The following is a 56,630-nucleotide window of genomic DNA, read 5'->3' as shown; positions in this document are numbered from 1 at the left end:
ACCTGCGCACTCACCCATATCACCGAAACAACCTCGGGCAGGCGGCTGCTGAGCAGCTTGATCGGTCACCCCGGGATACCCCAGGTCGTCGTCCGGATCGGCACCGCACCCGACGAGCAGCGACCGGAGTCCACTCCACGCAGACCACTGGCCGACGTCCTCACCGTGCGATGACCCATCGGCTTACCGATCACATGGCCGCCCCTAGGTCAGGGCGGGCGCCCAGCGGTCCGGTCCGAAGACCTCGTAGTGGATGTTCTCGGACGCGACGCCCTTGTCCAGCAGTACCTCTCGCACGTCGAGCATGAAGGGCAGTGGCCCGCACAGGTATGCGCGGGTGCCCTCGGCGACGGTGATCTCACCGAGGTCGGCGCGGCCTTCCCTGAGTCCGTTCTCGGGACTCCGTGCGCCGAGATCCTCGTACCAGCGGTGCATGACCGCGAACGGCAGCCGGTCGACGAGCTCGGCCAGTTCGGCGCGATGGGCATGGCTGCTCGGCGCGCGATCGGCGTGGATCACCGAGATCGGGCGCGGGTCGGCAGTCTCGGCGAGATGGCCGAGCATGCCCATGATCGGGGTGCATCCGATGCCCGCGGAGATCAGCAGCAGCGGTGCGTCGTCGTCGTGGAGCACGAGATCGCCGAACGGGGTGGTCACATCGAGAACATCGCCTTCGAAGACGTTGCGGTACAGGAAGTTCGACACTTCGCCGGCCGGAGTGGTCGAACCGTCCGGCCGGACATGGGCATCGACCCGCTTGACGGTGATGCGCCAGTCCCCGCCCGCCGGTGCCGAGGAAAGGCTGTATTGGCGGATCTGGCGCGCGCCGTCTTCGAGGTGAACGCCCACCGAGAGGTATTGCCCCGGCGAGAAGGACGGTAAGGGAGCGCCGTCCAGCGATGTGAGGACGAAGGAGACGGCGTCGTCGGATTCCTGACGCCGCTCGCGCACCCGCGCCTGTCGCCAGACGTCACCGTCGACGACACCCGCCCGCCGGTAAAGCCCCCGCTCCATCACGATCAGCGTCTCGGCCATCAGCCAGTACAGCTCGTCCCACGCCGCGGCGACCTCGGCGGTGACGGCGTCACCGAGCACCTCGACGATGGCCTCGAAGAGGTACTTGTGCACGATCTGGTACTGCGCGGGCCGAATTCCCAAGGAGGCGTGCTTGTTCGCGATCCGCGACAGGATCAGATCGACCCGTGCCTGATCGGGTTCGAGCTGCAACGCGGCGAAGGCGGCGATCGCGCCGGCCAGTGCCTTCTGTTGGTCACCTTGCTGCTGATTGCCGCGGTTGAACAGGTCACGTTCGAGGCCGGGGTCGGCCGCGAACATCTTGCCGTAGAAGAGGGTGGTTATCTCGCCGATCGCGGCGCCGACGGCAGGCAGTGTGGCGCGGATGGTCTCCTTCGTGGTGACCGAGAGCATGTCATTCTCCATTCGTTGCGGCGGTCTCGTAGCTCGGGCCGCCCACCCGGGGTAGGGCGAGTAGCACTGTGCGCGTGGGGTTTCGGGTGAGGTCTTCGATGGTGAGAGTGTCCAGGGACGCGAAGAAGGCTTCCTGGGCGTTGCGCAGCGCCGACCGCAGCAGACAGCCGGTCCGTAACGGGCACGGGTGAGCCCCCTCGCATTCGACGACTTCGCCTTCGCCTTCGAGGCGCCGCACCAGCCAGCCGACCGAGGCGTCGCGCCCGAGTTCGGTGATGGCCAAGCCGCCGCGGCGTCCGCGACGGGCGTCCACGATGCCGAGTTCTGCCAGCCGGGTGATCACCTTCGCGACGTGGGCGTAGGACACCGCCAACTCATCGGCGATCTCGCGGCTGCCTGGACGATCACCGTTGCCGACCACCGCGAGTCGCATGACGACGCGAAGTCCGAGGTCGGTGAACCGGGTGAGCTGCATGACCTGAACTTACGATAATTCGCATCTCAGATGCGAATTATGTGAGCTGGATAACCAGCCAGGTACGGACACAGACGTGGATTCAGGCGCGTACCACGATCGTCGGGATCTCCACCGAGTGCAGCAGGGCGTTGCTCGTGGAACCGAGCAGCATGCTCGAGAACCCGCCTCTGCCATGGCTGCCGACCACCAGTAGCTGCGCCGACGCCGATTCGTCGACCAGCGTGCGGACCGGGCGATTGGCGACCACGATTCGTCGCACGGGCACGTCCGGATACTGCTCGGCGTGACCGGCCAGCGCCTCGGCGAGATCGGCCTCGGCCGATTGCCTGCCCATCTCCCAACCGAACGCGGGGAGGTCGAGCTCGCTGGCGTCGCTGAACGCGTGTACCGCGACCAGCTCCACTTTGCGGCGTGACGCCTCGTCGAAGGCGACCTCGATCGCGGGCACGCTGTTGGGGCTGCAATCGACCCCGACCAGCACCGGCTGCCCCGCCGAGACCGGATCGATCGCGGCGATGCCGTGGATCACCGCCACCGGGCAATGCGCGTGCTGGGCGGCCGCGCGGCTGACCGAGCCGAGCAGTCCGCGTTGGAACGCGCCGAGCCCACGGCTGCCGACCACCAGCATCCGCGCCGAGCTCGACCGCTGGATCAACAGGGGCGCTGCGAGCTCGAAACTCACCTCGGTGGTGATCGTGAGGTCCTCGTCGGGAACGGCGGCGCGAGCGACCCGCGCGGCTTCGCCGACAACCCGCTCGGCGTCCACACGCAACCACTCGAGATCCGCCTCGCCCAGCGACATCCCCGGCCCGAACCCGCTCTGGATCGCGCCCGAAGTGAGAATGTGCAGTGGCAGGTGGTGCAGCGTGGCTTCGGCCGCCGCCCAGGCCGCGGCCTGGTACGAATTCGCCGACCCATCGACCGCGACCAGCACCGGCCCGAGGCTGTGCTCGGCCGCGCTCTGCTTCTTCCCGCTCATCTTGGCTCCTCTCGTCTCGCGATCGTCGGACGATCGCGCTCTCGACATCGAGCCTCGTCCACTCCGCTGCGCGACAGCAGGGGACAAGGTCATTGCCGGACGGGGCCGATCGGCCCCGGATCCGATCGGAACGCCGCCACCGCGGTCGGCAAGGTGGGGAACAAGCGCTGCGCGCCGATGCGATCGGTGAGCCCACTCGCGTCCAGGTCGTCGCGCAGGTCCTGTTTGACCCGCGCCATCGCGAAGACGACCCCACGCGAGGCCAGCTCGGCGCGTACCTGCTCGACCGCGTCGAGCGCGGTGAGGTCTACTTCGACGTTGGCCTCGGCGCTGAGCACGAACCAGCGCACAGGTTCACCGCTTCGATCACCCCACCAGTCGACGGCCGCGAGCGCCCGTTTGCGGAAATCCTCGGCATTGGCAAAGCACAGCGGCGCGTCATAGCGGTAGACAACCAGTCCTGCAACAGGTTTCGCATCGCGATAGTCGTCTACGTCGTGCATGCCCGCGAGCCCGGGGACGAAGCCGAGGATCGCGTCGTGGGCGCGAGCGATACGGCGCAGCAGGTCGAATACCGACAGCGCGATCGCGACGAGGACGCCGTAGAGCACGCCGAGCACGAGAACCCCGACCACCGTTGTCAGCGCGAGCACCAGCTCGCTGCGCCGGAAGCGGTTGATTCGACGGAACTCTGCGATATCGATCAGTCGTAAGGCCGCGTAGACGACCAAGGCACCCAGTGCGGCGGACGGGAATTCGGCCAGCACTCCACGCGCGCCGAACAGCACGACGAGCACCGACGCGAGGGTGACCAGCGCGTAGAGCTGAGTGCGTGCGCCGAGCAGGTCGGCGATGCTGGTGCGGCTGCCACTGCAGCTCACCGGGAATCCGTGCGTCAGCGCGGTGGCCACATTCGTCGCGCCCAGGGCCGCGAGCTCGGTATTGGCCTGTACGTGGGTGCCGTGGCGCGCGGCGAACGCACGACCGGTCAGCGCGTTGTCGGAGAAACCGACCACCGCGATCCCGATGGCGGGCAGCAGCAGCGCCGCCAGATCGGCCGTACCGAAGGACGGTATCGCCGGTGTCGGCAGACCTGCAGGAACCTCACCGACTACCGCTAGCCCGAGCCGTTCCGACGACAGCGACGCGACCACCGCAGTAGCGACCAGTACCGCGATCAACGGGCCCGGCGCGCGCGGCACCCATTTCGCCATGACCAGCAGTCCCACCAGCACCGAGCCCGCCAGTGCGGCGGTGGCCGGATGCCACTGATCGATATCGGCCACGAACGAGCGCAATTGGTCGATCATCGTCGTCCCCTCGACCGGCACGCCCGTGACCTTCCCCAACTGGCTCACGATCATCAGACCGGCGGTTCCGGCCAGATACCCGACCAGCACCGGATGCGACAACAGGTCTGCGAGCACCCCGAGCCGCATCAGCGCGCCCAACAGACACCACAGCCCGTCCAGCAGCGCCAGGACCGCGGCCAGCGCGGCGTATCGCTGGGGGTCGCCCGCGGCCAGCGGTGCCAGTGTGACCGCGGTCATCAGGGCCGTGGTCGACTCGGGTCCGACCGACAACTGCCGCGAGGTCGCCAGCAGCGCGTACACAGCGAGTGGAGCGACCGCCGCCCACAGCCCCACGACCGGCGGCAATCCGGCGACCGTGGCATAGGCCATCACCTGCGGGATCAGATAGGCCGCGACGGTCACGCCCGCGACCACGTCTGGACGCAGCCACGCCCGTCGATAGCCCTGGAATTGCCGGAGTCCAGGCAGCACACGCATCAACACTGTTCCAGCATTGTGCGCCGAAGCCGGTTCCGAGACAGCCGAACGTCACCGGATCGGGACCGGGGTCCCTGGTGCGCGGGACCTTCGGCCCTGCCGGTGACCGGCCCGAACGCGCGAGGCTCTACCCATGATGTCCACCTACCTGCGACGGTTCGACCCTCGTCGATCCGTCCTGTGCCTGATCACCGGCATCCTGGCGACGTGGGCGTTCGCAGGGTCACTCGCCCTCATCACCGGGGCGCTGACACTGGGGCCGACAGCCGAGAGCCGGCTGCCGTGGCAGAGCCCGATCCTGGCCGGGGTGATGCTTGCCCTCGTCGTCGGCCTGCCGATGACGGTCGTCGCCCTCACCGCCGCCCACGAAGACCGCGACCTCTCGCAGACGGCGATGGTCGCCGCCTGCGCGCTGATCGGCTGGATCCTGTTGCAGCTGTTGGTATTACAGGAATTCAGCTGGCTGCAGCCGGTGTGCGTGATCCTCGCCGTCGCTGTCGCCACCCTCGGCGCTCCGCCGCTCACCCATCACGCCCCGCGTCACCACTGAAGACCCATCGATGAAAGGGAACGGCATGCGCGCACTGATCGTCTATGAATCCATGTTCGGCAATACCGCCGCGGTGGCCGAGGCCATCGCCGACGGTCTTCGCCCCGACTACGAGGTGCAGCTGTGCCCGGTCGCCGAGGCGGTGAATCACCGAGCATCACAGGTGGATCTGCTCGTCGTCGGCGGGCCGACCCACGCCTTCGGGCTCAGCCGCGAAACGACCCGCCAGGACGCGGCTACTCGGACAACGGCCCCGATCGAGACCGAGATCGGCGTTCGTGAGTGGCTCGACGCCGCCCTGCCCGTTTCGTCACCGTGCTCGGCCGCCGCGTTCGGCACCAAGGTCGCTCATCCCCCGTGGCTGCCGGGTTCGGCGGCGAAAGGCATCGGCAAACGGCTGCGGGCCCTGGGCTACCAGCTCGCCGTCGCACCCGCCGACTTCCATGTCACCGCCATGACCGGCCCACTGACACCGGGAGAACGCGAGCGGGCGACCGCGTGGGCCACAAAGCTGGCCGCCACCCGACCCGAGCTACCGAAGGCAACGCGGTGATCGTGGTGCCGCTCGAGCAATACAGTGATCTATCGGCCGCCGAAGCAGCGGATGATGGGAGCAAGGTCCCACACCGACGCGAGAAAGAGTCACCGATGATCAAGGTATTCCTGGTCGACGACCACGAAATCGTCCGGCGCGGCGTCAGCGACCTGATCGCCCTCGAACCCGACCTCGAGGTGATCGGCGAGGCGGGATCGTGCTCGCACGCACTCGCGCGGATCCCCGCACTGCGCCCCGATGTCGTGGTGCTCGACGTCCGACTACCTGACGGCAACGGCATCGAACTGTGCCGTGAGCTGCTCTCGGCCGAGCCCGATCTGCGCTGTTTGATCCTGACCTCGTTCACCGACGAACAGGCCATGCTCGACGCCATCCTCGCGGGCGCGAGCGGTTATGTCGTCAAGGACATACGGAGCCTGGAGCTGATCAGCGCCGTACGCGAGGTCGGCGAGGGCAAGTCACTGCTCGACAACCGCGCCGCCGCTGCCCTGATGTCCAAGCTCCGCTCGGAGGCCGCGGAGAAGACCGGCCCGCTCTCGACACTGACCGACCAGGAACGCACGTTGCTGTCGTTGCTGGGCGAGGGCTTGACCAACCGGCAGATCGCCGCCCGCATGTTCCTCGCCGAGAAGACTGTCAAGAACTACGTCTCCCGACTTCTCACGAAGCTGGGCGTCGAGCGCCGGACCCAGGCCGCGGTGATCGCGGCCGACCTGCGTCATGAACAGCGCGAATGACTGTCGTCGCCATCCACGCCGACGTGGAAGAATGCACCCTATGGACAACACATCGGGGGCGAGTGGTCGGCTTCCGGTGACCGAGACCCTGTCCCAGCTGCGGTTACGCGAACTTCTCGCCGAGGTACAGGACCGGATCACCCAGATCGTCGACGTCCGCGACCGGATGGACCGACTGATGGAAGCCATGCTCGTGATCACCGCGGGCCTGGATCTGGACAACACCCTGCGCACCATCGTGCACACCGCGATCGAACTCGTCGATGCCGGCTACGGCGCCCTCGGCGTCCGGGAAACCGACAAAGCGAGCAACCAACTCTCCGAATTCGTCTACGAGGGCATCGACGACCGCACCCGGGTACTGATCGGCGACCTGCCCCGCGGACACGGCGTGCTCGGCGTGCTCATCGCAGACCCGAAACCCATTCGGCTGTCCAATCTTTCCGATCACCCGTCCTCGGTGGGCTTCCCCGCCAACCACCCGCCGATGCGGACGTTCCTCGGCGTGCCCGTCAAGGTGCGCAACGAGGTCTTCGGCAATCTGTATCTGACCGAGAAGGCGGGCGGTCTGGAATTCACCGAAGACGACGAAGTGGTGGTGCAAGCGCTCGCCGCCGCTGCGGGAATCGCGATCGAGAATGCCCGCCTCTACGAGGCATCGCGCGTTCGCCAGCAATGGCTGGAGGCCATCCGCGACGTGGCCACCGAGTTGCTGGCCGGTAGCCCGACCGATGACGTACTCGCTCTCCTCGCTGAGCGTGGACATGCCCTCACTGGTTCGGCCTGCACGTTTCTCGCACTGCCCGAAGACCCCGATGTCCCCGAGGACGAACTCACCGAACTCGTGGTGGTCGCCGCCGCCGGTGTCGACGCCGACAATCTGATCGGCAAGCACATCCCCCACGAGGATTCGCACTCGGCCGAGGCATTCCGGTCCGGGCGCACCGTCGCCGCCGATACGCCCGCCCATAATCCGATCTTCGACTCGGTCGAGAATTTCGGGCCGGTCCTCACCCTGCCCCTACGCGCGAACGGCTCGGTCACCGGCGTCTTGACCTCGGTGTTTCCCGCCGGCGCCGCGCAGCTCAGCGCGATCGACCAGGCACTGATGACCACCTACGCCGACCAGGCGGCCGTCGTGCTCCAACTGGCCGACACCCAACGCCGAATGCGCGAACTCGATGTCTACGCCGACCGCGACCGGATCGCCCGCGGACTGCATGATCACGTCATCCAACGACTCTTCGCCGTCGGGCTGTCACTGCAGGGCACGATGCAGCGGGCCAGATCAACCGAAGTGCGGGGTCGTCTCGACGAGACCATCGACGACATCCAGGCCATCGTCCAGGACATCCGTTTCTCGATCTTCGATCTACAGAGCAACACCGCCACCGACTCCTCGACCTACCGCAAACGCCTGCACGACATCATCACCGACATGACCGACGAGACCGGCCTGCGCACCACCGTGCGGCTGGCCGGACCGGTGACGGTGCTCGAACCGCCACTGTCCGACCACGTCGAAGCGGTTCTGCGCGAGGCCGTCAGCAACGTTGTGCGGCACGCGAAGGCGAGCACCGTCGGGGTGGAACTCATTGTGCGCGACGAGGTCTCGATCGAGGTCACCGACGACGGGACCGGCATCGATCCCGAGACCATTCGCCGCAGCGGCCTGGCCAATCTGGCCGCCCGCGCCGCGGAGATGGGCGGCACGTTCACCATCGCGCCACAGGCACACGGCGGCACCAAGATGCGCTGGACAGTACCGCTGGACTGAGCTTTTCAGTCTTTCGCGTGCACGTCCGCCATCACCCTGGCATCGCGCAACGATCGCCAGTAGGCCGACGGCAGTTCCTCCGAATACCGGGTGGTCCGGTCGATTTCGCGCTGCAACAACAGTCCGTAGGTGAACGTCGACTCCCCCGCGTTCTCCGCTTCCCTGGTGATCTGGATCAGGTGATGTTTGGCCACCACCGCGTCCTGGTGTTCGCCGAGCAGGTTCTGCACAACACGCAGGCCGTCGCATGCCTGCGCGGTGCGCGACGGAGCGAGATCGTGGACACTTTCGAGATAGTAGCGCGTGCGGCGGATCGCTTTGCGTAGTGCGTGGACCGCCGCGTCGCGGGCGTCTTCCTCCCCCGTGGATTCGACCGCGCGCCTGCGCGATCTGACCCGATCGAGCAGCGCGCGCAGCACCACCGCGTTGTCGACGTCATCGATCCCCATCACGATGCCGCCGCGCAGCAACCGTTCTTCGGCCATCAGGTCCTCGATCATGGCGGGAAATCTGGGCGAGCCGAGCAGGTCGCGTGCGGCCAGCCACGCGAGTCTGGTTCGCTCCCCGAAGTATTCGGTGATCCTGGCGGGCACCGGTCCGCGAACATAGCGCGGACGCAGCACATCTACGGCGGCGTGCAATCGCGCCGACTGTGTTCGAAGCTCGTGGGCCGCGCCGACGGTGATGCCGAACCAGCGCAGTTCCTCGATCACTCTGCGCACCTCCGGCTCGGTGTGAACGGTTCTCCGGTGCGCGCTCAGGGCGCTACGGGCACGCCTGGACGCGATCACCATGTCGGACACCGAGTCCGGATCGTCGTGCGTCTCGACAGTGATCTGACCATCCAGGATCGTCTCGCGCTGGGTGTGTAGGTAGTCGGCCAGCAATGTGCTCACCGACGCGGGATCTGCCGACGTGTCGACATCGAGAGGGGTATCGGTCTTCATCGCAAAACCTGTCTTGTCGAGTGGGTGAACGGTTCTGTCTTCACCCTGCTCCCAACGCCGTCACCCTCCCAGAGCCATTCGCCCCCGCAGGTCCCCGGTCGGGGTGCTCTCTCCGACGACCTAGTGCCTCTCGGCACGGGTCATCCGACCCTGCTGCGCTCCGAGGACCCCAGCGCACAGTGGAGAAAACAGAAAGGCGACATCATGTTCACTCCTGGGATCCCGAATCAGCCGGTCGTCGTCGGCGTCGATGGCTCGCAACAGTCTCTTGTCGCCCTACGCTGGGCTGCCGAGTACTCCGCGCACCACCGTGCCCCGCTGCAGATCGCCTATGCCATCGATGTCCCGGTCGACTACGGGCCGGGCCTTGTCGGGCCTATCTTCGATGCCGAACAGCTACGCACTCACGGTGAATCCATCGTCGCCGCTGCTGCGGCAGCGGCCGCGAAGATCCCGACCCCCATCGCCGAGACCGTCATCTCCACCGCCGCGGTGTCCGGTTCCGCGGTTGCCATGCTGCGCGACCTCAGTAGGTCGGCTCGGCTCGTTGTCGTCGGCAGCCGTGGGCTGGGCGCATTCCGCCGCACGCTGCTCGGCTCGGTGAGCACCTCGCTCGCCCGTCACGCCGAATGCCCGGTGGCGGTGATCCCGGAAACGGTGTCCGACACCGGCGCGGTAGTGGTCGGCGTGGACGGTTCAGCCTGCAGTGTCGACGCCATCGCCATCGCCTTCGACGAGGCCTCCCAGCGGGGCACACATCTGGTGGCGGTCCATACCTGGTCGGAGTTCTATCACTACGAATCACGCACCACCATGCAGACCCAGGCCGAAGCGGTGCTGTCGGAAAGCTTGGCCGGATACGCCGAGAAGTACCCCGACGTCTCCGTCGAGCGCGTCGTCACGGAGAAGGTGCCCGCCAAGGCGATCCTCACTGCCGCGGCCACCGCACAGCTCATCGTCGTCGGCAGCCACGGCCGCCGCGGGTTCGCCGGCATGACTCTGGGCTCTGTTGCCCAGGCGGTACTGCACGGCGCCGAATGCCCGCTCATCATCACCAGGCCCGCCACCGGGAATTGAGACCGACACCATGACCGCACCCACCACCCGCCCCGTCGTCGTGGGGGTCGACGGTTCTGAATCGGCATCGAGCGCGGTCCGTTGGGCGGCGCGCACCGCGATGCTGCGCGGCGCCCCACTGCACGCCGTCCACGCGATGAGTTCGGGCTGGGACCTGGGCGACCATCTGGGCGTGTTCACTCTGCACCACCAGGGATTCCGCGATGCGGGCGAAGAAGCGTTGGCCGCGGCGAGAGCGGCCGCGCACGCCGAGACGGCACCGTATCCGCTGACGGTGCGTACCTCGCTGGTCAGCCCGTCACCGATATCGACGTTGCGCCGCCGCGCACGCCACGCCCAGCTTCTGGTCGTCGGCGCTCGCGGGCTCGGCGTATTCGAGCGCACCCTGCTCGGTTCTGTCAGTGGCGCGCTGGCCCGCCGACCGCGCTGCCCCTTGGCCGTCATTCCAGGCCCCCAACCGCCCGAGTCACGACACCTGCCGGTGTTGGTCGGCGTCGACGGTTCGCCCGCGAGTCACCGCGCTGTCGAGTTCGCGATCGGCGAGGCATCTCGCCGCGGCGTCGGGCTCGTCGCGATCTCACTGTGGAACGATCCGCACCCCGGAACTCGCACAACCGAGATAGCCGAGACCGCGCACCGCCTGCTGACGGAAAGCCTCGCGGGCTACCCGGAAGAATTTCCCGACGTCGATGTCACTCGGCTCGTCGCCCATGACGAGCCGGCACACCGATTGATGCAAGAATCCGCCGGAGCACAGTTGATAGTCCTCGGCAGCCACAACAGTGGTCTCACCCGGGTCACCCGCAGGTCGGTCAGCGGAGCGGTCCTCGGCGCAGCGAAGGTTCCGGTCGTCATCATCGGTCAGCAATCTCGGCACAGGCCGTTCCACCGGCAAGAAGACACTTCGGCGCGATCATCGGAGCGGGCGGTTGCTGTTCGGCGCGCGAGTAGGCCACCGTCGTAGCATCCTGGCCGCCATTGCGTTGTTCGCAAGGGCGGCGATAGTCGCCGAGATCTCCCGTCGACGCTTGTCCTGGCGGATGTATGTGCGGTCCGTGTCAGTACACCCGGAAGTTCGTGACGCTCGGGGTGTGGGGAAGGTCGGTCGTGAGGGTGAATTCGACTTGGCCGGGGCCGGTTACGAGGCGGAGGTTGCCTACTACGGGGGCCGACCAGAAGAAGGGTTGCCAGGCGCCGAGGGCGGTGGACGCTTGGCCGGTGGCGCCGGTATCGAGGTTGCGCCATTGGACCGTGGGGGCCAGCGTGCACCAGGGAGCGGGGACGCCGAAGACCTTCAACCAGCCTTTGAGTTGGAGGTCTACTGTGCCGGGGACGTCGCCGTCGGGGTAGACATTGCCTACTGCCCAGACGTCGCCGGAGCAGCCGAGACCGTAGGCGCCCGTGGTGGTCATGGGGAGCTCGACGGGGATGTAATTCGAGGCTGCGGCAGGGGCACTGGTGGCGATGAGGGCGGCTACTACCGCGCTCGCGGCAAGGGAGATTTTGGCAAGTTTCCGGTGTGACATCTCAGCCTTTCAACTGCGATTGCTGCAAGGGCGATTGCACGAGATGGCTTCGGATTCATTGTTCCATCGGCTAACTGGTTACTGTCGTTACCCCGGCGCTTCGCGCGGCGAGCCGGTGTGGACCCGGCGCAGCGTCGTTTGCCACGCTTGCTCCGTTCTTCGCGCCGACTGTCGTGCTGTGGCAGGCAGACACTCTCCCTTACGGATTCGAACTGGCCCAACAGACAATCCTGTCCGATTCCAGTCCGCTCGTCGTCCTGACGCACGTACACGCCCGGTCGCGAGCCAGCGGTCGAGAGCTGGATTTCCCTATCCCGCAGACGATCACCGTGACAATCGCCGAGGCCTGTCTGCCGTCTACTCGCGAGCTCGACGGCACCACGTAAACCGAATACACGGAAATGCCGCTGGGCGCGCGGTCACGAACGTCCGCATCTGCCGATTACCGTGCGTCGGTTGCCGTGTCATGGTTTACATCATCGCCCACTGTCAAGGTATGAATGGGCCAGGCCAAGGGCGGCACGGCCATGCCGCCCGATCGGCGCGGGCATGACCGGCTGACTCATGACGGACGCGACGACTGACGGTTCGAGTGCTGTCGCCCGATCGGCTCGTGGAGGCTCATTCCGACCGCCCCTTCCATGGTCATTCCAACGTGGTCGCGGCCATCCCTGACTGCACTGACCCGCGGACGATGCAGCGATCGGTGGGTAGCGGGAATCAGCTGGGGCCAGCCGACCCGGACGGCGGCTGCGGAGTATCGCCGAGCATCCGTCACCACCGAGCCGGGTGCTCCACCCTGCGCTGTCGACGTGTTCGAGACCGTCAGTCTCATCGGCTCGACTCGACCCGATCGGCACCAGGCGTCCAGGGCCCAATCCGCGCCTGACCATCACCAACGACGATGTCGTGCGCTATTCCAGCGATGGTGGTGACCGGCATGGCGAGGACGGCGAGGAAGAGGGCGTAGACGAAGGCGGCCGAGATGTCGAGGTTCAACACCACACCGGCGACGACCGATCCGAAGACCAGGAACACCGCATCAGCGAGACACAACCAGAACAAGGGGGGCCACATGGCAGTGAGTACTCGACCGAGCCAGCTGTGCACCCATCTGTGGCTGCGATGACGGCCGCGGTGCGAACCCGATGCCACCAGCGCGGCGAGCAGGCCGAGCACCGGTGGCCCGAACCCGCCGCCGACCAGCATCAGCAGCGCCGACAGGAACGCCAGTCCTGTCCCTCCGAACCTGCGGTCGAGAAATAGCGTGGCCCACAACGTGACAGCTGCGGAGACGCCGATGGTGAGCAGCCCGGTGGTGAGCAGGTCAGGCACGACCGTCATTGCGGGCTCCCCTCCGAGGTTCGTCGCGATGCGGCCCTGAGTCCAGGAATCGAAGACGACACCACTGGGTGAACCACTGCCCTGCAGTACCTCTCCCATGCCGTGGACAAAGCCCCCGACCCCGGCCAGTACACCGACTGCAGCGGCGAGGTTCCGCATCGTGGCGAAGCGCCGTACGGTCGACCGAATGCCCACGGTGCGATGTTCTTCGGTCTCCTGTTGTTCTGTCACCAGGTGAAAGATCGGAGGTACACGGCCCATTCTCCGTGTGTAGCGCTCGTAGTCAGGAGCAAGCGCCAGCACCCACTGCCACCGGTCCGTCGTCTCCGACTCGGGGAGCAGTTCGGCGCGGATTCGTAGCCGGTGACCTTCCAGCTCGCCGACGGCATGCGGTTCGGACCGGAGATTGAAGTACCAGCCAGGCGGCCTCGGCAGCCCGCTGTTGGCCGCCACGACGAACAGGTCCGGGCCGTCCTGGAATACCTGAACCAGTACGGTGCGTGGCCGTCCGGAGCGTCTGCCGCGCGTGGTGAGCACGATCGCGCGTCGGCGCCAAGGCCGAGTGATGCGACCGTGGGTGCGCCGGTACAGCCAGACGCCGAGAGCGGCGGACCTCGTGTCGACTTCATGCTCGACGCGGGTTTTCAGCTTCTCGGACATCACGGGACCAACCATCCTGCCATTCCACCTCTTGCGTACGGGGACCGACCAGGGCCCTTGGTCACGCGAATTCCCACAACCGGCCCCGCAATACCGATCCACCGCCTCGGAAGACCAATGAGCGTGGACGTCCGGCGTCGACCGAACGCTCTGTAATGGCTCCCCTTTAGGTCAAGACGTCCGCATCTGCCGATGAGCATGCGTTTAGCTGACCACTTCGTACAGAGTCGCTATGTGCCTATGGCTGGGCGGGTAAGGCAAACCACGGACCCCGTAGGTGAGGTGGAGGTTGCTGTGCCATATGAGGAGGAAAGTCCTCGCCGACGCCTTCGGCTTCGAACGGCTCAGCCCCGCGGGTTTCGATGCGGGGGCAAAGCACCTGATCAAGCGGGGCAACCGGTAGTAGGAGTGACCGCTCATGCCGCTGGGCGCGCGGTCACGAACGTCCGCATCTGCTGACTCGAGTGCGTCCGGCTCGGAGCCATCGAAAAAGCCGTTGGCTAACGACTGCGACCACTGCTACCTTTCCGGAGTCCGTGCCGGAGAACGAGGAGGTGGTACCCGTGAACGCAGTATCGACATGGGTGCTCCCCCTTGGGGTCACGGTCGGGCGATAGGTCGTCCGGGAGCGCCGTTCAACAGCACTCCCCGAAAGGCACGACCATGCAATTCACTACCGAACAGCGTCTCGACGACGACATCCTCGAGCGCGAATTCACCCTCGGCGAGATCCCAGGAATCCTGTGGACGCCGGGATCCGCATCAACACCGATGCCGCTGATCCTGGTCAGTCCCCCTCCCCTCGGACTGGGCACGGCATACCCGCGACTGCTGGCCCGGGCCCGGCACTCCGTGGCGGAGGGCTACGCCGTGGCCACCATCGAGCTCCCCGGCAGCGGTGACCGGCCACGTTCGGCCGCCGCCGATCAGGCCCGCATAGACCTGCAACGGGCGGTGGCGGCCGGTGAGCCGGTCGACGACGAGATCGTCGACCGGCTCGTCCTGCCGCTAGTCGAAAAGGCGGTGCCGGAATGGCGGTCCACCCTGGACGCCCTTCTCTCGCTGCCCGAGATCGGCGGCCCGGTCGGCTACTCGGGCGGGGTGATCTCCATCGGCACTCGGCTGGCGGTGGTCGAGCCGCGCATCGCGGCTGCCGTTCTGTTCGCCGGTAGTTTCGTGCCCCGCGCCATCCTCGAGGAGGCCCGGCAGGTCACCATTCCGCTGCACGTCCTGCTGCAATGGGACGACGAAGGAAACGACCGGCGAATGGCCCTGGATCTGTTCGACGCCTTCGGCTCCGAGGAGAAGACGCTGCACGCCAATATGGGCGGGCACACCGGCGTCCCGCAGCACGCCGGCGAGGAGGCGAACCGGTTCTTCAACCGGCACCTGAAGTGATGCCGGGCCATCGGGCCGACTCCAGACAATAAAGCCGTCGGCCAGGAGCCGCTATCGAGGACAGCTCGCGGTCCTCGATAGCGGTGGCCGCACTCAGCGGACTGACCGGCACCCGCGGTCCGATGTCGGTCGCTCAGGGGGCGGGGAGAGCCTTGTATGTCCCGAGGATGTTGCGGATCGAGGGCGTGACGAACAGCTCTCGGTCCAATGACACCCACAGATACCCGGCGTGCTCCGAGAGGTGGATGGGGCTGGTGGCTTTCACGTCGACGGCGAAGTGTAGACGTCGCACCGGTCTTCCGGCTGGGGACAGATAGTCGAAGTCGCCGACGTGATGTCGGATGTCGGTGACGGTCAGGCCGGTTTCCTCGCGGACTCCTCGCACGAGCGCCTGGGCAACTGATTCTCCGGGTCCCACCGTGGCGCCGGGGAGTTTGTGGGTGAGGCGGATGGGGCCGGTGCTGTTGACTTCCAGTAGCAACACTTCTCCGCCACGGTCGATGATCGCGCCGACGCGTAGTCCGAATCCATCGCGTTCGCCGCGCGGTAGGACCTCGTCGTACATAGGTATCGCCATCGGTGGATTCACCAACCTTCGGTCTGGCAGCGTAGCCGCGTGTCGTCGGAGCCACTCGGTGGTAGCTCCTTCTCAATTGTGCTCGGTGCCGGGCTCATCCGGCGAGAATCGGCTCCAAATACCTTCGCGAGCGCGTCGAGATCTACGGCGGCGCTCGTTACCCCAAAGGCAAAGACCTGGTTCCCGAGCACAGCACCGGATTCGCCCAGCAGCCGCTGAGCCAACGGGCCCGTTTCCGCGAGGTCGTCGAACTGGCCCGATGGGCCGAGGACTACGCGACCCTCGACCATCTCAGCGACGGACGTCTCGACCCGATCATCGGCAAAGGCGGCGACGCGGTCGCCCCCTCGGTCCTCGTCATGTCTCCCAACTTCTCCGACGGCGGGATCGGCGAGGTCCCGTTCGACCCCTATGCCCGGGTTTCTCGACCGCACACCGCGCCGGTGCTCACATTGGCCGAGACAGCGGAGATGACCGAATCAAGATGTTGTTCGGTGCGCTCCAGTTCGATGATGCTCTGGCGCAAGTGATCACGCTCCACCTCGAGGCGACCGAGTAGGGCGGGGGTGGCGCGGCCGTTCACCAGATGCGGCGTGAGCTCGCCGATGGTTCGACTGGACAAGCCCGCGGCATACAACTGCTGAATCAGCAGTACCTGATCCACGGCGGTGTCGGAGTACTGGCGCTGACCGCTGGAACTACGCTCGGCACGCAGCAGGTTCTGCTGTTCGTAGTACCGCAGGGCCCGGGCTGAAACCCCGGTCCGGCGAGCCAATTCGCCGATACGCATTCGAACCCTTCGCGTGATCCATGACACAACCGCTTGCCTCTGACACCGACGTCAAGTTTTAGCGTAGTCGAGGTACCCATCCGCGACGGAAGCCCTGGCAGCTCACCACCGGATACCTGCCCGAAGCACGCAACCGCGATCAGCGCGCTGCGTGACTGAACCGAAAGAATGTGTCACTCATGGTCATTCACCCCGCAACCGGCCTGGCCGACCCCGCACCCACACCGACCGTCACCGTCAAACCGCTCAGGGTGCCCATATCCGGCCGTGGTGAAGACCTCCAGGTGCGGGTTTCCGCCCCGGTCACCGGCGATGACCTACCGGTCGTGCTTTTCGCGCACGGGTTCGGCTCCAGCATGGATGGCTACGGGCCGCTGGTCGACTACTGGAGCTCGCACGGATTCGTGGTCATCCAGGCTACGCACCTGGACTCGAAGCGGTTCACCCTGGCAGCCGAGGATCCGCGCAGGCCGCGACTGTGGCGTCACCGTGTGCAGGACATGAAGCGGATTCTCGACGATCTTTCCGTATTGGCGGCATCGGTGCCCGGTTTGCGCGGTCGAGTCGACCCCGACCGGATCATCGCCGCGGGGCATTCCTTCGGCGGGCAGACCGCGGGAATCCTGGTCGGCATGCGCGTCACCGACCCGGAAACCGGAATCGCGGAGGACCTCTCGGACCCACGAGTCATGGCCAGTATCCAACTCGCCACCGCGGGACGCGGCGGCACAGAACTCACGGACTTCGCTCGCGAACATCTTCCGTGGCTGTGCGACCAGGACTTCTCGCATATCAACGCCCCAGGCCTGGTGATCGCCGGCGACGACGACAACCTCCCGCTGACCACCCGCGGGCCGGCCTGGACGACCGACGCTTACACGCTGAGCCGGACGAACAAGAGCTTGCTCACCGTGTTCGGCGGCCAGCATTTCCTGGGCGGTATCTCCGGCGAACACGTCAGCGAGACCACCGACGAGAACCCCGACCGGGTCGCGCTGATACAGCAGGTCACCCTCGCCTACCTCCGTCACATCGCCGGTATCGATCACAGCGGCTGGACCACCGCCCAGACCGTACTCACGCCCGCCCACCCGCTGGGGCGGCTGGAATCCAAATAGCGGTGTGCTGCGTCGTCGCGAACAAGCTCGAAACCAGACCCGACTCCGGTCGTGTGGTGGCAGGTGACGTCCGAGTCGTCGAACACGACGGCTGAGTCGATCCGCAAAGATCGTGAATAGTTCACTTGTCGCACGATCGAATCGCGGTCACAGGCGATATCGTCACGACCGCGTCGCCCGTCGGGTGCTCGCTATGGAAGGACGGCCTGTGACCGAAACACCGACCACCGCCTCATCGGCCCCGACCGGACACGGGACCGGGCGTGAAGTCGTGCGTCTGGCGGCGATCGTCGCCGCGCTGGGTGTGGTGTTCGGTGACATCGGCACCAGCCCGATCTACACACTGCAGACGGTGTTCAATCCGGCCGACCCGCATCCGGTGCCGGTGAGCCAGGACAACGTGTTCGGGATCGTCTCGCTGATCTTCTGGTCGGTGACGGTGATCGTGACGATCACCTATGTGACGCTGGCGATGCGGGCCGACAACGACGGCGAGGGCGGCATCATGGCGCTCATCACGCTGTTGCGGCGCTGGAGCGCGCCGGGCGGTAAGCGGACCGCGGCTTTCCTCGCGGCACTGGGGATCTTCGGTGCCTCGTTGTTCTTCGGCGACTCGATGATCACCCCGGCGATCTCGGTTCTCTCGGCTGTCGAGGGATTGAAGATCGTCGAGCCCTCGTTCGAGGAGTTCATCATCCCGATCACCGCGGTGATCATCGTGATCCTGTTCCTGGTGCAGCGCAAAGGAACCGCAGTCGTGGGACGGGTATTCGGACCGGTGATGATCGCGTGGTTCACCGCGATCGGGGTTGCCGGGATCGCGGGCATCAGTGACAATCCGGAGATCCTGAAGGCGATCTCACCGACCTACGCGCTGGGATTTCTGTTCGGCCACTTCGACATCGCGTTCTTCGCGCTCGCCGCGGTGGTTCTCGCGGTGACCGGCGCCGAAGCCCTCTACGCCGACATGGGCCATTTCGGGCGGCGACCGATCGCCCGAGGCTGGCTGTTCCTGGTGTTCCCGGCCTGCATGCTCAGCTACATGGGCCAAGGCGCGCTGATCCTGTCCGACCCAGCGAACATCACCAGCCCGTTCTTCCTACTCGTCCCCGGCTGGGGTCGGCTCCCGATGGTCCTGCTGGCCACCGCCGCGACGGTCATCGCCGCTCAGGCCGTGATCACCGGCGCGTTCTCCGTCGCCTCCCAAGCCGCTCAACTCGGCTATCTGCCGCGACTGCGGATCGTGCACACCTCCGAATCCACCATCGGTCAGATCTATGTCCCGTGGATCAACTGGCTGCTCATGGTCTCAGTCCTGGTTCTGGTCTTCGCGTTCCGCAGCTCCCACGCCCTCGCCTACGCGTTCGGGATGGCGGTCACGGGCACCATCACCATCACCACGTTGCTGTTCTTCTATGTCGCCCGCGCACGTTGGCGTACCCCGTTCTGGCTGCTCGCGCTCGGTGCGGTGCCGCTGCTGGGGATCGATCTGCTGTTCGTCGGGGCGAACCTCACCAAAATCGTGCACGGCGCCTGGCTACCGCTGCTCATCGGCATCAGCGCGTTCACGGTGATGACCACCTGGCAACGCGGGCGCGACATCGTCACCGCGGCACGCGAACAGCGTGAAGGTTCGCTGCAGGAATTCGTCGACGAACTCCGCGAAGGACAGCCGAGGACGGTCGAGGTCCCCGGCACCGCGATCTTCCTCAACCGGGGCAAGAAGACGACCCCGCTGGCCATGCGCGCCAATGTCGAGAACAACCACATCCGACACGAGCACGTCGCGATCGTGAGCATCGCCACCGACCCCGTTCCCCGTGTCCCGTTCACCGAACGGCTCACCATCGACCATCTCGGGCACGGCGACGACGGCATCATCCACGTCACCGCCCGCTACGGCTACGCCGAACGTCCCGATATCCCCGCGGCGTTGCGGCATCTCGATGCCTCGGCGACAGAAGGAAGGCTCGACCTCGATCGCGCCTCCTACTTCGTCTCCAAGATCGAACTCCGTCGCGGCGACCAACCGACCATGGCCACGTGGCGCAAACGACTGTTCATCGCCACCTCCCACATCACCGCCGACGCCGCCGACTACTTCTCCCTACCCCGCGATCGCACCGTCATCATGGGCTCCCACATCGACGTCTGAATCTCTGATCGTCGGCCCGCGAATGTGCGTCGGATGCACAGTTCCTTCGCCATCGCTCGCGCGTGAGCAGCCGCCCGCTGGTCAGGAGACCTTGCGGCGATAGGTAGCCGTGGCGACGAAATAGGCGACGACGAGTATGCCGGCACACCACCCCAGCGCGACCCAGATACCGGCGCCGACGGGCTGCTGGGTGAACAGGTCCCGGATCGTATTGACGATGGAAGTCGCCGGCTGGTGTTCGGCGAAGGCCTGCACCGGACCGGGCATGCTGTCGGTGGGCACGAACGCCGAGCTGATGAACGGGAGGAAGACCAGCGGGTAGGAGAACGCGCTCGCACCGTCCACGGACTTCGCGGTGAGGCCGGGGATGACGGCCAGCCACGTCAATGCCAAGGTCACCAGCCCCAGGATCCCCGCGACCGCGAGCCACGCCAGCACTCCCGCCCCCGACCGGAAACCCATGAGCACGGCGACCACCACGACGATCACCACCGAGATCAGATTGGCGACCAGCGAGGTCAGCACGTGTGCCCACAGGATCGACGACCGTGCGATCGGCATCGACTGGAATCGCTCGACGATGCCGTTCTTCATATCCAGGAAGAGCCGAAAGGCCGTGTAGGAGATACCCGATGCGATCGTAATGAGCAGGATGCCCGGCAGCAGGTAATTCACATACGATTCCGACCCCGAGTCGATCGCACCACCGAATACATAGACGAACAGCAGCATCATCGCGATCGGCGTGATCGCAGTGGTGATGATGGTGTCCGGGCTGCGCGCGATGTGGCGCAGGGATCGACCGAGCAGGTAGCCGGTGTCGCCGAAGAATCGGGTGTTCATCGCTGTTCCTTACTTGTCGACGCCGCGACCTCGTCGACGTCGACGGTGCTGTCGTCACCGACGATGGCGAAGAAGACATCCTCGAGCGTCGGCTGCTTCTCGACGTATTCGACCTTCGCGGGTGGCAGCAGTCCCTTGAGTTCGGCGAGGGTGCCGTTGACGATGATCCGCCCTTTGTGCAGGATCGCGATCCGGTCGGCGAGTTGTTCGGCCTCGTCCAGATACTGCGTGGTGAGCAGCACTGTCGTACCGTTGTCGGCCAGTCCTTTGACGGTCTTCCACACCTCGATCCGTGACTGCGGATCGAGCCCGGTCGTCGGCTCGTCGAGGAAGATGACCGGCGGGTTCCCGATGAGACTCATGGCGATATCGAGACGACGGCGCATGCCGCCCGAATAGGTCGCCACCTTCCGCGCCCCGGCCTCGGTCAGCGAGAACCGCTCGAGCAGCTCATCGGCGATCGCACCCGGATTGTCCAGGCGCCGCAGATGCGCGATCAGCACGAGATTCTCACGCCCGCTGAGGATTTCGTCGACGGCGGCGAACTGGCCGGTGAGACTGATGGACTCGCGCACATTCTCCGGCTGGGTGGCCAGGTCGAAGCCGCAGACCGCGGCTGCTCCCGCATCGGCTTCGAGCAGCGTGGACAGAATTCTCACGACGGTGGTCTTGCCTGCCCCGTTCGAGCCGAGCAGCGCGAAGATGCTGCCCCGCGCCACGTCGAAGTCCACGCCGCGCAAGACACGCAAGTCCTTGAAGGACTTCTCCAGACCCTGCACGCGAATTGCCGGTTGTGTCGACATCAGCGCGACCCCCCTTCTTCCTGCTCGACGCGTTCGATGGCGGCGGTCAGTCGTCGCCGCTCGGTGTCGATCCACTGACCGTCGGAGTAGTTCGCCAGGAACGTCTCCGCAAACTCCACCGGGTCCTCGCCGACGATCGCCCGAACCGGAACGCCGGCTGCGGCGTTCTGCTCGAACAGATCGGCGAGGTCCTCCGCCATTTCCATCAGGACGTCACCGTTCGTGATCACCCCGCGGTACATCAGGTACCGGTCCAGCGCCTCGACCGTCGTGCGATAACTCGGCGGGAGTTGCTTCACCCGTTCCTTGTACTGGCGATAGCGCCGCTTGTCCTCGAACGGTCCGGTGACCTTCTCGATCCAACGTTTGACCATGTCTACTTTCCTCCTTCGCGGAGCTGCTCCAGCCGTCCTGCGAGGAAGCTCCACGTCCCCCAGAACTCGTCGAGGTATTCCCGGCCCGCGGCGTTGAGGGTGTACACCTTGCGCGGCGGCCCCTTCTCCGACGGAACCTTCTCCACGTCGACCAGATCGCGCTTCTCGATCCTGACGAGCAGGGCGTAGATGGTGCCCTCGGCGATATCGGAGAAGCCCTGATCACGCAGCCACGCGGTGATTTCGTAGCCATAGGCGGACCGCACCGACAAGATCGCGAGCACTATGCCCTCTAGCGTGCCCTTGAGCATTTCCGTCATCTGCTTGCCCACGACGCACCTCCTCTACCTACTCAGTGACACTAACTACCAGTAGATAGTAACGCCGACTACCAGTACTTAGCAACACTCAATAGAGGGTGGCATCGCCATAGGGTTGGCGGCCGCGATGATCCCGCACGACCTGCTGACTGGTCACGCGACCACCCCATTGGCAACCCTGCGGCAAGCCCGGTAGCGTTTGGCACTGGTGGTGCCTCGTCGATGCTGGGTGATCAAGCCACTCTTCCGCAGACGAGAGGCACGTCGTGACAACCCCCGCCCGAAGCCGAACCGAACCCGATGCCCGCGTGCTGGATTCGGCAAGCGAGCAGGACCTGCGGGAACTGTTCGGGCAGTCCACCGCTGTATTCGTCTCGCTCGCGGGCCCGCAGCATCTGGTCGACACGGCCAACCCCGCGTTCTTCGCCGCGATCGGAAAAGACCCCGCACACACCGGGATTCCGCTCGCCGAGCTGGTGCCCGAACTAATCGAGCACGGTGTTCTCGCCGTCCTGGATCAGGTCTATCGCACCGGTGAACCCCACACCAGTCATGCCGTTCCGGTCCTGCTGGGCGCCCGCGCCCACAAGGTCCGGTCCTCCTTCGATTTCAGCTACGAACCACTCCGCGACGACGAGGGGTCGGTGACCGGGATCCGGTTGATCGGTGTGGAGACCACCCAACTCGAACACGCGCACCGGCTGATGGCCGAGCAGCGCGCCTTGGTCGAACAGATCGCCCGCCAAGCGCCCCTGGCCGAGGTTCTGGACGGCATGGCGCGCGCGATCGAGGATCTCGCACCCGAACAGGTACTGGTCTCGGTGCTGCTCGCCGACCCGGACGGGCGCCATCTACGCCACGGCGCCGCGCCGAGCCTGCCCGACTTCTACAACGAAGCCATCGACGGGATCGCCACCGGCGAAGGCGTTGGCTCGTGTGGCACCGCCGCGCATCGGCGCGAACCGGTCATTGTGACCGATATCGGCACCGATCCCTTCTGGGACGACTTCCGGGCGCTGGCCGGGCGCGCGCAGCTGGCGGCGTGCTGGTCGACGCCGATTCTGGCCCGCGACAGCACCCTGCTGGGAACCTTCGCCATGTATCACCGCAGCCCGCGCTCCCCGCAGGACAGCGATCTCGCGCTCGCTCGGGTCTTCGCCGACACCGCGGGTCTGGCCATCGAGCGCCATCACATCGAACAGGCGAAAGCAGTTGCCGAGGCACAAGCCGAAGCCGCGCGCGAAGAGCTGGCCACAGCTCTACGCACCGAACACCAGTTACGTACCGAGGCCGAGCAGCGCGCCGAAGAGGCCGCCGAACTCAGCGCCCGAATGCACAGTGCCGCAGCCGCGCTGGCGGCGGTGCCGCGTCCTGAGCACTGCGAGCTCGGCGGGTCCGCGGGGTGTAGCGAACCGGCCGAGATCAAGGTCGCTGATTCCTGGGGTGACGCGGCGTGGGGTTGCCCCGACCACGTCGAACACGCCCTGCTCAACGTGAGTTCGGTATTCATCGCCAACGAAGATCTCGGTGGCCTCGCCGCCTACCGCAACCGCTGACCGCGCTGAATCAGCCGCACCACTGACTGCCATCGTTGCGACCGCAGTCGTAGCGTTGATCGGATCCGACGGATCCGCCCGGCAAGAGATGAGGGGCGGAATGCCCCGCTCGACAGCCGGTTTACGACATAGTCTGGACTGATGGCACGACTGCCGGAAAGTAAGACCGAGCTGGTTCTGGGTCCGTTGCTGCGTCACGTCGGCGAATGCGACGCCACCGTCTGGGTCGAGACGTCGGCACCGTGCACTGTCGAGGTCCTCGGCCACCGCGAACACACCTGGACCATCGCCGGGCACCACTACGCTCTCGTCCTGATTACCGGACTGGCGGCCGGTTCCGTCACGCGGTACGAGGTCGGTCTCGATGGGGATCGCGTCTGGCCGCTGCCCGACGCCCCGTACCCGTCCGTTATTCGCACGCTCAGCGGCGACGCCGATCTGATCCTCGCCTTCGGCTCGTGCCGATTCGCCACACCGACGGCGACGCAGGACGACGACAACTTCGACGCCGACGCTCTCGACGCCTATGCGCGGCGAGTCATGGAACGCCCACCCGAAGATCTGCCCGACGCGTTGGTACTGCTCGGCGACCAGGTCTACGCCGATGAGCTGTCCCCGGAGATCCGCCGTCGCATCGACGAGTTGCACGACCTCGACCAACCCCCGGGCGCCCAGATCCGCAACTTCGAGGAGTACACGTGGCTCTATTCCGAGTCATGGTCCGACCCGCAGGTGCGCTGGCTGCTGTCCACGGTTCCGTCGTCGATGATCTTCGACGACCACGACGTCATCGACGACTGGAACACCTCGAGATCGTGGCGTGACGAGATCGAGGCCACCGACTGGTGGGAGGAACGCATCGTGGGCGCGTTGTCGTCGTACTGGATCTACCAGCACCTGGGCAACCTCTCGCCCGCAGCCCTGGCCGACAACGAGCTCTACCAGCGGATCCGATCCGAGGGCGGCGACTGCGCGGAGTTGCTCCGCGATTTCGCATCCGCGGCGGACGAAGAAGCCGACGGCGCCAAGGGGGCGCTGTGGTCGTATCGCCGCGATCTCGGCACCACCCGGCTGCTCGTCATCGATTCACGGTGCGGACGCATACTCGGCGGCGGCACGCGGTCGATGGTCTCCGAACCCGAGTTCTCGTGGATCGAACAACAGACCGAGGGCGATTACGACCACCTGCTGTTGGGGACCTCGCTCCCGTGGCTGCTGCCGCGCGCTCTCCACGACCTGGAGTCGTGGAATGAGCGCATGGCCTCAGGGGTGCGGGGCCGACGTGTTGCCGGATGGTCCGAAAGATTGCGGCGCTCAGCGGATCTGGAACATTGGGCCGCCTTCCGAGATTCGTTCGACCGGCTCGCCCGGCTCATCGCCCGCGTCGGGCGCGGACAGTGCAGCGGCCCGGCAGGACGGGCGCCCGCCACGATCTGCGTGCTGTCCGGCGACGTTCACCACGCCTATGCCGCGCAAGCGCAGTTCCCCGACGCCGTGAGGTCCCGGGTCTACCAGCTGACCTGTTCGCCGATGCACAACTACGTTCCGACCGCCATGAAGGTGATTTTCCGCGTCTCGTGGAGTCGGGCGGCCGAACGGGTGACGCGTTTCCTCCTGAACCGGGTGTCCACCGTTCCCCCCGTGTCGGTCGAGTGGAGTCGGGTCACCGGCCCCTTCTTCGGCAACCAGATAGCGACGCTGCATCTGCGCGGTCGGACCAGCCGCCTCGTGCTGGAGCAGGTGAGCACCGACGGCGGCCGTCCACATTTGACGACGGTCGCGGATGTGGTGCTGTCGAGCCGAGGAAACGGACCGAGACCTGTACGCGACGGGTATCCGTGATGAATCTTCTCTCGACCTGTCGCGGTCGACGGCGCATAACCGGGAATCCCGCTTCAGCCGAACGGCTTCGGCTGCCCCCGACCCGGTTCGATCCGTTCGATGACATCCCACGTGTAGGAGTTGTCCCGAAGTTCGAGTGAAACCAGCGCAGCCTCGGTGGTCACAACGTCGAAGCCGTGAAGAGTACTGCCAGCCGTCGCTGCGGCCGCGGCAGCCATTTCTTCCAGTCCTTCGAAAACTGGGTATGCGATCGTCACATGGGGATCCGAGAATTCTTCCAGCGACGCCTGCGGCAGAACGGAGATCGTTGCCGCACGCAGCGCGTCACGAAGTTCCGTCACCGGCGCCGCGGGTGAGATAACGAAGCCGATCGCACCACCTATGTTGGTCAACCGATCAACGGACAAGCTGATCGGCCGCAGGTTTCGGCAGGCATTCTGCGCAGCTACTGCAATAGCAGCACGTTGTTCGAACGTGCACGTGTAAGGGCGAGAAATTCGATCCAACGTCAGGTGAAGGCTGTCGATCGGCGTGGTCTTGAAGTACGCCGGATCGACAGCCTGCTGGCATTCTCTGGTCCGCGAATGAAGCTCCGAAGCATGATCGAAGGTCAGGAACCAATAATAGCCGAGCGGGCCGTTTTCGAGCGGACGGGGACGAAGGCTGTCCAAATTTTCGGTCACTTCTCAACGTCCTTACCGGCCAACGCATCCCGGACGCCCTTCAACTGCGAGGCATCCCGCCACCTTTCGGCCACGTCGATCATAACCAGCGACCTTCCCATGGAAAGTTCGTCTTGTTCATGTCCGCCAACGCGAGCTCCGCATCCTGCTCGACCTTGTTCGGCATCGCCAACGACAGATACGATGTCGCGGCATTTCCTGCCGCCTGTGCAGCACTGTAGCTTCCCAACGAGATGCCGGGTGGACTCCATCCGGGGCATTATCACTCGTGACCAGATCGTACGCCTGGTTCACCGTGCGTCGCACACCGTCATTATCGCCGAGTTTTCCCCTCGAACGATCCAGCGTTCACATCACCGTCACCCTCGAAGCCCTGCACTGACAAGGAACCACGCTGCATCCAATCACGAACGGCGCCTCCGGAATTCCGGGGGCGCCGCTCGGGCACTTCACACCGCGTCAGCGGATCAGGCTTCGCGCACCGCCGTGACGATCGCGACGACCGCCGAGGACAACGCCCCGATCACCACCCCGCCGAGGACGACCGCGGCGGCGGCGACCGTGAACTGATCCCAGCCCACCATGAGCGCGGCCACGCCGAGGACCACGAGGATCGCGTCGACGCCGACGGCGGTCAGGACAGCGTCGTCGCGGCTCAGTAGCCGAGGAGTCAGCGCAACGGTGGCCAGGCCGAGCAGGACCGACACCAGGCCGACCACGACGAAGACAGGCACGGCCATTCCGGTGCCGACATCGGTCCCCAGGATCAGGGTGGCCAACGGGACGAGGCCGTACAGGACGCGGATCGCGCCCACACCGCGCAGCGTCCACGAGGACACATCGACGGGGGCGCCCCCGGTGGAGGTCTTGGTCGCGTACGCCATGCGCACAGTCGCCACCTGGCTGGTCATATCCCGCTCCTTCGACATTTTCACACCTTCGTGCAATTGCACGTAGCTGTGAAACTACGTCTATTGCACACTGATGTGCAAGAACTCGTGAAGGGACTCACACCCACCCGGGTTCGTGCCGGAGAGCACACCTTGGATCCATTCGGGGACAGCATGTTTCGACGAGCGATCGCCCGACGCGCGCACCTGCGATCAGTGCTGCGCGGCCTCGGCGGCGGACCGGGCGATCTCCGCGGCACCGGAACGGTCGACGCCGACCGCGATCAGGCAAGCCAGGGCAGCGTCACGCGCGGCTTCGGCACCGCCCCATTCACCATCGCTGTGCGCCTTCAGCAGCTCGAGCACCAGCGCCGTGAGTACCCTGGCCAACGCTGCGGGCGGAAGGTGACCAGCGAAGGTTCCGTCGGCTTGACCAGCCGCTATCAACGTGATCAACCGGGCGCGGACGGGCGCGAGCCGGTCGGCCATCCGGGCCCGCGACCCGGCTTCGTCCAGACGCAGCAGCAGCTGGAACTCGTCGCCGACAGCCCACAGCGCGACCGTCATATCCGCGGTCGCCCGGGCGGGCGGTTGCGCGGTGTCGATACCGTCGAGTGCGCGGCCGACCTGTTCGAAAGCCTCGTCGAGCATGCCGTCGATCAGCGCTTCCCTGGTGGGGAAATGACCGTAGAGGGTGCGGCGGACCATCCCCGCGGCAACGGCGATGTCTTCCATACTCGCCAGGGGATTTCGCAGCAACTCGTCCCCGGCCACAGCGACGATGCGTCGCCGGTTGGCCAGTGCACGCGGCCCGAGGCCGACGGTGGTCGAGTGCGTCGTCGCAGTCACGTCCGTCATTTCACCACCACCATCCCACACCTGCGCAAAGGTGTGCAAAAGGCCGTCCGCGGCTCACCGGCTTGATGATCGGCGACCACAACGAATGCAACACTCATCTCATGGAGGCGTTCGCCGCCTGTATCCGGAGGGCGCGGAAGCATCTCGTGATCGCGCGCGTCGCCGCGTCGGAGCCGGACCACTTCGTGACTGCCGGGATACCCAACAGTGCTCAGCACCAAACTCTTTCGCGAACCGACGCTTCTCAACGATTCGCATGAATCGGCATTGATTCCATGCCGCCTTCGAGAACTCCATCGATTGCCGTCCCGTGCCGCAGTACGATGAAAGCGCGAACCTGATACTCGGATCAGGTCGAGGCCTGGGTCGGCGCCCTGCTGCCCCTTGCAGACCGGAGTCGCGGCATGAATATCGTCGTCTGGATCGTTTCCGGCCTGCTGGCCGCGATGTTTCTCATGGCCGGCTCGATGAAACTCGCCAAAACCAAAGAACAGCTCGTCGCCGACCCAAAAATGGGCTGGGCCGAGTCATTCCCCGAAGGCCTGATCAAGTTCATCGGCGCGGCCGAAGTCGCCGGTGCACTCGGCCTGATCCTGCCCGGCGTGTTCGACATCGCCACCTGGCTGGTGCCCGTGGCCGCCATCGGCCTCGCGGCGATCATGGCCGGCGCGGCCATCACGCACGGACGCCGCGGCGAATGGTCGAACGTCGCGATGACCATCGTGCTGCTGGCACTGTCGGTGTTCGTCGCCGTGGAACGAATCGGCCCACAAGCATTCTGAGTCGTCGCGATCAGCTGTCGGCGTTGACACGAGAACCGTGACCATCGGGCAGCACTCCGATGGCTTCATGTGGGTCGGTCGGCTTCAGGACAGTTCGCTCATCACCGCAACTCTCGGGCTGTCCGACCACACGGAGTAGACGTCGGCACCGCTGGACAGGGCGGGCCCGCCGACCTGCAGGGTGCTCCGCGCGGCCATCGCGGTCACATCGTTCACGTCGTTGCGGCTGTGCAAGGCCCGGCGTTGCCGGCTCGCTCCATTACCACAGCGCAGGATCTCGGTCAGCGTCGTCACCGCCGCGTGGTATTCGCCCAGTTCTTCCAAGGCGGATCGGACATGGCAGATCAACAGTCCGAGCAGGTCACGCGCCGCGATCACGCGGTCCGAGGCCACATCGATCCCGCGCCCGGTCAATCCCTCGCGGGCGGCCATGGAGTACCCCGCGTGCAGCGCCGCCGCGGTGGTTTTCGGGGCGCACTCACCCCTGCTGATGGACCGCAACGCCGTCATCACCAGCGCACGGACCAACGTCGCGAGCAGCACAGTCTCCTCGACCGTCGCGGGGACGTCACTGACTCGCACCTCGATGGTCGGCAGATGAGCTGACGGCCGCACATCCCAATTGATCATCCCCGGATCGAGGATGACACCACTCCCGATCATCTTCTCTACGACCGCGTCGTAGTGCTCGACCGAGGCGAACCACGGCGGGGGCCCCGAACAGGGCCACCGCGCGAGCATGATCGACCGCCAGCTCGCGAACCCGGTATCGACGCCGCCATGGATAGGGGAATTGGCGGTCAGGGCCAGCAGCGCCGGTAGCCACGGACGCACATAGTTGCTGACCTGTACTGCGGTTTCCCGGTCGGGTACGCCCACGTGGACATGGCTGGCGCAGACTCCCCGCGTCCCCACAAGATCGTCGAACCTGCTCGCTATGGTGCGGTACCGACGAAGGTCTGTGATCGGCAACACGGCCGAACCGAGCATCGGCACGCCCACCGCCAGCAACTGCGCGCCGCACTGCGCGGCGGCATCGGCGGCCGCCGACCGCATCTCGGCCAGCTGCGTCCGTAGTTCGTGCGTGTGCCCGCACACCGCCGAGTTGGTCTCGACCTGACACTGGGTGTACTCCAATTGAAGCCGGACACCGCGCCTTTCCGCCGCCTCGACAACCGCGAGGCTGGACATGATGGGGTGCCCGGTCGAGGGATCAACGAGCAGAAACTCCTCCTCCACCCCCATCGACGGGTGGACACCACCATCAGGCATGACGGTGCCGACCTTCTCGGCTCGCTCGTGCTCTGCCATGTCGGTCCTTCTCTCACCTGTCGCGACGGCAAGCCGGGCAGGCATGGCGCGTGCTCGATGATCGCACTGATCACCCGGGAGTCGGTATACCGGTGGTCGGGGGTAGTGGCGCGCAGCCGACCGAGTAGTCTGGCTCCGCGTTGCGGGCCTGGGTCGGGCAGCTGGGCGAGACCCTCTACAACGCCCTCGCGCTCAACGCGCCGGAAATGCCTTGCAAGAACCCGTGTGTGGAGTCATGCGGCATCCGTACCCGACGGCATCGGTCAACGGATTGCGATCAGCTCGAGCTGGACCGCTCACCGACGAGCCCGATGTCATTAGCGTCGAGCACGGAGCGTTGTCGATGAGTTCGGCGGTGCCGGACAGCAATAGCGCTATCGCTTCGGTAGTGTCGAGGGTCGCGGTGATGACGTCGAGTACAGCGACAGTGTCTGTGAGGTCGATTTTCGCGGTGTGGGTTGTGTGTGTGGACATTAGGGCTCGAGCGTGGGTGGCCGCGATCGGGTCGTTGTCGATGTAGAGGGTGCGGGCGGTATCGATGTGTTCGGCGGCGATGTCGTGGATGTTGGGTGTGTTCGGGAACCCGCACCCGAGTTCTACGAACTGGGTGACCTGGTGATGGTCGATGAGGTATCCGACCGCGCGGAGGGCGAACCGACGCGATTCGGTGATCGCGGGGCCGATCTTGTTCCGGGTCAGTTTCTCGGCGATCGCGTGGTCGGCGATGTAAAAGTCCTTGCCGCCGAGGAGGGCGGTGTGGATGCGCGCGCTACTGGGGCGGGACTGGTCCAGGACCGTGGCGCGGTCGGAGTCGCTCACGTGATCTCGTTTCCTGTGCTGGTCGGCGGTTCCGGGCGATATGGGTAACTCAATTGCGGTTAATAGTGTTGGTGTGCAATGCATTTAGATCATTGGACGAGTATCGGGGCCGTGCACTAGTGGGCTCAGATCGGAAAGTTTGGGGTGGCCCCGGACATCGCGATATCGCCGGGGAACGAGTCCGGGGCCGCCTTCGCTCGCGCCGGGGTGAGGTGTCTCGGGGCCTCACCGGGGGCGCGTTCGAAGGCCATTGAATTGGTCGGAATACGCGTCGGTCGCGCGGCTAGGGCAGCAGGTAAAGGCGCTCGTTAGGCAGTCTCGGGAGCCCGACACAGTGGCCGGAATCGACGGCGACAGTGCATGGTCTGCGTGCCGCCATGTCTTGCACGAACACCAGTGCGGCAGTCAGGCACGCGGCGAACTCCATTCGTACACTGGCGAATTGGATGGTGAGGTGGATATCGGGTTCGTCGGGGCAAGGCGACCGGCAGCCGGGTTTCACCGGGGGTCCCGCCTTGGCAAGCACGCTCGGGCGCATTCGAGGACAACCGCCCCGGATGGCCGGAACTTGCCTATTGCCGGGGATATCCACGTGCGGGCGATCAGTGCGTCCGGCACCGGCGAGGGCAATGCAACATCGCCCTCACGAATCACGACCACCCGCGCTCGCCATAGCTGTGCCACGACGGCGGGGTCACCGATCGGGCGGATGTCGGATCTCACCAAGAATGTCCACATTTCTGCGCGGGGGTGGCAGATAATCGGCAACGGCGCGACACCACGCACATCGAGGGCGCTTTTGACCCGATGTGCCAGCTCGGTGGGCATCATCACCGCACCGACAAACCCGGCCTTCATGGTGATCCGCCCTGTGTCGAGGTCGATCACGGTGGGCAGTGAGCATTCGCGCCGGTAGAACTCGCAGCGTGATCGGGGAGTTTCGGCGTAGGCGGTGGCGGGTGGGCCGGTCTGGGTCATCAAACCTCCTCGGGCAACCCGGTCGCGGGGATGCGTGCCCCTGTCGCACCGACCGTTGGTGAAGTGGGTGCGTTTGTGAGCCAACCGGCTTCGCGCATCGCTTCGAGCGTTTGGGTGAGTTGCCTAAGCGATGGCAGGGGCGCGGGTGTGGCGGGGGTGAGGTGACTCATCGCGCGACCCGCCGTTCTGTGCGGCCCTGTCCGGCCGTGATCTGCCACTCCGAATGCCGGTTGCGGAAGGCGTCACCGTTGCGGCGCAACGAGTTCAGGGCACGCGCCACGCGCCGAGGCGGCACGTTCAGGTTGCGGGCGATCGTGTCGGCGGTGAGCAGTCCACCCGGGACGAGGACAGCGAGCACCTGTTGCTCGACAGCGGTGAGGCTCTCCGTGTTCATTGGTCCCCCCTTGTTCGCCGTAGCGGCGAAGTTGCGAGTCGTGTCGGTTGGGCGGTCGGCAACAGCCCCCGCTTGTCGGGCGCTGACGAGTGCGCGAAAACCGTCATGGCTGGTAGCTCCTGTGGGGGCGGTGGTTGCTGCTAATCACCCTCCCAGTCGGTCAGGGTCCCTCACACCTGCTGGGCGGAACGAGCTCCAACGGGTTTTTGGGTAGCTTGAGCTGCTCAGATGATGTGAAGTACAGAAGTTGCCCATTGCGATGGGTAACCTTCTTGGCAACTACTGCTCCTGGGGTGAAGGGCTGTCGGTCATGGGAATGTCGTCAAGGTCGCCGGGCGCGAACGCACGCACGAGCCACCAGATGAGTCCGCAGGCTCGCGGCCGGGAGTTGGCCGCGCAGGGTAAGAAGCTGTGGACCGAGTTGGGATCAGTGAAAGGTGCGGCGGCTGAGCTGATGGCCCGGTATCCGGACGTGCCGAGTTTGCAGGCGTACCGCTACGCGGCGGGCCTATCCCAAGATCAGGCGGCAGCGCGCTATAACGACGTGACGGGAAACCAGACCAGCCTTGGCGGCACATCGGTCAACGCCTGGGAGTCGTGGGCGCGACGCAGGGGGCAGGGATCCCCGCCTCCGATGTCAGGTTTGCTCATATTGTGCGCGGCCTACGGACGGGGGCCACTGGGTGTCGCGGAGGAGAGCATCAGCCCGACAGAGCTCATCGCTGAAGCCTACGAGCGGCTGCCTATCGAAGATCAGCTAGCGCTGAAAAGCTTTACGGAGGAAAAGGTTCCGGCCGGTGAACCAATATTGGCGCTCGAGAATGGTACGAGACGGAGCGGGTCCCCCGCCCCACGCATTCGAGGAGGTCAAGTCGGCCAAGAGTTCATATTGACGGTTCCAACTGTCGAGTACGGGAACCCCGAGGTTGACGTGTTCACCCTACCCAATTCTCAGCCAGGCAGATTGATCGATCTTACTTGGGAGACCTTCGGGTATGGAGTGGAACGGTTGTCGCAACAGATCAAGAACCTGGGCAAACGCCTAGATATGGATATCTGTTTCGGAGTCAATGAGGCCGGTTTGGTTATGGCAACATTCCTTGCTTCATCCCGATTTTCTCGATGCCGAATCGGGTACTTGCGGTGCAACAAAATGCGCGACGGCATCCACCTGGATAGTGCATCTTTCTACCCGGAGGCCAAAGACGCTCCTACGATTGTCATCTGCGATTTCGAGGTCAAGCACGCCGACGTGATCGGCTACCTCACCCGGCAATTGCGCGACCGCTACCCCAAGGCCGAGCTGTACTTCGCCGTCTTCGGTGCAATGACCAAAGACCGCCGCTTGGACGTCGATAGCTTCGATGACCTGACCGGCGCTAAGATTATGCGTGCGGCAGAATTTGAAGCCATTTTCATTGCCGCAACGATGGGCCCGCCCGGCATTGAACCGCCATTGGAGTTGCGCTAGATTCGAGCAAAGGTGACCTTCGCATGAGTGATCAGAACACGACCCAGCTGGCGCAGCAAATTACCGACATGGTGACAACCATGATGGCCGAGATACGGCCCCGCCTGGTGGAAGCCGCGCTGACCGGGCACCGATCGGAGACTGAGAACGTCCGACATGAGGCCAATTTCTTGTCGGAGTACGACTTGTGGATGCACGGACGCTACAAGGAGCTTCTGTCCGAGTATCTGCCTTCATTCATATACGCATCAGAGGAAGCCGATCCGCAAGTCGTTGGAAGTGACCCGGAACCAGACTTGTGCATCCTCGTAGATCCGCTGGATACCAGTGAATTGGCCGTGCGATCCCTGCACGGCTACACCCACATCATGGTCTACTCGCGGTCGCTGAAGCGGCCCATTGTCGCGGTAGTCGGCGACATTTTTCATCATGTTCAGCTGTACGTGGCCATGAGAGATAGCGATGGTTCTGATCGCGCCTTCATGATCACTTCGAGCGGGGACCGCCACACGCTGAACCGGCCTTCGAACGCCCGACTTTCCCGAGCGCTGGTTACGAACTACATGATGCGCCCCAATGAGCGCTTCCGCCCCTTAGCTAAGCAGCAACGCTTTTTCGATGCACTGAGCGCAGCATCGGACGATGGCAAAAGAAGAGGACGCATCGGGGTTGATTTCGGCTCTGTCAGCCTGTACCACGTCGCTGCCGGATTCACTGATGCAACCGTGGAGTTTGCCAAGGGATTTGCTGTTTGGGATCTGTCGCCCGGACATTACATTCTGCATGCAGCCGGGGGTGTGACAATTGATCTTGATGGTGATCCGATCCCGCTGGAATACGGACTCAACAGCACGACCGAGATCAACAAGACGATGACTACGCGCCGGAAGTTCATCGCCGCCGGCAATCGAGCCCTCGCAGATGAGATACGCGAAGCCATTCAGCAGTGACATCAGTCGCGCCCGCAACGACCTTTTGCGGGCCGTACCGTGTCACCTCCCCCGGAAGCTGCCCATTATGCTGGGCCTCATCCCAATCGCCGCCGACTGCACGCCTTGCGATGAATTGCGATTCCGCGACCAGCGTCGCTTCCAGGTGCCCGATCCAGGCTGCCAAGGGCGCGTCAAATGGTGTACTCGGCCGTTGCGCGGCTCCTTCCAAAGGTTCCAGGGGTGAGATCGACTCGGGCCGAATCGATTCCGTTCGGACCTGTGCAGCGTTGCGCGGTTGATCAGATCTTGTTCTCGTAGTGCTGAGCTGCGGTGTCGGTGGTGAGTCCGGAGCCGAAGTGTGGTCCGCCGCCGACGTTGTGGATTCCGGCGACCCGGGTGGGGTAGGAGTGTCCGGCGATGATGGCTTCGGACCACGGGTCGAGATAGGAGCAGTTCGTCGAGGTCGGCACCGAGCGCGTCGAGGAGCGGCGTTCGACTTCGTCGGTGCGGACCTCGATTTCTTCGCGGAACGCTAGGTCATTCGCGCAGTGCAACAACCGAGTTCAACGACGTGAGGAAGGCTCACTTAATGATCGGAATCGACCGGGGTGGCGGCGAATCCGGTGTCACCGACGATGACGACGCAGGGCCGCTTTTCACGGTCTAGGTCGTGGAGTGCTTCAGCGAGGTGCGTCGACATCAGCGTCATCCACCACTCCCACGCCGGTTCCGGTGCCGCACCCCGCTCAGCTTCTTCGGCGATGCGGCGATAGTAGGCCCGCAACTCGGCGTCGGTGACAGCGAATTCCACAGGCGCATAGAGCAGTTCGCCGTGGCGGCGGATGATCTGCAAGCGACCGAGCGGGCCTCTGACTATCTCCGCTCCCCAGTCCGCGCCAGCCGTGGTGACCGATTCGGACAGCTGTTCGATAGTGGGGTCAGCCACGGCACCCGTCTCCTGGAGACGGTGTGATGGTCGTTCCGTCCCCGCCCACGATAACGGTGGGTTGAACGGTCTTCTCGATCCGACCGTTGACATGGTTGACCAGGTAGATCTGCCCGGAATAGCAGTACTTGCTGCCGCCAGCCTCGGCAAACGTGCCCGCCGTCGCGATCGCACCCGCTACCGCCGCAACCATCAAAGTACGAAACATCTAGCTTCCCCATTCTCGACCGAAGTCGAACAGTGCACCTTTCGCGGCTGGACCTTGCGCCGCGCCCGATACCAGCTGTCGCGTCGAAGTCGCGCGCGCGAGGACGACCGCCGGACGAACCTGCGCGCCGAACTGACCGAGTTCGTCGGCAAGTTCGGTGATATCGCGGTCGTACGTAAACTCATCGCTGAACATCGGCTCACGACCTTGACCGGCCCCGGTGGATCGGGAAAACCCACCTTGCGGGACCGCGGTTCGCCATGCCCCGCATCACACGGAAGGTAGGTAAGCGAAATGCCTAACGACACAGGCGATCTCAGCAAGCGCCAACGGAGGAGACTGCCGAGGACAACGCGTTCTTTCCGTCCCCGTACCACGCTGGCGGGCCGCCGAGGTACGTCCGTCGCGTCGGCCTGAGCGAAGCGGCGATCGGGTCCTATGGAATCCCCGCCGCCCCCGGGTGTGGACAGGCGCGGACTATGACGAGGTGACCAATGGCGTTGTGTCGGTGGTGTTCACCACGGCGCGGTGTCGAGTGAGGGCGAGTGCCATGGTCGCCAGCGAGGTGACGACGATGCCCGCGCCGAAGATCTGGATGGTGTGCGCGGCCCCGAGGTGGCGAGCCGTGTAGCCGGCGCCGATGGTCGGTAGGGAGATGGCCGCGTAGGCGACGATGTAGAACGCCGCCATCACCTGGGCTCGCCGATTCGGCGGGGCCGCGGCGCCGATCGTGCGCAAGCAACCGAACATTGCGCTACCCATGCCGAATCCTATGACGACACCGGAGACGAGGAATCCCACCGCGGTCCCGTCGCCGGTCACAGACCCAGCCAGCCCGAGGATGCCCGCCGACATGATCGCCATACCCCACGCGATCTGGGCCGTCGGTGCCGTCTTCTGGGTGAGCACCGCGGCCACCGCGCCCGCGCAGCCCATCACCATGATCGAACTACCGGCGGGCAGATCACTGCTGGTGTGCAGCAGAGCCGGGACGATCGCCCCGACGAGGCCGAGGAACAGGCCGATGATCGACCACGCACACGCGATCCCCAACCCCGCCAAGATGAACGGCGCGAGGATCGTACGCGGCACACCGGGTGCGGTGATCCGAAATCTGTCGCGCGACACCACGGTTTCCGGCATCAGCACCGTGCCCAGCAACAGGAGCGTTACCAACACCGCGAGCAGGACGAACGGCGTTACCAGCGGATGGGCCACGTATTGCACCAGCAGCGCTCCGACCATGCCACCTGCTCCGACCCCGAGCGAGCTCGCGACGACGTTGTACAGACCCGCCTTGGCCGGATTATCGCCTCGGTACAGCTCCATCAACGCCGCGCCCGCAGCGCTGATGGCGACACCGGTCGACAGCCCTTGCACCGAGCGGGCGAGAAAGAGCCAGATCACATCGGAGGCATAGCCGAACAACACCATCGACGCGAGCAGACCAGCCAGTCCGGCAGCGATCACCGGACGACGGCCGACGGCGTCGGAGATGCGGCCGACCACCAGCAGGGCGGCCAAGACTCCGAAGCAATAGGTTGCGTAGATCAGCGTCACCGTCGAGGTGTCGAGGTGCCAGATCGTCGCGTACAGCTTGTAGAGCGGCGAGGGCACGGCGGAGGCTGCCAGGCAGAAGCCGATCACCGCCGCGGCAAGGCCGAATGCCACTTCATGAGGCAGCCGAGGTATGCGCGAAACATCAGTCGTAGTCACAAGATTCAGATTCGTCGCGGGAACGATCCTCGACGAGAGGCAGAAATGACTACCTTGATGAAAATTCTGCCAGTAGGCTGGGGTTGTGGGTAACCTGGGAGTCGTCGCGGTCGCCGTCACCGACGGTATGCCGATGTTCGAGACCACAGATCTGCCGGTGGAGCGCATCAGCCAACTCTGCGGCATGGGCACCGCGGGCAACCTCCGACACCATTTCATTCGTGCGGTCGGCGTCACGCCGATGCTCTACCGCCGGTCCTTTCAGCGCTGACAAGGCGCCGCGGATCGTCGGAACGATAAACACCCCCGGCCGTCGAGCTCGCAGGTGTCACAGCCGCCTGCCGTCGGTACCCCGAGGTCTCACCGCTCAACCCGAGACCAGGCCGACGTTGCTCCCACCCGCGCCAGATGAAGTAGTGGATTACTCGCGCTTTTGTTGCCTGGGCGGGTGAGGATCGAAGTAACCGATCGGAGGAGTCGTCGATGAGCAACGATGTGACGCATCTGAGGGAGCCGAAGACCGCGTCGGGCGGGTGGCTGCTCGGCTCCACCCGGGAGTTTCTTCGCGATCCACTCGGCTTGGGTACACACGGTTTCGATGAGTGCGGTGAGGTGGTGCGCTACGTCTTCGGACTGCCCGGGATGCGACGCGAATACTTCATCATCAGCGATCCTGAGGGCGCCGCCCAAGTACTGCTCGCACCCCATGACCGCAATTTCCGCAAAGACAGCGGATTCTATCAACCGATGCGTGAGCTGTACGGAAACGGTCTGGTCACCAGCCAAGACGAGACCTGGCGACGCCAACGGCGGTTCATCCAACCCCTCTTCACCGCGCGCAGCGTCGATGGTTACACCTCGGCGATGGCCGAAGAAGTCGACCACCTGACAACCCAATGGCTGGCACGCCCAGACGGTGTGCTCGATGTGGGTTCGGAGATGACTCGACTCACCCTGTCCATCGTGGCGCGGGTGCTCTTCGGCGAGGACTCGGCCCGATTGGTGCCGATCGTGCGATCCACCTTCCCTGTCCTGGGCCGCGCGGCGCGGTGGCGCGGCATCTCCCCCGCGCCGATCCCCTTGAACTGGCCATCGCCGGCGAACCGGCGCATCGCCCGCGCGCAGCAACACATCCACGCCGCATGCGACGAGATCATCGCGCATCGGCGAGCCGCGGCCGAACCCGGTTCGGACCTGATCGGCCGGTTGGTCGCTGCCCGCGACGGCGATGACACGTTGTCCGACAACGAAATTCGCGACCAGGTGAAGATCTTCCTGTTCGCCGGCCACGACACCACCGCGACCGCGCTGACCTTCGCACTACGCCTGCTCGGCAGCGCGCCCGATGCCCAAGCCCGGGTGCGCGAGGAAGCCGACCGAATCCTGACAGGCCCCTCGCCCACCGCCGCCGACGTCCACGCCTTGACCTACACAGCCATGGTGCTCAAAGAAACCACCCGGCTATACCCGTCAGCACCGTATCTGTCCCGAAGAGCAGTGCAGGACGCTGACGTGTGCGGCTTTCACATCCCCGCCGGCGCCGACATCACGATCGCACCGTGGGTGATCCACCACCGTGCCGATCTGTGGCCCGATCCCTACCGGTTCGACCCGGACCGGTTCGACGCCGATCACGATGGCCAACGGCACAAGTTCGCCTGGTTCCCCTTCGGGCATGGACCGCGAGGATGCATCGGACAACGCTTCGCCATGCTCGAAGCCGCCTTGACACTGGCCATTCTGGTTCGCGAGTTCGAATTCGAAACCCCACCCGGCGACATCGCACTGACCACCGATGTAGTCCTGCACCCGATCGGCGAAGTCCCCTGCCACGTCCGGCGCCGCACGCAGCCGAAGACCACCGTCACTATCGAAGCCGAATAGCTGTCCGCGATCGTGAAGCGTTGCGCTACACCATCAATCGATCCACCAGCAACCACGGGCATCCGTCGATGAAGCCCTCGACCTCAGCAAGGCGCCGACGCGGGCAGCGGGGTGCTCGGCGGCGCCGGTCTTCCTCCGTAGCGAGCGTGACACCATCCCGCTCAGAGGAAGACGGTGCCCTCCTACAATGATGCTGGCCGCCGACGGCGGGAGTGGAACAATGAGCCACCCGACATAGCGAGGTACCGAGTGCAGGCCCTACGTCGAATTGTCCTACCCATCACAGCAGCGGCGTTCATCGCCGCGACCGCCATCTCCGCACCGAACGCGCAAGCTGCCGCCGACTGCCCGGGCGCCGGCCAATCGGCGGTGCAGGTCGGCGCTGTGTCGGGTGCCCTGGAAGGTCTCACCGTCGATTCGCAGGGCCGCGCGTACGCCACAGATCTCGTGAGCGGACACGTCTTGCGGATCGATGCCCCCGGCGCCCCCGCGGTAGTCATCGCCACCGTGCCCAGCGGCGGCGCCGGTGCGCTCGCCTGGACCCGAGACGGCAAACTGCTAGTCGGTTACGGCGCGGACGCCCGGGTCGTCATCGGCGACCTGGTCCAGCTGGCGGGCATCGTCGAGGTCGACCCCGATACCGGTGCGGTGGCACCGTTCGCCTCGGGCCTCAGCGCCGCCAACGGCATGGACGTCGCCGCCGACGGAACCGTCTACGCCACCAACGACTTCGGCAACCTCGTCGGCCGCGTCAGCCCGAACGGCGCGGTGCAGGCGGACTGGGCGAGGTTCCCCAGCGCCAACGGTGCCGTGCTCGACGCCGACAACGAATACCTCTATGTCTCACGTACTTTCGTCAACCCTGGTGTCAGCCGGATACCTACCGCAGATCCCGGCGCACCACAATCGCTGCTGGACCTGTCCGGCATCGACACCTTCGGTACACCCGACGGGCTGACCTTGGACTCACAGAATCGACCCGTCGTCCCCTTCAACCTCTCTGGCCGCATCGTCCGCATCGACTCACCCGGCCGGTACTGCGTCCTCGGCACCGCAGCCACGTCGACCAGCGTCCTCACCTACGGCCGGGGTACCACCGGATTCTCCGCCGGCCGTCTGTTCGCCGCCACCTTCACCGGCGCGATCTACGAAATACCAGGCGCCTTCGACTCCAATGCCCGAACCGCCCCCTGATGGCTAGTGCCTCCTCCAGGAAATTTGCCTCGGTAACGGATGTCGCGTTGATCGCGTGCCCACTTCGGATCTCGAGATCGCGGTTGGTCGATGAGCATCGAAAGGGCTTGCGAATCGGGTGATTACCGCGCGTGTCGGAGAGAACTCGCGGCCGCGACCAAGTGTGGACTTACTGGACTGCGCCCGGCCGCGCTGCGATGATGCGCATCGCCCCGATTCGTTTCCGGAAGGAGTTCGGCCCATGCAAGGCGATCCTGAAGTGATCGAGTTTCTGAACGAGCAGTTGACCGCGGAGTTGACCGCGATCAACCAGTACTTCCTGCACGCGAAGATGCAAGAAAATTTCGGCTGGACCAAGCTCGCCAAGTACACCCGCTCCGAGTCCTTCGACGAGATGAAGCACGCGGAGCTCCTGACCGACCGGATCCTGTTCCTGGACGGTCTGCCCAACTATCAGCGGCTGTTCCATGTTCGTGTGGGGCAGACCGTGACCGAGATGTTCCAGGCCGACCGAGAGGTCGAAGTGGAGGCCATCGACCGGCTGCGGCGTGGGATAGAGGTGATGCGCACCAAGGGAGATATCACCTCCGCCAATATCTTCGAGTCGATCCTCGCTGATGAGGAGCACCACATCGACTACCTGGATACGCAATTGGAGCTGGTGGAGAAGCTCGGCGAACCGCTCTATATCGCGCAGCTGATCGAGCAGCCCAACACCTAAGCAACCTCGTCGAGGTTCTCGGCTCCGGATTCGTACTCGCGGTGCAAGGCGGTGCGGGCGAGCAGCGCTTGGATACGGCGCACGCACGATCCGCAATCAGTGCCCGCTTTGCACGCCGTGGCGATCCTTCGAGGTGTGCACGCGCCGTCGGCGATGTGTCGGCGGACGTCCTCCTCGGTCACCGCGAAACAGTTGCAGACGTACACGGGCGGCCTCTCCGGACAAGCTCGGGATGGAAGTAGCCTTCCCAATGTTCGGTGAGGCTAGCCTAATATTAACCCACAGATGCCGGGTTTGTACAGATCCGTCAAGTGGTCGTGTTACCAGGGCGAGAGGCATCCGAGTCGACCATCAGATGCCACAACACACCTCTCGAGGAGAAACTCAATGCGCGCACGTCGCTTGTCGCATCGTTCCCTGACCGCGGCGGCCGCGGTCCTGCTCACGGTGACCGGGTACCTCTCCACGGCGTCGGCCTCGCCGGTGGCCGAAGACCAGCGGCCGAACGTGGTGATGATCCTGGCCGACGACCTGGACGCGGTCACCACCCCGGTGTGGCAGGCGATGCCGCGCACCGCGGCACTGATCCGTGACCGCGGCGTGGAGTTCACCGACGGCTTCGCGCCGATGCCGATCTGCTGCGCGGCCCGCGCTTCCATCCTGACCGGCGAATACGGGCACAACACCGGCGTCCTCACCAACGCCGGCGAGGTCGGTGGCTTCGACGCCTTCCGCGCGGGCGGCAACGAATCCCACACCATCGCCACCACCCTGCACGACGCCGGATACCGCACCGGCATGGCCGGGAAGTACCTCAACGGCCTCGAACACGACCCCGGCCACATCCCGCCCGGCTGGGACGACTGGAACGCCGGAGTCGACAACTTCCTGTACTCCGGCTACAACTACACCCTCAACGAAAACGGGACCCGCGTGAAATACGGTGTGGCACCGGCCGATTACCAAACCGACGTGATCCGCGCCAAGTCCGAGCGGTTCCTCACAGACGCCGCCGCCTCCGGGCAGCCGTTCTTCTGGTACGCCGCCTCCACCTCCCCCCACTTCCCGATCCCGCCCGCACCCCGCCACCTGACCGGTACCCAGCCCACCCCCGCCCCGCGGTCACCGAACTATCAAGAACCCGACGTGTCCGACAAACCCTCATGGCTGATCGACACCGCCGACGCGAGGGCCGCGACCATCGCCGCGACCAACGACATCGACTACACCAACCGCCTCGGCGCTCTCAAATCACTCGACGAGATGGTCGCCGGAATCGTCGAAACCCTCGAACGAACCGGCGAACTCGACAACACCTACCTGATCTTCACCTCCGACAACGGCTACAGCCTCGGCGCCCACCGCCTCACCCAGAAAATGGCCCCCTACGAAGAATCCCTGCGAGTGCCCCTCGCGATCAGCGGCCCCGGTATCCGCCCCGGACGCAGTGACGCCATGGCCCTGTCGATCGACCTCGCACCCACCCTCTACGACTGGGCGGACATCCCCATCCCTGACCAGGTCGACGGCCGGTCCCTGACCCCCGTACTGTCCGGCGACACCACCGGCTGGCGCACCGATTTCGCCGCCGAATACGGTGGCAACGGCGACAACGGCCGCAACGGAATCGCCCAGGAACAAATCCCCGGCACCGACACCCCCGTCATGTACGCACTCGACATGCCGTCCTGGAGCGCCGTGCGCAACCGCCGGTACCTCTACGTACGCTGGTACGACCGAGAACGCCCCCTCGACCAGCGCGAATACGAACTCTACGACCTGCAGGCCGACCCCTACCAACTCACCAACCTCATCAAAACCCCTCAAGGCCGCGCAGCCCACGCCGACATCGTCACCGACCTCGACCACCGACTCGGTGAACTGACCACCTGCACCGGACGCTCCTGCCGGTGACCAGCGATGGCTCTCGGCAACAGACCTTTTCGAATCAGTCGCCGATGCCTGCGGTCGGCTGCTCTCGGGATTCCCCGTCCGGTGAGCCGAGGATCAGCTTTTCCAGGCCGGAGGTCTGGTCGGAGTACCTGCGGATGGCGAGAACGGCGACGAATTCGTTCGCGCCCGCCCACTGATGGAGGGAACTCCAATGGTTGGCGAGAAACCAGCCCGCTCCGGCGGCGCCCCGGGGCGCGAGACCGGCACAGAGGAACCAGTACCGATCGGGATGTAGGCCGGGGCTCGGCCGGATCCGGGCGAGGAAGCCGATGTGGTGCTTGCCATTGGAGTCGTACCGGGTGCCGTCGCTCAGCTCGAGGTGTTCGACGACAGGCCCGATTGCCGGATCAGTTGTCGACACCGTGAACAACCGACGGGTGGCACCTCCCGGGGGTGAAGGCACGGTGCCGAGCCCGAAACCGATGTACGCGCGGTCGGTGTGCGCGGCGGCCTCCCCGTCACCGCAGAAGTCCACGCGAATACCGGTGTGGTGCTGCAGGAGTGCGGAAACGTAGAGCAGCCCCCGGAGGTCGTTCTCCGGGACCACGACCACCGCATCGCGCCGGGTGGGATACACCAGCGTCACACCTCGGGTAACCATATCGGCACCGAGGAATGCGGCCAGCTTGCTGTCGATCGGGGCGGAGGGCTGGAAAGCGCGCTCGTCCGCCGAGGGGGAATCGACAATCTGGAACAGTCTCTCGATGGTCCAGCCGGGAAACATTCGTTCCAGGACCCGGCGATGATAGTCGCGGGGCAGCCCGACCATCCGGCCCGACAACCATTGGTAATACTGCGCTTTCGCCGGGCCGTATCCCGGTGGGACCGGGGGATCCAGTTGCGCGGCACATCTGTCATAGGCGACCATGAAATCCGAATGAGTCTTGAGCTGTCGTTCTGCCAGCAGCATTTTCAGCATGGTCTGCACCGAAAGTTCCTCCCCCCTGCTGATCCACGTCCATGAACGCCCCGCCGCTCGCGGTCCGACGAGCGACGTGCCACCCGGTTGTCACCGACGGCCGGACCAGCGCGGCCTCCGATGTGGCTGTAGGCAGCGCCGGCATCCGTTCAGGGGAGAGCGATGGCGGTGCTCTGCGTGGCCGACTCGATGGTGAACGGGGTTGCGGTGCTACCGAATCGCGTCGCGGTCGGCCACCCGAAGTCGGTACCGGTGATCGCCACGCTCGCGGCGCCGGTGGCCGGACCCGAGGTCGGCGCAGAGGCGGTGATGGCAGACATGGCGCTGCCTCCTTTTCCTGATGATGACGATTTCCCCGAACCGAGAGGTGCTTGTCGATGGAGCAGCCCCCCGGTACTTCCATTAACACACCGGACCGACACACAGGCAATGCATCGACGTTCCGTTTTTGTCCGTTTTCTGATCGCTACCGGAAAGTCGTCGGCGCGGCGAGATCACGTCCCGCCCGACATTGCCTCAGAGGCGATTCGTGACACGGCGTCGCTCGACATACGTGTGCTGCGACGGCCGTCGTCAGGTACCAGATGGCCGCCGATCCTGTTGTCGCCCAGTACTATCGCGGATTCGGCAGGCTCCGTGCCGTGTGCGGCCGACCTCAGATCCCCCGGAAGCACCGGGCGATGCGTTCAGGCGTCGCCCGATGCGCCTTCCTCGGTCTGCCCGCGCTCGAACCTGGGCCAAGACTTCTAACCCCCGTGGTCCGAGACGGGAATGTCGGGACCTTCCGCGTCCAGTAAGGCGATGGTGTCGCGGCGACCGGCCCAGAAGATCCGCCCCTTGTCGAACTGCTGGAACGCCTCGCCGCCCTCGAGCAGCTGCTCGTCGCGGACCGGCCAGCCGAACCGGCCGCTCTCGAAACCAGTGCGGTTCCAGCGTTCGCGGATCACACCGTGGATCCACACCGTTTCGTGACCGACGCGGAAGTACAGGGCACCGCCCTGGAAACCTTGGACAAGGCCATCCGGCAGCTCCGTCGACACGGTGATCGGGTAACCGAGCGGGCCGTTCTCCCAATCCAGCTCGGCGAGTTTCGCGAACAGGGGTGTAGGAATCGCGTACGCGCCGGTGGACGGATGCCAGTAGGCATAGCCGAACTCGAACTTCGCGAACCGACCGACGCCGTCCCGGGTCGGCTCCTCCCCCGCGGTGATCCGCTTGCCGAGCCATGGTGTGGTGGCGGCGACGATGTCGATGGCGGGCGGGCGAGGCGGTGCGGCGGGTGTGCCACTCGCGAATTCTCTGACGTGGGAATCGAATTCGCGCCACGGGAAGTTGTAGCCGACGTCGGTGTGGGTTCCGATGCCGAGGCACTCGGTCACGTACTTGTGATCGGAGATGCCGTCCCGGTGTGCGTACGGCGGCGCGATCACGTCCGTACTGAACCGGTACTTCTTCGCGTCCTCGACCGCCAGCCAGGCGGCGATCCGGATATCGTCCTCGATCGCGAGCCACTCGGCCTTGGTCCAGCTCGCGCGGCTGCCCGCGAAGCACAGGTTGATCGTGTGGCTGTTGGCATCGAGCACCGACCACGACGCGAAGTCGGTGTCGACCACGTCGCAGACGATCCGGTCCGCGAGCGTGTAATGGTAGGACACGCCGTTGGCACCGTTGCCGAGATAGGCGGCGAGCGATTCAGCGGTGCCGTTGCCTTCCTGAGTGTGTAGCAGGAAGTTCGTGATGCGCGCTCCCCACCGCTGAGAACGGGAATTGCCGAGCCTATCGAGCTCGGTGTAGATGGGTTTGCTCATTGATTGCTATCCTCCTCGATTTTCGCGCGGATCCCTTGTGACCAGATCCGCACACACTCCGGATTTCAAACCTTTCTCGGGGCGACATCGCGTGATGCGAGTCCGCCCACATATCGTTTCGAGCCACTCGACATCGAGGTCGGCAGCATCTGATCAGCAATTTTGATAGGGCATTTACCTCGCGGCAAATAGTCGTCGAAAGTGGACATCTCACCTCACTATCGAGAGAAGGGCGCCCCTCGTCGAGTCGCTGTTTCGATCAGCCCTGTCACCAGGTGGTCAGCCACCACGGTTTCCGTGTCCGCGTCACATTCGGCGGAATAAAAAGATTTGTTTCTCGTGAACGATTGTCAGGTGTACCCAACAAGCATTAATCAAGGGTGGACAGACCAGCGGCTGGTAAACCTGAAAGTCCCTGGGCCGCATGCCGAAGAGCACGCGGCCCAGGGACCTGTCCTTTCAGTGAATCATCGACTCAGGGGAGAGCGATGGTGTTGGTGTCGAGGGTGATTGCGCCGTTGAGGGCCAGGATCCTCCCGTCCGCGGTGGTGCCGCCGGTCACGGTGACCGAGGTGAAGGCCAGGATGGTGCCGACGAAGTCGGTGCTGGTGCCCAGCGTGGCCGAGCTGCCGACCTGCCAGAACACATTGGCCGCAGTGGCACCGTTGATGAGAGTCACGGCGCTGCTGGCCCCGGTGATCAGCGTCGTCGCGGCCTGGAAGATGAACACCGCGTTCGGATTTCCTTGCCCGTCGAGGGTGACGGTGCCGTTGAGACCGATCCCGGCAACTGCGTTGTACACCCCCGAAGTCAGGGTTTGTCCCCCGAGATCGGTGGTGATGGGTGCGGTGGGTAACCGTCCCGCCGCGTCGAGGTAGGCGGCCTGCAGATCAGCGTGTGCCTGCGCCGCAGTCGCGTCCCCGGCGTGGATCACTCCGCTGGTCACCGTTCCCGGCGGGAATCCGGTGATCGAGGTTCCCGGGCTGACACCCAGGTCACCGGTGATTGCCGTGGCTCCGGTGTTGGTGACCGTCGCGGCACCCAGCACCGCGAAAGACGAGGCAGTGCCGACATTGACCGGCAGCAGACCCGAAACGTAGGTGAATGCGAGACCGTTGCTGGTTCCGCCAGGGGTGGTGACGGTGACCTGCACTGTCCCCGCCGCGTGAGCTGGGGCGAGGACGGTGATCTGGGTGGGGCTGGTGACAGCGAACAGGGTCGCAGGGGTGCCGCCGAAACTTACCGCGGTGGCGCCGGTCAAGCCTGTGCCGGTGAGGACTACCACTGTCCCACCGCTGGGCGGGCCCGAGCTCGGAACGACGCTGATCAAGGTGGGCACCGCGATATAGGTGAACGCGACGCCGTTACTGGTCCCGCCGGGAGCGGTGACAGTGACCTGGACCGCCCCCGCCGCATTGGCAGGGGTCACCGCCGTGATCTGCGTCGAGGAGTTGACCGTGAACGAGGTTGCCGGTGTTCCACCGAAACTCACCGCCGTGACTCCGGTCAGGTTCGTCCCGGTGAGCACGACGGTCGTCCCGCCGGCCGCCGATCCCGAACTCGGATTGACGCTGGTCAAGGTAGGAGCGGGGACCCCATAGGTGTAGGGCACCGGGTTGCTCGTGCCGTCCAGCAGAACCTTCACGGTGACGTTCACCGTGCCGGTTCCGGGCGGGACGATGGCCGTGAGTTGCGTATCGGAGTCGATCGTGAATGTCGTTGCCGTCGAACCGAACAGGACACTGATCGGACCGACGTTGGCGAATCCGGAGCCGGTGATTACTACGGAATTGAAACCCGCTGGAGGTCCGAAAGAGGGGTTCAGCGAGGTGATTACAGGTGCCATTTCGTTACTTTCCGAGTGGAAGGAATTATTTCAGCAGCACGGATTTTCCGTTTGATTTGCCGCTGATACCATTACCCCTCTCCGGCAGGCACTTCGGCAATGAAATCCCAGTCCGTTTTTGTCCGGTATCGTCTGTTTCTGGTCGGTTTTCAGCTATTTCTGATCTTGTTGCGAGGACGGTGATCACCGAAAATCTGTCAGCAGTTGTAACCAGTTCGTCGTCGCGACCTCGCGCGATGAACACTGGTGCGGCGAAAACCTATGCGCCAGCCGATTTCTGGGCGAGCGACCTGCCCTCTGTCGATCCGTCGAGCGCTGCCACAGCATCGCGGCATCCGCGATACCTCGATGCTCGGTTCCCGAATGTAGCGGGCGATCACGACCTCGCCATCGCGCGACTGGAACTGACCTGCGCCCCCGACAACCTCGCATCTCAAAGGCTCGCCGAACGCTGCGGATTCACACCGAATAGCCCGGGTGGCAAACGATCACCGATCGACAGGCTCTGGGGTGATGATCGGGTTGATCGCGAACCAGACCAGAACTCCAGCGGTTACGTCCGCCCGGCGGGTCCAGAACGGCGCGACAACCAGCGGCGTGGTGACCAGTCTGGTCCAGGCACTGACGGGGTGGGCGTGCCGGGCGAACATCCGATGACGCAGATACTGCGAGCGATTCATGACCGTTCCTGGGCACCGTTCGCACGTGGGCACAAACGCACGAAGGGCAGCTGACGGCCGACCTCGCGATAGTCCTCCGGTGTGCCGTCGACAACGAAGCCCATGAACCGCACCAGTTTTCGTGCCGCTCGCGGGTGACGGGGCGCGTAGCGGGCCATGAACTCACCGCCTTCGTTCGTATCGAGCGGCACCGCGGTCACCTGGATGGTGTGCAGGCCGACTCGAATACTGGTGTCCGGTGTCGCGAGGATGTTCTGGTACCACGCGGCTTTGGGGCCGAACCCGGAGCAGACGACGAAACTGCCATCGGCGCTGTCGTGTTCGACGACTTCGATGACCGCCTGGCGCGGCTTCCCCGACACCCGTCCGGTGTGGTCGAGCAGGAGCAGCCTGCCCCCGAACAACCAGCCCAGCCGTAGCCGGTAGAGGTGGATGGGGGCCCGGAACATCAGTCGGCGAACGCCGGTGGGCGGCGCAGGGCGCTTCACTATCTGCATCGTGTGACCTTCCCGGGTCAGCTGTCGACTCGCTCGCGCCTGCGTTCGATCAGGGCGGGCATCTCCTGTTCCATGTACCCATAGAAGTCCTGCATTTCGTGTAGCCGCGCGGCGGTGGAGGTGCCGTCTCCGATCGCGTCGAGGCCTTCCCGGGCGGCGTCCTTCATGATCGTCAGCATCACGTTCTGTTGCGAGAACAGCTGAGCCCATACACCTTTGGGGAAACGGTAAACTCCATCCTCTCTGGCGCTGCCTCGCCACCTATGCCCAGGGCAGTCTCGATAATCGCCGCCAGGTCCTTCACCTCGGAGCGTCGGTCGCGGTCTCGGCATCCAACGGCACTGGTCTACTGCACAATTCCTGGGCATCGTTACGCGAGAGACCAAGTGCGACAAGTATTCCCACGGTCATTTCGTCCACGGTCACGGCACAATCGCGATCGGGTTGCTGTAGCAGCAGGCGTCCGAGACCGAGCAGTGATCCGGTCACCAGCGCCATCGCCAGATCGGTGTCGTCGACCACGAAGCGTCCCGCCTGTGTCGCGGCGGCGATGTCTCGTGCGGCGCGAGGTGCCAGGCCGTGCTCGGATTCGATCAGCGAGGCGCCGGAGTTGATCAGGACCCGGCTGAGATCAGGCTGTAGCCGAAACAGCCGGCCGACAATCCGGAAGGACTGGGCGAAGATCTCCGCCGGATCGGCGAGGTCGGTCGTGAGTGAGTCGAGGTAGTCGCCCAGCGACTCCAACGCGCTGTCGACCGCCGCGACGAACAGTTCTTCCTTGCTGTCGAAGTGGTTGTAGAACGAGCCCATTCCCACGTCCGCGGCCTGCGTTATCTCGAGGATGGGCGCGTTGAGCCTGCCCTCGGCGATGAAGCGTTGCCCGGCGGCGATCAGCGCCGAGCGGGTGAGAGCCTTGCGGCGTTCGAGCCTGTTCGCTGTGGCGGACATCTTCGTTGGTCACCTTCTGGCAGTGGTTTCAGCTGCCGCGATCTTAATCGCCTTCAAATCTGACGACTCCCTCAGAACCCTTGACTGACTATACAGTCATAGGTGACGATATCGTCAGCAAATCGCCGCGCATGGAGGAGGAGTCGAGAGATGTCGGAGGTCCGCAGCGACGCACATCGCGACCTGCACGTCGATCAGGGTGCACTGCCGGGCGAGCACCCCGGCCGTATCAGCAATCCGATCATCAAGGTTGCCGACCTCGCCTGGCTCGAGTTCCGCAAGCCCGATCTGCTGAAGGCCGAGGCTTTCGCGCTGGCCTTCGGGTTCTCTGTCGCCTACCGCACCTCGGAGGAGATCCACCTGCGCGGCACGCAGGCGGGTACGGCGTGCGTGATCATCCGCAAGGGTGCTCGCACCCGCTTCGTCGGCGCGGCGTTCCTGGCCGGCGAGGAGTCCGATGTGCTCAGGCTCGCCGAGGTAACGGGTCATCGCGTGGAGCGACTGCCCGAGAGTATCGGCGGCATCGGCGTCACCTTGCACGATCCGGGCGGCCAGACCGTGCGCGTGGTGGCCGGCGCACACCCGCTGCCGCAGCTGCCGGGCCAGCGTGCCCATCTGTTCAACGTCGGTGAGTCCGCCGCCCGGATCAATGCGACGCAGCGGCCACCGCGGGTGCCTGCCGGGGTCGAGCGGCTCGGCCATGTCGTCCTCGCGCGCACCCGCTACCTGGAGAACCTGAACTGGTATCTGGAGCATCTCGGACTCAGCGTCAGCGACTTCCTGTACTACGACGGGCAGCGCGAACGCGGGCCGGTGATGGCCTTCATCCGCTGCGATCGCGGGAGCACGCCCACCGACCATCACACCCTCGCCATGACACTGGGCCCTTCGGATCGATACGTGCATTCGGCGTATCAGGTGTGCGACCTCGACGCGCTCGCGGCCGGTGGCGAGTTCCTCGCCGAACGCGGGTATCGCCGATCCTGGGGTATCGGACGGCATATCCAGGGCAGTCAGATCTTCGACTACTGGCGCGATCCCGACGGTTTCCTGGTCGAGCACTTCAGCGACGGCGACCTGTTCGACAGCTCGCTGGAACCCGGCTGGGCGCCGATGACGGCCTCGGGCCTGGCGCAGTGGGGCCCGCCTGCGACCAAGGACTTCCTCGGCACAGCACCGGGCCGCCAATCGCTGCGGGAACTCCGGTCCATCTTCTCTTCGCTGCACCGAGACAACGAATTCGACGCCCAGCGCTTGCGGGGCCTGCTGAAAGTAGCCAACTCATGAGCATTTCCGTGCTGCGTACCACCGACGCGTGGTGGGTGCTGACCCCGGACGGCGCTGTCCGAATCGACACCGACGCCACGACCACGGGCGAGCTCCTGGTCCACCGAGCCGCGATCGAAGCAGCGCGCAGGGGCAGCGACACCATGCCGGTGGAGAACTTGGCGCTGATCTCCCCCGTGACCACGCCATGTCGGGTCGTCGCGCAGATGACCAATTACGTGTCGCACGTGAAGGATTCAGGGATGAACCCGGCGACCGTGCCGCTGACGTTCTTCCGCAAGTCGTCCGGGTCCATCAGTGGTCCCGAGGACGACATCGTCAAACCGGCGCACGTGCGGTTGCTGGACTACGAAATCGAGATCGGGCTCGTTTTCGGCGCGACGCTGCCCGTCGGCACCGAACTCGACAGCTCGAACATCGGCGACTTCATCACGGGGTTGGTCATCACCGACGATGTGTCCGCCCGCGACGTCCAGCTGCCCAGAACCCAGTTCTACGAGGGCAAGTCGTATCCGACATTCACACCGGTCGGCCCGGTGTTGCTGCTGCTCGAGGCGGGTGAATTCGACAGATTCCACGACCTCTGCCTGACGCTGCGTGTCAATGGCGAAGTGCGCCAGCACAGCACGGCGGCAGAGATGATCTACAGTCCGCTCGAAACCCTGCGCGCCCTCACCCGATTCCAGCGCATGGACGCGGGTGACCTACTGCTGACAGGCACCCCCGGCGGAACAGCCCTGAAGGCTCCCGCCAAGCCGATCGAGATCCTCGGGTCGCTGGTACCGCCCGCGCTCAAGTGGAAGATCTTCTTCAACAAGCAGGCGTCGAATCCGCGCTACCTGCAAGACGGCGACGTTGTGGAGCTGACCGTCTCGACCCCGGACGGCGCGCTCGACCTCGGCATTCAGCGCACGACGGTGCGGCATGGACACTGATCGAGGCCTGGTCGAGCACTACCCGGTCGTGATCGTCGGCGCGGGCCCGACCGGCATGACAGCCGCGCTACTGCTGGCGCGGTACGGCATCGAGTGCCTGATAGTCGATCGCTGGGACGAGGTGTACCCGCAGCCGCGAGCGGTGCATCTCGACGACGAGGTGTACCGCGTACTGGCCGACCTCGGACTCGGCGAGGAGTTCGCGGGAATCTCCCGCCCCGGCCGCGGCCTTCGGCTGGTCGACTCCGCCATCACCACGCTCGCGGAATTCGACCGCGACCCCGACCGGATGCCGCACGGGTTCCCGCAGGCCAACATGTTCGACCAGCCAGATCTCGAGCGCGTGCTGCGGTCCAGGGTGGCCGCGACCGAGGGCGTGCGGATACGGGGTGGATGCGAAGTACTCGAGGTGGCGAACCTGCGTGATCGCGCTCGCGTGAGATACCGCGATGCCGAGACAGGCGAACGACGAGCTGTCACAGCGGAATTCGTCCTCGGCTGCGATGGCGCCAACAGCGTCGTGCGCGCGTCGATCGGTTCGCGGATGCGCGACCTGGGTTTCGAACAGCGGTGGCTGGTGGTCGACATCGCCACCGATACCGATCTCGGGCAGTGGGAGGGCGTCCACCAGGTGTGCGATCCCGAACGCGCCGCGACGTACATGCGCATCGGCGCGTCACGCTACCGCTGGGAGTTCAAGCTCCGCGACGACGAAACCGCGGACCAGTACGCCACGCTCGACACCATCGAGCCGCTCGTGTCCCCCTGGCTGCGCGAGGTGAGCGATCCTGAGCTGACGCTGATCCGGTCCACCGAGTACACCTTCCGCGCCCAAGTAGTCGACCGATGGCGTGACCGCAGGGTCTTTCTGCTCGGTGACGCCGCGCATCTCACTCCGCCGTTCATCGGGCAGGGCATGGGGGCGGGCCTGCGTGACGCCCATAACTTGATCTGGAAACTGGTCGCCTTCTCGAGATCGGAACTACCCGACGACGCACTCGACACCTATCAATCCGAACGTGATCCGCACGTCGCGTCAATGATCGGCCTGGCCGTCGCCGTCGGACGGGCGATGACGAGTGGGGCGGCGGCGGGTCAGGTGATCCGCAAGCGGGTGGTGCCGCTCCTCGGCCACATTCCCCTCCTCAGATCCAAGGTCACCGACAGCGCCACACCGCGCCTGTCCCGGTCGATATTCGTTACGCGACAAGCGATTCAGCCGCGCGACCTGGCCGGCTCGCTGTGTCCGAACTGCGTCGTCGACGGCAGCACGCGGGTCGACGAGATCGCCGCCGGACGCTTCCTCTTCCTCGCGACCACCCCGCTCACCCGCGAACAGCGGACCGAACTCGACCGACGCGGCGCCGCGATCCTGACGGTACCGGCGTCCTCCGAGCTCGGCGAATGGCTGCGCCGCGGACGCGCGACGGCTGCGATCGTGCGACCGGACAAAACCGTGCTGGCGACCTCCCGATCGGTCCCCTCCCTACACACTCGCGTACCGAGCTGCCCCGCTCTGTCCTCTACCTCCACGCACAGGAGTTCCCATGGCGGTTGACATTTCCATCCCGCGATATCGCGAGAATCTCTTCAGTACCGAGGCGATCCTCGATCCGTACCCGCACTATGCGGCACTGCGCGCGGCCGGCCCGGTGGTGTGGCTACCGCGCCAGCGCATCTTCGCGATTTCCCGATACGCCGAGTGCAAGGCCGTCCTCCGGGACGACGCGACCTTCATCTCGGGCTGCGGGGTGTCGCTGAACCCCGTCGCCAACCGCCTCGGCCGGGGCACCACCCTCAACAGCGACGCAGAAGAACACGCCACCAAACGGTCCGTTCTCGCACACCGGCTGACGCCCAAGGCACTCCGGGAAGTGACAGACAGCATCGAGCGCTTCGCCGAAAGCGTCGTGGACAAGGCGTTGGCGAACAACCGCATCGACGGGGTCGACGATCTCGCGACCGCGCTACCACTTTCGGTGGTCCCGGATCTTATCGGCTGGCCGCACGACGGGCGCGCGGAACTGCTGCGCTGGGCCGGTGCGACGTTCGACTCGATGGGTCCGATCAACCGGCACTCCATCGGCGCGGCGAAGGCGGCCTCGGAGATGCTGGCCTTCGCCCGCCGCGTCGCACGCGATCGATCGGTTCTCGACGGCAGCATGGGCAGCGACGTCTTCCGCGCCGCCGACGAGGGCAGGATCGACAAGAAATCGTGCCCGGCGCTCATGATCGACTACCTGGCCCCGTCGCTGGACACCACCATCGGCGCGATCTCGAGTGCGCTCTACCTGTTTTCACAGAACCCCACGCAGTGGCGGGCCGTGCGATCGGATCCGGGCCTGATACCCCAAGCCGTCAACGAGGTCGTGCGGATCGAACCGCCCTTGCGCGCGTTCTCACGCACGGCCGCGCGCGACGCCGACATCGGTGGGGTGAAAATCCCGGGTGGCAGCCGCGTACTGGTGCTCTTCGCCTCCGCAAACCGGGACCCGGCCGAATGGGATCAGCCCGAGTCCTTCGACATCACCCGCGACGCGGCCCGCCAGCTCGGCTTCGGCTGGGGTGTGCACGGCTGCGCGGGTCGGTCGTTGGCACGGCTCGAAACCACGTCGATGCTGCGGGCACTGGCCGATCGTGTCGAACGCATCGAGCTGGTCGGCACACCGAAGTGGGCCGTCAACAACATCATTCGCAGGCTGGAATGTCTTCCGCTCGAGCTCGTCCCAGCAGACAGGAGGTCGGCATGAAGACAGCCATCGTCACCGGGGCGTCCTCCGGAATAGGACGGGCCGTCGCCACCGCCTTGGTTGCTCGAGGCTACCGCGTGCTCGGGACAAGCCGCGACGGTTCAACCGTGACCGATCCCGTGCCGGGCGTCGACTACCGCGACCTGGATCTCACCGATCGTGGCTCGATCGCCCGGTTCATCGACGCGCTCGACGACCTAGCCGTCGACGTTTTGGTGAACAACGCCGGTGAGAGCCAATGCGGACCGCTCGAAGAGCTACCGATGGATGCCGTGCAGAGGTTGTTCCAGCTCAACGTTTTCGGTGCCATCGAACTGACTCAGTTACTGCTACCGGGGATGCGACAGCAGCGTCGCGGCAGGATCGTCAACATCGGGTCGATGCTCGCGAGCTTCCCCCTCGCCTACCGATCGTCCTATGTCGCAACCAAGGCAGCCCTCAAGGGCTTCGCAACCGCCGCACGGTATGAACTGAAACCGTACGGAATCGACATCACCACCGTCGAACCAGGTTCCATCGCGACCGGAATATCCGGACGCCGCACCAAATACATCAGCAGCGACTCCCCCTACATCGAACAGTTCACCTCGGCGATCGCCGTCCTCGATGCGAAGGAAGCCAAGGGAATAACGGCGGACGAGGTCGCCCGCACTGTGCTCGAAGCTGTCGAAGCCGAACAGACGTTGCCGCTCTATGCCGTCGGCAGCAACGCACCGGCTGTGTTCCTGGCCCGTAGATTGTTACCGCGCAGCGTAATCGAGGCCGTCATGGCCAAGGCATACGGCGTCGGGTCCGCGCGTACCCGACGTGCGCCGTAATTGTTGCCGCCAAGGCAGATCACACGCAGCCGCGACCCGAGCGGGATACCCGCCCTGCTCGGGTCGAGTACTCAGCAAACCCACATTCCGATGATTCGTGTCCGCCGACCGGTACGCCGGGTCTGGAGCCGGGTCGCGCGATCGAGAAGCGGGGCCAGCACCCGACCGGGCAGCAACGACAGCGGCCGATGCCTTCACTGCCGTGGTCGAGGCAGCAGCGCGTCAGTGCTAGCCAGCGTTCACCACAGCGAAATCATCCCAGTCCTACGGGGATCCGCCGACATCACAAGCCAGAGCCCGCACTGTTGTGAGAATTCCTCCGCCTCCTTGACTGATCAAATAGTCATCTGTGACTATTTCGTCAGTTTGGTGATCCGTGGACGCGGCTGTCGTGGTGTACGTGTCTTCAATGGCCGGAAGGAACACCCCGTGGGGCTTGCACACAGCACCGTGAAGAGACCGTTTCGCATTGTCGCGGCGGCCGCCGCCGCGACAATGACGCTGAGCTGTTCCGCGCTGACCGCCCATGACGGGCTCGGCCGCTCGACCAAGATCACCGCCGACTTCGAGAACATCGCGGGCATGTACGAGGGCAACGAGATCATGGTCCTCGGCCTCGCGGTGGGCAAGGTCGACAAGATCGTGCCCAAGGGCACCTACGTCGAGGTCCACATGACCATCGACTCGGGAGTCAAGATCCCGAAGGACGCGATCGCGGCGATCATCTCGCCCTCGATCGTCACCGACCGCCACATCGAGGTGAGTCCGCCCTTCACC

59 protein-coding genes (1 of these 59 running past the window's edge) are annotated in these 56,630 nt (G+C 65.1%); 26 read left to right on the top strand and 33 right to left on the bottom strand.

Annotated features, from left to right (window positions below; all coding sequences use genetic code 11):
* Positions 1-174, top strand: partial view of an Acg family FMN-binding oxidoreductase gene (locus NS1_RS00300; RefSeq protein WP_062980468.1) — the final stretch only. The gene continues 813 nt to the left of window position 1, outside the view; 174 of the gene's 987 nt are visible here — the last part of the coding sequence; its start codon lies off the left edge, out of view; it ends in the stop codon at positions 172-174.
* A 30-nt stretch (positions 175-204) separates the two neighbouring features.
* Here the strand turns inward: NS1_RS00300 and NS1_RS00295 are convergent, their stop codons facing one another.
* The 4 genes from NS1_RS00295 to NS1_RS00280 form a co-directional block, all read right to left on the bottom strand.
* A complete protein-coding gene (locus tag NS1_RS00295) occupies positions 205-1,428 on the bottom strand; it encodes a globin domain-containing protein (RefSeq protein ID WP_062980467.1) in 1,224 nt (407 codons plus the stop codon).
* A gap of 1 nt (position 1,429) precedes the next feature.
* A complete protein-coding gene (locus NS1_RS00290; protein WP_062980466.1) occupies positions 1,430-1,903 on the bottom strand; it encodes an RrF2 family transcriptional regulator in 474 nt (157 codons plus the stop codon).
* Positions 1,904-1,985: 82 nt separating this feature from the next.
* Complete coding sequence (locus NS1_RS00285; RefSeq protein WP_062980465.1) at positions 1,986-2,885, bottom strand: universal stress protein; 900 nt, start codon at positions 2,883-2,885, stop codon at positions 1,986-1,988.
* A gap of 89 nt (positions 2,886-2,974) precedes the next feature.
* Positions 2,975-4,675, bottom strand: coding sequence for a SulP family inorganic anion transporter (locus NS1_RS00280; RefSeq protein WP_062980464.1), 1,701 nt, complete (start codon positions 4,673-4,675; stop codon positions 2,975-2,977).
* A 133-nt stretch (positions 4,676-4,808) separates the two neighbouring features.
* Between NS1_RS00280 and NS1_RS00275 the strand changes: the two genes are divergently transcribed.
* The 4 genes from NS1_RS00275 (at position 4,809) to NS1_RS00260 (ending at position 8,295) form a co-directional block, all read left to right on the top strand.
* The gene (locus NS1_RS00275; RefSeq protein ID WP_062980463.1) at positions 4,809-5,225 is read left to right on the top strand and encodes a hypothetical protein; all 417 of its coding nucleotides are present in this window, start codon (positions 4,809-4,811) and stop codon (positions 5,223-5,225) included.
* A gap of 25 nt (positions 5,226-5,250) precedes the next feature.
* The gene (locus NS1_RS00270) at positions 5,251-5,778 is read left to right on the top strand and encodes a flavodoxin family protein (protein WP_056809340.1); all 528 of its coding nucleotides are present in this window, start codon (positions 5,251-5,253) and stop codon (positions 5,776-5,778) included.
* A gap of 95 nt (positions 5,779-5,873) precedes the next feature.
* Entirely contained in the window at positions 5,874-6,518 is a 645-nt protein-coding gene (locus NS1_RS00265; RefSeq protein WP_056815128.1) for a response regulator, read from the top strand.
* Positions 6,519-6,558: 40 nt separating this feature from the next.
* Positions 6,559-8,295 carry a sensor histidine kinase gene (locus NS1_RS00260; protein WP_062980462.1) on the top strand — a complete coding sequence of 579 codons (1,737 nt, stop codon included), beginning with the start codon at positions 6,559-6,561 and terminating at the stop codon, positions 8,293-8,295.
* Positions 8,296-8,300: 5 nt separating this feature from the next.
* Here NS1_RS00260 and NS1_RS00255 read toward each other — a convergent pair whose 3' ends face one another.
* Entirely contained in the window at positions 8,301-9,242 is a 942-nt protein-coding gene (locus NS1_RS00255) for a CHAD domain-containing protein (RefSeq protein WP_062980461.1), read from the bottom strand.
* A 204-nt stretch (positions 9,243-9,446) separates the two neighbouring features.
* Here NS1_RS00255 and NS1_RS00250 point away from each other — a divergent pair, with 204 nt between their 5' ends.
* Together NS1_RS00250 and NS1_RS00245 are read left to right on the top strand one after the other, a co-directional pair.
* The gene (locus tag NS1_RS00250) at positions 9,447-10,319 is read left to right on the top strand and encodes a universal stress protein (protein ID WP_062980537.1); all 873 of its coding nucleotides are present in this window, start codon (positions 9,447-9,449) and stop codon (positions 10,317-10,319) included.
* 10 nt (positions 10,320-10,329) lie between these two features.
* A complete protein-coding gene (locus tag NS1_RS00245; protein WP_062980460.1) occupies positions 10,330-11,283 on the top strand; it encodes a universal stress protein in 954 nt (317 codons plus the stop codon).
* A 94-nt stretch (positions 11,284-11,377) separates the two neighbouring features.
* Here the strand turns inward: NS1_RS00245 and NS1_RS00240 are convergent, their stop codons facing one another.
* Positions 11,378-11,845 (bottom strand): hypothetical protein, encoded by a 468-nt coding sequence (locus tag NS1_RS00240; protein ID WP_157125038.1) that lies wholly within the window; start codon positions 11,843-11,845, stop codon positions 11,378-11,380.
* An 831-nt stretch (positions 11,846-12,676) separates the two neighbouring features.
* A complete protein-coding gene (locus tag NS1_RS38500; protein ID WP_169812728.1) occupies positions 12,677-13,849 on the bottom strand; it encodes a nitroreductase/quinone reductase family protein in 1,173 nt (390 codons plus the stop codon).
* 663 nt (positions 13,850-14,512) lie between these two features.
* On the opposite strand from NS1_RS38500, the gene NS1_RS00225 reads away from it, so the two are divergent.
* Positions 14,513-15,247 carry a dienelactone hydrolase family protein gene (locus tag NS1_RS00225; RefSeq protein WP_062980457.1) on the top strand — a complete coding sequence of 245 codons (735 nt, stop codon included), beginning with the start codon at positions 14,513-14,515 and terminating at the stop codon, positions 15,245-15,247.
* 133 nt (positions 15,248-15,380) lie between these two features.
* On the opposite strand, the gene NS1_RS00220 is transcribed toward NS1_RS00225, so the two are convergent.
* Positions 15,381-15,824: an NUDIX hydrolase gene (locus NS1_RS00220; RefSeq protein WP_063816034.1), complete on the bottom strand. Its 444-nt coding sequence runs from the start codon at positions 15,822-15,824 to the stop codon at positions 15,381-15,383.
* A 409-nt stretch (positions 15,825-16,233) separates the two neighbouring features.
* Positions 16,234-16,614 carry a MerR family transcriptional regulator gene (locus tag NS1_RS00210; RefSeq protein ID WP_062980454.1) on the bottom strand — a complete coding sequence of 127 codons (381 nt, stop codon included), beginning with the start codon at positions 16,612-16,614 and terminating at the stop codon, positions 16,234-16,236.
* A 179-nt stretch (positions 16,615-16,793) separates the two neighbouring features.
* Here NS1_RS00210 and NS1_RS00205 point away from each other — a divergent pair, with 179 nt between their 5' ends.
* Both NS1_RS00205 and NS1_RS00200 read left to right on the top strand, forming a co-directional pair.
* Positions 16,794-17,732 carry an alpha/beta hydrolase family protein gene (locus NS1_RS00205; protein ID WP_062980453.1) on the top strand — a complete coding sequence of 313 codons (939 nt, stop codon included), beginning with the start codon at positions 16,794-16,796 and terminating at the stop codon, positions 17,730-17,732.
* 208 nt (positions 17,733-17,940) lie between these two features.
* Positions 17,941-19,887 carry a potassium transporter Kup gene (locus NS1_RS00200; RefSeq protein WP_062980452.1) on the top strand — a complete coding sequence of 649 codons (1,947 nt, stop codon included), beginning with the start codon at positions 17,941-17,943 and terminating at the stop codon, positions 19,885-19,887.
* Positions 19,888-19,968: 81 nt separating this feature from the next.
* Here the strand turns inward: NS1_RS00200 and NS1_RS00195 are convergent, their stop codons facing one another.
* Genes NS1_RS00195 through NS1_RS00180 form a run of 4 tightly spaced genes read right to left on the bottom strand, consistent with a single transcriptional unit; the run spans position 19,969 to position 22,239 of the window.
* Positions 19,969-20,730, bottom strand: coding sequence for an ABC transporter permease (locus NS1_RS00195; RefSeq protein ID WP_056809359.1), 762 nt, complete (start codon positions 20,728-20,730; stop codon positions 19,969-19,971).
* Positions 20,727-21,533, bottom strand: a complete 807-nt coding sequence (locus tag NS1_RS00190; protein WP_062980451.1) for an ABC transporter ATP-binding protein — start codon at positions 21,531-21,533, stop codon at positions 20,727-20,729. Before NS1_RS00190 ends, NS1_RS00195 begins: the two co-directional genes overlap by 4 nt.
* On the bottom strand, positions 21,533-21,907 hold the full coding sequence (locus tag NS1_RS00185; RefSeq protein WP_062980450.1) for a DUF1048 domain-containing protein: 375 nt from the start codon (positions 21,905-21,907) through the stop codon (positions 21,533-21,535). The genes NS1_RS00190 and NS1_RS00185 overlap by 1 nt, the downstream gene beginning before the upstream one ends.
* Positions 21,908-21,909: 2 nt before the next feature.
* A complete protein-coding gene (locus NS1_RS00180; RefSeq protein WP_056809366.1) occupies positions 21,910-22,239 on the bottom strand; it encodes a PadR family transcriptional regulator in 330 nt (109 codons plus the stop codon).
* Between the two features lie 254 nt (positions 22,240-22,493).
* Here NS1_RS00180 and NS1_RS00175 point away from each other — a divergent pair, with 254 nt between their 5' ends.
* Both NS1_RS00175 and NS1_RS00170 read left to right on the top strand, forming a co-directional pair.
* Positions 22,494-23,783 carry a GAF domain-containing protein gene (locus tag NS1_RS00175; RefSeq protein WP_062980449.1) on the top strand — a complete coding sequence of 430 codons (1,290 nt, stop codon included), beginning with the start codon at positions 22,494-22,496 and terminating at the stop codon, positions 23,781-23,783.
* A 141-nt stretch (positions 23,784-23,924) separates the two neighbouring features.
* Entirely contained in the window at positions 23,925-25,625 is a 1,701-nt protein-coding gene (locus NS1_RS00170) for an alkaline phosphatase D family protein (protein ID WP_062980448.1), read from the top strand.
* Between the two features lie 53 nt (positions 25,626-25,678).
* Here the strand turns inward: NS1_RS00170 and NS1_RS39755 are convergent, their stop codons facing one another.
* The 3 genes from NS1_RS39755 to NS1_RS00155 all read right to left on the bottom strand — a co-directional run bounded on the left by NS1_RS39755 (position 25,679) and on the right by NS1_RS00155 (position 28,056).
* The gene (locus tag NS1_RS39755; protein WP_157125037.1) at positions 25,679-26,308 is read right to left on the bottom strand and encodes a 2'-5' RNA ligase family protein; all 630 of its coding nucleotides are present in this window, start codon (positions 26,306-26,308) and stop codon (positions 25,679-25,681) included.
* Positions 26,309-26,775: 467 nt separating this feature from the next.
* Complete coding sequence (locus tag NS1_RS00160) at positions 26,776-27,219, bottom strand: hypothetical protein (RefSeq protein ID WP_062980446.1); 444 nt, start codon at positions 27,217-27,219, stop codon at positions 26,776-26,778.
* A 192-nt stretch (positions 27,220-27,411) separates the two neighbouring features.
* A complete protein-coding gene (locus NS1_RS00155) occupies positions 27,412-28,056 on the bottom strand; it encodes a TetR/AcrR family transcriptional regulator (RefSeq protein WP_062980445.1) in 645 nt (214 codons plus the stop codon).
* 404 nt (positions 28,057-28,460) lie between these two features.
* Here NS1_RS00155 and NS1_RS00150 point away from each other — a divergent pair, with 404 nt between their 5' ends.
* On the top strand, positions 28,461-28,838 hold the full coding sequence (locus NS1_RS00150; RefSeq protein ID WP_062980444.1) for a DoxX family protein: 378 nt from the start codon (positions 28,461-28,463) through the stop codon (positions 28,836-28,838).
* 84 nt (positions 28,839-28,922) lie between these two features.
* Here the strand turns inward: NS1_RS00150 and NS1_RS00145 are convergent, their stop codons facing one another.
* From NS1_RS00145 to NS1_RS00130, 4 genes are all read right to left on the bottom strand, one after another.
* A complete protein-coding gene (locus NS1_RS00145; RefSeq protein WP_255284361.1) occupies positions 28,923-30,149 on the bottom strand; it encodes a carboxylate-amine ligase in 1,227 nt (408 codons plus the stop codon).
* Positions 30,150-30,341: 192 nt separating this feature from the next.
* Positions 30,342-30,968, bottom strand: a complete 627-nt coding sequence (locus NS1_RS00140; RefSeq protein ID WP_062980443.1) for an SAM-dependent methyltransferase — start codon at positions 30,966-30,968, stop codon at positions 30,342-30,344.
* Between the two features lie 498 nt (positions 30,969-31,466).
* Positions 31,467-31,946 (bottom strand): hypothetical protein, encoded by a 480-nt coding sequence (locus NS1_RS00135; RefSeq protein ID WP_063816033.1) that lies wholly within the window; start codon positions 31,944-31,946, stop codon positions 31,467-31,469.
* A 166-nt stretch (positions 31,947-32,112) separates the two neighbouring features.
* A complete protein-coding gene (locus NS1_RS00130) occupies positions 32,113-32,340 on the bottom strand; it encodes a helix-turn-helix domain-containing protein (protein WP_062980441.1) in 228 nt (75 codons plus the stop codon).
* Between the two features lie 247 nt (positions 32,341-32,587).
* Between NS1_RS00130 and NS1_RS00125 the strand changes: the two genes are divergently transcribed.
* Both NS1_RS00125 and NS1_RS00120 read left to right on the top strand, forming a co-directional pair.
* Positions 32,588-33,811, top strand: a complete 1,224-nt coding sequence (locus NS1_RS00125; protein ID WP_157125036.1) for a hypothetical protein — start codon at positions 32,588-32,590, stop codon at positions 33,809-33,811.
* A gap of 23 nt (positions 33,812-33,834) precedes the next feature.
* Positions 33,835-34,761, top strand: coding sequence for an inositol monophosphatase family protein (locus NS1_RS00120; protein WP_062980439.1), 927 nt, complete (start codon positions 33,835-33,837; stop codon positions 34,759-34,761).
* A gap of 281 nt (positions 34,762-35,042) precedes the next feature.
* Here NS1_RS00120 and NS1_RS00115 read toward each other — a convergent pair whose 3' ends face one another.
* The 4 genes from NS1_RS00115 to NS1_RS00095 form a co-directional block, all read right to left on the bottom strand.
* Positions 35,043-35,297: a hypothetical protein gene (locus tag NS1_RS00115; protein ID WP_157125035.1), complete on the bottom strand. Its 255-nt coding sequence runs from the start codon at positions 35,295-35,297 to the stop codon at positions 35,043-35,045.
* Between the two features lie 32 nt (positions 35,298-35,329).
* Positions 35,330-35,689, bottom strand: coding sequence for a hypothetical protein (locus NS1_RS00110; RefSeq protein WP_062980437.1), 360 nt, complete (start codon positions 35,687-35,689; stop codon positions 35,330-35,332).
* Between the two features lie 208 nt (positions 35,690-35,897).
* Positions 35,898-36,092, bottom strand: coding sequence for a hypothetical protein (locus NS1_RS00100; RefSeq protein WP_062980435.1), 195 nt, complete (start codon positions 36,090-36,092; stop codon positions 35,898-35,900).
* Between the two features lie 282 nt (positions 36,093-36,374).
* Positions 36,375-37,568 carry an MFS transporter gene (locus NS1_RS00095; RefSeq protein WP_062980434.1) on the bottom strand — a complete coding sequence of 398 codons (1,194 nt, stop codon included), beginning with the start codon at positions 37,566-37,568 and terminating at the stop codon, positions 36,375-36,377.
* A 130-nt stretch (positions 37,569-37,698) separates the two neighbouring features.
* Here NS1_RS00095 and NS1_RS39750 point away from each other — a divergent pair, with 130 nt between their 5' ends.
* From NS1_RS39750 to bfr, 4 genes are all read left to right on the top strand, one after another.
* The gene (locus NS1_RS39750; RefSeq protein WP_062980433.1) at positions 37,699-37,884 is read left to right on the top strand and encodes an AraC family transcriptional regulator; all 186 of its coding nucleotides are present in this window, start codon (positions 37,699-37,701) and stop codon (positions 37,882-37,884) included.
* Positions 37,885-38,096: 212 nt separating this feature from the next.
* The gene (locus NS1_RS00085; RefSeq protein WP_062980432.1) at positions 38,097-39,497 is read left to right on the top strand and encodes a cytochrome P450; all 1,401 of its coding nucleotides are present in this window, start codon (positions 38,097-38,099) and stop codon (positions 39,495-39,497) included.
* A gap of 249 nt (positions 39,498-39,746) precedes the next feature.
* Positions 39,747-40,691: an SMP-30/gluconolactonase/LRE family protein gene (locus tag NS1_RS00080; protein WP_084503299.1), complete on the top strand. Its 945-nt coding sequence runs from the start codon at positions 39,747-39,749 to the stop codon at positions 40,689-40,691.
* Between the two features lie 241 nt (positions 40,692-40,932).
* On the top strand, positions 40,933-41,412 hold the full coding sequence (bfr, locus tag NS1_RS00075) for a bacterioferritin (protein WP_056809390.1): 480 nt from the start codon (positions 40,933-40,935) through the stop codon (positions 41,410-41,412).
* Here bfr and NS1_RS00070 read toward each other — a convergent pair.
* Positions 41,409-41,618, bottom strand: a complete 210-nt coding sequence (locus tag NS1_RS00070) for a (2Fe-2S)-binding protein (RefSeq protein ID WP_062980431.1) — start codon at positions 41,616-41,618, stop codon at positions 41,409-41,411. The two genes, bfr and NS1_RS00070, sit on opposite strands and share 4 nt — an antisense overlap.
* A 181-nt stretch (positions 41,619-41,799) precedes the next feature.
* On the opposite strand from NS1_RS00070, the gene NS1_RS00065 reads away from it, so the two are divergent.
* Positions 41,800-43,326: a sulfatase family protein gene (locus NS1_RS00065; RefSeq protein ID WP_255284360.1), complete on the top strand. Its 1,527-nt coding sequence runs from the start codon at positions 41,800-41,802 to the stop codon at positions 43,324-43,326.
* Positions 43,327-43,360: 34 nt separating this feature from the next.
* Here NS1_RS00065 and NS1_RS00060 read toward each other — a convergent pair whose 3' ends face one another.
* The 8 genes from NS1_RS00060 to NS1_RS00035 form a co-directional block, all read right to left on the bottom strand.
* Complete coding sequence (locus NS1_RS00060; RefSeq protein WP_157125033.1) at positions 43,361-44,293, bottom strand: hypothetical protein; 933 nt, start codon at positions 44,291-44,293, stop codon at positions 43,361-43,363.
* A 140-nt stretch (positions 44,294-44,433) separates the two neighbouring features.
* Complete coding sequence (locus NS1_RS39745) at positions 44,434-44,604, bottom strand: IPT/TIG domain-containing protein (RefSeq protein WP_157125032.1); 171 nt, start codon at positions 44,602-44,604, stop codon at positions 44,434-44,436.
* 426 nt (positions 44,605-45,030) lie between these two features.
* Positions 45,031-46,092 carry an N-acetylmuramoyl-L-alanine amidase gene (locus tag NS1_RS00055; protein ID WP_062980428.1) on the bottom strand — a complete coding sequence of 354 codons (1,062 nt, stop codon included), beginning with the start codon at positions 46,090-46,092 and terminating at the stop codon, positions 45,031-45,033.
* 475 nt (positions 46,093-46,567) lie between these two features.
* A complete protein-coding gene (locus tag NS1_RS40695) occupies positions 46,568-47,938 on the bottom strand; it encodes an ice-binding family protein (protein ID WP_062980427.1) in 1,371 nt (456 codons plus the stop codon).
* A gap of 488 nt (positions 47,939-48,426) precedes the next feature.
* Positions 48,427-48,618 carry a DUF6653 family protein gene (locus NS1_RS39740; protein WP_062980426.1) on the bottom strand — a complete coding sequence of 64 codons (192 nt, stop codon included), beginning with the start codon at positions 48,616-48,618 and terminating at the stop codon, positions 48,427-48,429.
* The gene (locus NS1_RS00040) at positions 48,615-49,115 is read right to left on the bottom strand and encodes a nitroreductase family deazaflavin-dependent oxidoreductase (RefSeq protein ID WP_062980425.1); all 501 of its coding nucleotides are present in this window, start codon (positions 49,113-49,115) and stop codon (positions 48,615-48,617) included. The genes NS1_RS39740 and NS1_RS00040 overlap by 4 nt, the downstream gene beginning before the upstream one ends.
* Positions 49,116-49,132: 17 nt before the next feature.
* Positions 49,133-49,447: a hypothetical protein gene (locus tag NS1_RS42685; protein WP_507762132.1), complete on the bottom strand. Its 315-nt coding sequence runs from the start codon at positions 49,445-49,447 to the stop codon at positions 49,133-49,135.
* On the bottom strand, positions 49,416-50,063 hold the full coding sequence (locus tag NS1_RS00035; RefSeq protein ID WP_062980424.1) for a TetR/AcrR family transcriptional regulator: 648 nt from the start codon (positions 50,061-50,063) through the stop codon (positions 49,416-49,418). Before NS1_RS00035 ends, NS1_RS42685 begins: the two co-directional genes overlap by 32 nt.
* 150 nt (positions 50,064-50,213) lie before the next feature.
* Between NS1_RS00035 and NS1_RS00030 the strand changes: the two genes are divergently transcribed.
* The 6 genes from NS1_RS00030 to NS1_RS00005 form a co-directional block, all read left to right on the top strand.
* Entirely contained in the window at positions 50,214-51,350 is a 1,137-nt protein-coding gene (locus NS1_RS00030) for a VOC family protein (protein ID WP_062980423.1), read from the top strand.
* Complete coding sequence (locus NS1_RS00025; RefSeq protein ID WP_062980422.1) at positions 51,347-52,285, top strand: fumarylacetoacetate hydrolase family protein; 939 nt, start codon at positions 51,347-51,349, stop codon at positions 52,283-52,285. Before NS1_RS00030 ends, NS1_RS00025 begins: the two co-directional genes overlap by 4 nt.
* Positions 52,275-53,843: a bifunctional 3-(3-hydroxy-phenyl)propionate/3-hydroxycinnamic acid hydroxylase MhpA gene (mhpA, locus tag NS1_RS00020; RefSeq protein WP_062980421.1), complete on the top strand. Its 1,569-nt coding sequence runs from the start codon at positions 52,275-52,277 to the stop codon at positions 53,841-53,843. Before NS1_RS00025 ends, mhpA begins: the two co-directional genes overlap by 11 nt.
* A complete protein-coding gene (locus tag NS1_RS00015; protein ID WP_062980420.1) occupies positions 53,833-55,035 on the top strand; it encodes a cytochrome P450 in 1,203 nt (400 codons plus the stop codon). Before mhpA ends, NS1_RS00015 begins: the two co-directional genes overlap by 11 nt.
* Positions 55,032-55,853, top strand: coding sequence for an SDR family oxidoreductase (locus NS1_RS00010; protein ID WP_062980419.1), 822 nt, complete (start codon positions 55,032-55,034; stop codon positions 55,851-55,853). The genes NS1_RS00015 and NS1_RS00010 overlap by 4 nt, the downstream gene beginning before the upstream one ends.
* 450 nt (positions 55,854-56,303) lie before the next feature.
* Positions 56,304-56,630: MlaD family protein (locus NS1_RS00005; protein WP_373864317.1), on the top strand; the 327-nt coding region annotated here is incomplete at its 3' end.

The sequence above is a fragment of the Nocardia salmonicida NBRC 13393 genome (assembly GCF_001613085.1).
In the GTDB taxonomy this organism is placed as follows: Bacteria; Actinomycetota; Actinomycetes; order Mycobacteriales; family Mycobacteriaceae; genus Nocardia; species Nocardia salmonicida.
Note: the sequence above shows the minus strand (reverse complement) of the source record. Positions and strands in the feature narration are given on the sequence as shown.

Coding starts and splice junctions, on each gene's coding strand:
- NS1_RS00295 (WP_062980467.1), bottom strand. CDS start 1,428: ATGCTCTCGGTCACCACGAAGGAGACCATCCGCGCCACACTGCCTGCC.
- NS1_RS00290 (WP_062980466.1), bottom strand. CDS start 1,903: ATGCAGCTCACCCGGTTCACCGACCTCGGACTTCGCGTCGTCATGCGA.
- NS1_RS00285 (WP_062980465.1), bottom strand. CDS start 2,885: ATGAGCGGGAAGAAGCAGAGCGCGGCCGAGCACAGCCTCGGGCCGGTG.
- NS1_RS00280 (WP_062980464.1), bottom strand. CDS start 4,675: ATGCGTGTGCTGCCTGGACTCCGGCAATTCCAGGGCTATCGACGGGCG.
- NS1_RS00275 (WP_062980463.1), top strand. CDS start 4,809: ATGATGTCCACCTACCTGCGACGGTTCGACCCTCGTCGATCCGTCCTG.
- NS1_RS00270 (WP_056809340.1), top strand. CDS start 5,251: ATGCGCGCACTGATCGTCTATGAATCCATGTTCGGCAATACCGCCGCG.
- NS1_RS00265 (WP_056815128.1), top strand. CDS start 5,874: ATGATCAAGGTATTCCTGGTCGACGACCACGAAATCGTCCGGCGCGGC.
- NS1_RS00260 (WP_062980462.1), top strand. CDS start 6,559: ATGGACAACACATCGGGGGCGAGTGGTCGGCTTCCGGTGACCGAGACC.
- NS1_RS00255 (WP_062980461.1), bottom strand. CDS start 9,242: ATGAAGACCGATACCCCTCTCGATGTCGACACGTCGGCAGATCCCGCG.
- NS1_RS00250 (WP_062980537.1), top strand. CDS start 9,447: ATGTTCACTCCTGGGATCCCGAATCAGCCGGTCGTCGTCGGCGTCGAT.
- NS1_RS00245 (WP_062980460.1), top strand. CDS start 10,330: ATGACCGCACCCACCACCCGCCCCGTCGTCGTGGGGGTCGACGGTTCT.
- NS1_RS00240 (WP_157125038.1), bottom strand. CDS start 11,845: ATGTCACACCGGAAACTTGCCAAAATCTCCCTTGCCGCGAGCGCGGTA.
- NS1_RS38500 (WP_169812728.1), bottom strand. CDS start 13,849: ATGTCCGAGAAGCTGAAAACCCGCGTCGAGCATGAAGTCGACACGAGG.
- NS1_RS00225 (WP_062980457.1), top strand. CDS start 14,513: ATGCAATTCACTACCGAACAGCGTCTCGACGACGACATCCTCGAGCGC.
- NS1_RS00220 (WP_063816034.1), bottom strand. CDS start 15,824: ATGGCGATACCTATGTACGACGAGGTCCTACCGCGCGGCGAACGCGAT.
- NS1_RS00210 (WP_062980454.1), bottom strand. CDS start 16,614: ATGCGTATCGGCGAATTGGCTCGCCGGACCGGGGTTTCAGCCCGGGCC.
- NS1_RS00205 (WP_062980453.1), top strand. CDS start 16,794: ATGGTCATTCACCCCGCAACCGGCCTGGCCGACCCCGCACCCACACCG.
- NS1_RS00195 (WP_056809359.1), bottom strand. CDS start 20,730: ATGAACACCCGATTCTTCGGCGACACCGGCTACCTGCTCGGTCGATCC.
- NS1_RS00190 (WP_062980451.1), bottom strand. CDS start 21,533: ATGTCGACACAACCGGCAATTCGCGTGCAGGGTCTGGAGAAGTCCTTC.
- NS1_RS00185 (WP_062980450.1), bottom strand. CDS start 21,907: ATGGTCAAACGTTGGATCGAGAAGGTCACCGGACCGTTCGAGGACAAG.
- NS1_RS00170 (WP_062980448.1), top strand. CDS start 23,925: ATGGCACGACTGCCGGAAAGTAAGACCGAGCTGGTTCTGGGTCCGTTG.
- NS1_RS00160 (WP_062980446.1), bottom strand. CDS start 27,219: ATGACCAGCCAGGTGGCGACTGTGCGCATGGCGTACGCGACCAAGACC.
- NS1_RS00155 (WP_062980445.1), bottom strand. CDS start 28,056: ATGACGGACGTGACTGCGACGACGCACTCGACCACCGTCGGCCTCGGG.
- NS1_RS00150 (WP_062980444.1), top strand. CDS start 28,461: ATGAATATCGTCGTCTGGATCGTTTCCGGCCTGCTGGCCGCGATGTTT.
- NS1_RS00145 (WP_255284361.1), bottom strand. CDS start 30,149: ATGGCAGAGCACGAGCGAGCCGAGAAGGTCGGCACCGTCATGCCTGAT.
- NS1_RS00135 (WP_063816033.1), bottom strand. CDS start 31,946: ATGACCCAGACCGGCCCACCCGCCACCGCCTACGCCGAAACTCCCCGA.
- NS1_RS00130 (WP_062980441.1), bottom strand. CDS start 32,340: ATGAACACGGAGAGCCTCACCGCTGTCGAGCAACAGGTGCTCGCTGTC.
- NS1_RS00120 (WP_062980439.1), top strand. CDS start 33,835: ATGAGTGATCAGAACACGACCCAGCTGGCGCAGCAAATTACCGACATG.
- NS1_RS00100 (WP_062980435.1), bottom strand. CDS start 36,092: ATGTTCAGCGATGAGTTTACGTACGACCGCGATATCACCGAACTTGCC.
- NS1_RS00085 (WP_062980432.1), top strand. CDS start 38,097: ATGAGCAACGATGTGACGCATCTGAGGGAGCCGAAGACCGCGTCGGGC.
- bfr (WP_056809390.1), top strand. CDS start 40,933: ATGCAAGGCGATCCTGAAGTGATCGAGTTTCTGAACGAGCAGTTGACC.
- NS1_RS00065 (WP_255284360.1), top strand. CDS start 41,800: ATGCGCGCACGTCGCTTGTCGCATCGTTCCCTGACCGCGGCGGCCGCG.
- NS1_RS39745 (WP_157125032.1), bottom strand. CDS start 44,604: ATGTCTGCCATCACCGCCTCTGCGCCGACCTCGGGTCCGGCCACCGGC.
- NS1_RS00055 (WP_062980428.1), bottom strand. CDS start 46,092: ATGAGCAAACCCATCTACACCGAGCTCGATAGGCTCGGCAATTCCCGT.
- NS1_RS40695 (WP_062980427.1), bottom strand. CDS start 47,938: ATGGCACCTGTAATCACCTCGCTGAACCCCTCTTTCGGACCTCCAGCG.
- NS1_RS39740 (WP_062980426.1), bottom strand. CDS start 48,618: ATGAATCGCTCGCAGTATCTGCGTCATCGGATGTTCGCCCGGCACGCC.
- NS1_RS00040 (WP_062980425.1), bottom strand. CDS start 49,115: ATGCAGATAGTGAAGCGCCCTGCGCCGCCCACCGGCGTTCGCCGACTG.
- NS1_RS42685 (WP_507762132.1), bottom strand. CDS start 49,447: ATGCCGAGACCGCGACCGACGCTCCGAGGTGAAGGACCTGGCGGCGAT.
- NS1_RS00035 (WP_062980424.1), bottom strand. CDS start 50,063: ATGTCCGCCACAGCGAACAGGCTCGAACGCCGCAAGGCTCTCACCCGC.
- NS1_RS00030 (WP_062980423.1), top strand. CDS start 50,214: ATGTCGGAGGTCCGCAGCGACGCACATCGCGACCTGCACGTCGATCAG.
- NS1_RS00025 (WP_062980422.1), top strand. CDS start 51,347: ATGAGCATTTCCGTGCTGCGTACCACCGACGCGTGGTGGGTGCTGACC.
- mhpA (WP_062980421.1), top strand. CDS start 52,275: ATGGACACTGATCGAGGCCTGGTCGAGCACTACCCGGTCGTGATCGTC.
- NS1_RS00015 (WP_062980420.1), top strand. CDS start 53,833: ATGGCGGTTGACATTTCCATCCCGCGATATCGCGAGAATCTCTTCAGT.
- NS1_RS00010 (WP_062980419.1), top strand. CDS start 55,032: ATGAAGACAGCCATCGTCACCGGGGCGTCCTCCGGAATAGGACGGGCC.